This is a genomic window from Qipengyuania sp. Mu-71 (genome assembly GCF_036867055.1).
Classification (GTDB): domain Bacteria; phylum Pseudomonadota; class Alphaproteobacteria; order Sphingomonadales; family Sphingomonadaceae; genus Qipengyuania; species Qipengyuania profunda.
Window position 1 is genome coordinate 391,357 of the sequence record NZ_JBAJHR010000001.1, and the last position, 48,644, is coordinate 440,000.

Sequence of the window (48,644 nt, forward strand, 5' to 3'; positions counted from 1 at the left end):
CACGGCTGCGACGATGAGCGGCCAGCAGGTCACCGCGCAGGGACCCGGCAATGGCTGGCGGCGGACGCGCGCCCTGCTCGACCATCTCGGACTGGCGGAAGACGGCGGCGCTGCCCTGCTTACCCTCCCGTATGAGCGCTTGCTCGAAGGCTTGGAGGCGACCGACCCAGTGCTCGGGGGCAGCCTCTATTTCGGCCCGACGCTGGATATGCTGCATCTGCACCGCCATCCGTTCTGGCCCGATGCCGCGCCGCAATCGCGGCACATCCCGATGATCCTCGGCAACACGCGGCACGAGACGCGGGCCTTTATCCGCAGCGACGGGCCCGTCGTGCAAGGTCTCGACTGGCAGAATATCGCCGAGCGGCTGGCCCCGCAGATCCGCATCGATTTGCCCGCGGATTGGGTAGTCGCGCAATATCGCGCGCAGTTTCCGCAGTGGTCGGCCGAGCAAGTATTCTATGCCGCGACCACCGCCGGACGCAGCTGGCCCGGGCAGGTGATCGAGGCCGATGCGCGCGCCCGCGCAGGGGCGCAGGCCACCTGGGTCTACCAGCTCGACCGGCCCAGTCCGATCGATCCCACGCGCGGTGCGGCGCATACCGACGATCTGCCCTATGTCTTCGGGACGCTCGCTGCACCGGGCAGCTATTCGGGAACCGGGCCACGCGCCCGCACGGTCAGCGATGCGATGATAACTGCCTTTGCGGGCATGGCGCATACGGGCCGGCCGGGGCTTCCATCATGGGCTCCCTATACGCTTGCCGAACGCGAGACGTTGGTGATTGGCGAAGAGAGCATCGCGACCCGGAACGACCCGCGCGGGTGGGAGCGCGAGCTGTGGGCGCGGGGGCCCTATATCCAGCCGGGCAGTTGAAACTCGGTCAGACCTGATGCGGTGTTCCGTGACAGCGGCAGGCGGCTCGCTTGCGGCATGAAGACATACCGCCGCGAAGCCGCCTACCTTTTCAAAAGCCCCAGCATGTTTACCGATTGGTGGCGCGCATCTCGCGGTCGCGGGGCGAAAGATGCTCCTGCGCACCTTCCTTCTGGCCCGGCCAGATCCCCGACTTCGGGGTCATGGTGGCAAGGTCCCAATCCGCTTCGACGAAGGGCGCGCTCGTCGCTTCGAACTGCGGATAGCCGCCGACCTCGTCCTCCGAATCGATCACTTCGCCGCGTCCTTCGGCGATGTAGAAGAGGACGCGGATTTCCATTTCGCTGCGATCCCACGGGCGCGCGCCCGAGGTTGCGAGCAGGACGGTCTCGACATCCTCGCTGGGCATGATCGAATAGCCTTCCAGATCATGCAGCGGCGCATCTTGCTGAAGGATCTGTGCGCGTGTGTGGCCATAGCGGCCGAACATCGGCAGGTCGTTCCCGTACCGGTCGATCGCGACATTATCGCGGCCATAGTATTGCAGATCACCCACACCGCCGATCGTCAGGAATGGCAGGCCCGCATCGGTGCTGTTGCCGCCGCGCATGACATTGCCCACCGCGGTAAGCTGGCCGTCGACCGGCGCGTGGCCCGCCCATTCCAGATCCATCAGATTGTAATGCACCGCGCGATATTGGGGATCATAGATCAGATTGTTGATCATCAACGCCTCGACCCCGCCCTTCAGCAGCGGCGATCGTTCGACATTGTGGGCCCAGACATTGCGTTCGAACACGATGCCGGTGGCATTGTCGTGGATCAGCGAGCCCTTCGAATGCTCGCCCTTGGGGTGCGTCGAATCGGCGAGGCCCTCGGCCGCCAGGTTCGACCGGAAGACGATGTTGCGGCTGGTGCCTTCGCGCCATTCTTCCACCGTATCCCCCGTAAAGCGCGGGCCCGAAGCGGACATGTTTTCGTCGACGCCCCAGAAAAAGCTGTTGTTCTCGATCAACAGATTATGCGCCGAACGCGTGGAAAAGGCATCGACCTCCCAGCCATGCCGCTTGGGCAGGCCATCGGCACCGACCGCGACGCGCAGGTGGCGAATGATCACGTCATGCGTGGCCACATTGATGCCGCCGCGCAGGATCGTGATCCCCGGGGAAGGGGCCGTCTGACCCGCGATCGTGACATGCGGCTGGGTAATGGTCAGCGAGGACCGTTCGAGGTCGATCGCGCCGCCCACTTCGAAGACGATGATACGCGGCCCTTCGCGGGCGAGCGCTTCGCTGAGGCTGCCCGGACCGTCCTTGGCGAGCGTGGTCACGCGAATGATTTCCCCGCCCGCGCCGCCATCGGTGGGATCGGCAGCCTGTACGATCGCGGGGGATGCAATCAGAAACAGGCAGAGCGCCAGCAGGCAATTTGCGAAATATCTCATGGCAATTTCCTCTCTCTTAATTGCAACCTTGACACTGAAGGTCAGATGGATCAAGAAGAATTGACACCGGTTACCAAACGGGCCGGGTTGAGGGAAATTGGAGTGTCAGATGGGGGGTGCGGCAGGCTGCCGCAAATTTTCTCCTCCAAAAAGACACCGGTGCCAATTGAGAGGAGGATGCGATGAGGTTTATGGTTTCTACGGGAAGCGTGAAGGCGGCTTTGCTGGCTGGTAGCGCACTGGTTTTTTCGGCGCCAGCAATGGCCCAGGATTCGGGCACGCTCGACGATGACGAAGTAAGCGATGTCGCTTCCGACGCATCGGGCGAGATTTCCGATAGTGATAATGTGATCATCGTATCGGGCTTCCGCCAGTCGCTCAACGCGGCCATTTCGGCGAAGCGCGAAGCGGTCGGCCAGGTCGATGTCATCGTGGCCGAGGACATCGCCAAATTCCCCGACACCAATCTTGCCGAATCGCTCCAGCGTATTCCTGGCGTCGCGATCGAACGCGATGCGGGCGAGGGACGCCAGATCACGGTTCGCGGGCTGGGCGGTCAGTTTACCCGCGTGCGCGTCAACGGAATGGAAACGATCGCGACCTCGGTCGATGGCGCATCGTTTAACCGCGACCGCGCTTTCGATTTCAACGTCTTCGCGTCGGAACTGTTCAATTCGATCGTGGTCAACAAGACCGCTTCGGCAGCGCTCGACGAAGGTTCGCTGGGGGCGGTCATCGACCTCAATACCGGCGATCCGCTTGCGTACGGTGCGGGTCTCAAGCTCGTCGGTTCGGCGCAGGGGCGCTACAATGACCTGAATGACGACATCGCACCGCGTCTCGCCGGCCTGCTGGCGTGGAGCAATGCGGACGAAACCTTCGGTATCTCCGCATCGGCTGCCTGGACCAAGTACGAGACGCCCGAACTGGGTAACAACTCGGTCCGCTGGGCGAATGATGCGACCTTCCGTTCGGTCGATGGCGTCGATTGCGCCGCCAATGCTGCCGATCCCGGATGTGTGGAAGTGCGCGACGCTTTCCACCCGCGCATCCCGCGCTACGGCCTGGTCAATCACGACCGCGAACGCCTCGGCGCGACCGCGGCAATCCAGTTCCGTCCGACGGATCGCACCGATATCCAATTCAACGCGCTCTATTCCAACTTCAAGGAAAACCGCGACGAATATTGGGGTGAAGTCCTGCTGCGTTCGAACGAGGACGAAATCGACCTCTCGAACTATGTCATCGATGGCGACAACAACGTCATCAGTGCCGACCTCGAGAATGCGTGGATCCGTAACGAGCGCTATCACCGCGAAAGCGAAACCGATTTCTACCAGATTTCGGGGACCATCGAGCAGGCGTTCAGCGACAACTTCAGTGCCTCGCTGCTCGCGGGCTTCTCCAAGTCCGACGCGACCATCCCGGTCGAAACCACGATCATTTTCGATGATCGCGACGGGACCTACAGCTACGACTACACCGATATGAAATTTCCGGTGCTCGCATTCGGTACGGATGTGACCAATCCGGGCAATTTCCAGCTGGCGGAATTCCGCGATCGCCCGAGTTCGGTCGAGAACAAGTTCAAGACCATCGCGCTCGATCTCGATTGGGAGCCCACCAGCGGACTGCGCCTGTCGGGCGGGCCCTTCTACCGTCAGTTCGACTACTTCACGCAAAGCGCGCGGCGTGACAGCCAGTATTGCTCGGCCTTCACCTGCGCAGCCGGAGCCTATGGCGCGCCGGTCACGGGGGATCTGTCCGAGCTGTTCGAACTGGGTGATGCAGGCCAGCCGGCTGGCAACACCAACAGCTGGGTCGTTCCGAACCTCGACGCGGCGGTGGCCTTCCTCGATCTCTACAACATCCCTGCGGTGACCCGTGAAGGAGATGTGCGTTCGGTCGAGGAAAAGGTCACCGGGGGTTATTTCCAGACCGATTTCGAGATCGACCACGGACTGCGCGTAACCGGCAATTTCGGGGTCCGCTATGCGCGCACCGAACAGTCCTCGCAGGGGTTCAACAACGGTCAGTACGTGACGGTGGAGCGTAATTACGACGACTTCCTGCCGGCGCTCAATCTGAACGTGTTCCCGAGCGACGACGTCGTCCTTCGCGGGGCGATCGCTCGCGTGATTACCCGTCCCACGCTCGGCTCGCTTACGCCGGGCGGATCGGTCGACGAATTCAACTTCGTCATCAGCACCGGCAACCCGTTCATCGAACCCTATCGGGCCTGGAACTACGATCTTTCGGCGGAATGGTATTTCGCGCCCGGGGCAATCCTGTCGCTGGCGGGCTTCATCAAGGAGGTCGAAAGCTTCCCGGTCGGCAATTCGCTGCAGGTGACCTATGCACAAAGCGGTCTGCCAACGTCGCTGCTGACCTCGGGTACGCCCGCCTATGATGCGGTCGTCAACGGGACCGATCCCAACCGCGAATTCCAGTTCCGCACGACGACCAACGGCGAAGGCGCGACGATCAAGGGGCTGGAGCTTGGTCTGAACCTGCCATTCTCTGCTTTCGCCTCTGGCGCGCTGGCGAATTTCGGTGTGCTGGGTAATGTCACCTATGTCGACAGCCAGCAGGAGATCGAGTTCGAGGGGCAGACCTTTGAAACGACATTTGGGGGCGTTTCCAAGTACTCGGCCAACGGTACGGTCTATTACGATGACGGGCGGATCTCGATCCGTATGTCGGGCGCTTATCGCAGCGGGTACAACACCGGCTCCAGCGGGAATGGCAATTTCCTGGAAGGCTACACCTCGTCCTTCAACCTCGATGCGGCGATCCGCTACAAGGTCACGGACTCGGTCGAGCTGACGCTGGACGGGAATAACCTGACCGACGACTACCGTTACCGTTGGACCGACGACGATGCTCGCCGGAACTACGAGAACAACCACTTCGGCCGCATCATCATGGCCGGTGTGCGCTTCGAATATTAATTCGACAGCGTAAGGGATACAGGGGGCTCGCGCATGAGAAGTGATCGACGGTCGCTTCTTGGCGCGGGCCTTTCCCTGTCTGGTGCATGGGCCACACGCGGCTCGGCGGGTTCGCAGGCAAGTGTGGCTGCCAAGCCAACAGAAACGATCACGCTATGGCCGCACGGCGCGCCCGGCATGCCCGACCCTGCACCACGTGAGCGGATAACCGAACGCTCGACCGATTCCTCCTTCAAGGACCGCGCCGTTGCGGCGATTGCCGAACCGCGCCTGGTCGTCTTCCATCCCGCGCATGCCAGCGGGGCGTCGGTCCTGCTGATGCCCGGCGGTGGCTATCGGCATGTGGTCGTCGACAAGGAGGGCTACGAGATGGGGCGCTGGCTGGCCGCGCGCGGTATCACCGCCTTCGTCCTGTTCTACCGTCTGCCCGGCGATGGCTGGGCGGCGGGCCCCGACGTCGCGCTGTCCGATGCGCAGCGCGCGATCCGGCTGATCCGCAACCGCGCTGGCGAATGGGGTCTCGACCCGGCGCGCGTGAGCGCAATGGGCTTTTCCGCCGGCGGGCATTTATGCGCCGACCTTGCGACACGGTTCGATCACGGTGCCTACGATGCGGTGGATGCAGCCGATACGCTTTCCGCGCGTCCCGACAGCGCCGCGTGCATTTACCCGGTTATCAGCATGGAACCCGGCGTAGCGCATGGCGGATCGCGGGATTTGCTGATCGGCAGCGACGCGGGTGCCGAACTCGAACGCGCGCACTCGCCCGATCAGACTGTGCCCGCGAATGCCCCGCCATTCTTCCTGCTCCATGCCGAAGACGATAGGTCGGTCCCGGTCGAAAATACGCTCCGGATGCGCGCGGCGCTCAAGGCGCGCGACCTACCCGTCGAAACACATCTGTTCGAAGCCGGCGGGCATGGCTTCGGGCTGCGCAAGGCAGCGGGCAAACCGGTCGAGGTCTGGCCGGAATTGTGGCTCGCCTGGGCCAGAACAAGGAATTTTGCATGACGATCCGCCGCAGGGATTTGCTCGCCGGGGTTGGCGGGGCAGGGCTGGCGAGTTTGGTGCCCGCATTGCCCGCTCCGCTTCGCGCGCGAACGTATGATGCTCCTGCCGTGCGCCAGTGCCGGCGCGGGTTCGACAATCAGCGTGTCCCCGACCTCGGCAATGGCAGCTTCCTCAATCCCGTAGTGTCGGGCGACCGTCCGGATCCCGCGATCCTCAAGGATGGTGCGGATTATTACATGACCTTCTCCACCTTCGACGCCTATCCGGGACTGACGATCTGGCATTCGCGCGACCTGGTGAACTGGCGGCCGCTCAACGCCGCGCTGACGCGCAATATCGGGTCGGTCTGGGCCCCCAGCCTGCACAAGGACAAGGGCCGCTACCTGCTCTACATCCCGGTGAAGGCCAAGCCGCAGAACGACATCTTCGTCGCCTGGGCGGACGATATCACCGGACCGTGGAGCGACCCAATCCCGCTCGGCCTGCCGAACCATATCGACCCCTGCCATGCGGTCGCCGAAGACGGCAGTCGCTGGTTGTTCCTGTCGGGCGGCGACCGTGTTCGCCTGTCCGACGACAATCTCTCACTCGTGGGCGCGGTCGAGCATGTCTACGATCCCTGGCGCTATCCGTCCGACTGGATCGTCGAAGGCTTTTCGCCCGAAGGTCCGAAGATCCACCACATCGGCGGCTGGTATTACATGATCACCGCCGTCGGCGGCACCGCCGGTCCGCCGACCGGGCACATGGTCATCGCCGCCCGCTCACGCTCGCTCCATGGGCCGTGGGAGCACCATCCGGGCAATCCGTTGGTCCGCACCGAGAGCGTGGATGAAGCCTGGTGGTCGCGGGGCCATGCCTCGCTGGTCGAGGCGCCCGATGGGAGCTGGTGGTCGCTCTATCACGGCTATGAAAACGGCTATTGGACGCTTGGCCGGCAATGCCTGCTCGATCCCGTGGAGTTCACCCGCGACGGGTGGTTCCACATGACCGGCGGGGACCTGTCCGCCCCGATCGCCAAACCGCGCGGCGGGGCTGCGGTCACGCATGGCATGGCGCTGACCGACGATTTCTCTGCCCCGCTTGCGTTGGGCAGCAAATGGGCCTTCTTCAAGCCCGACGCCGATGAAGCGGCGCGGGCGACCAGCGGCAACGGCGTATTGCGGCTGAAGGGCATGGGCGCGGCGCCGTCCAGCGGCTCGCCGCTGCTGCTGACCGCAGGCGACCGATCCTATCGCTTCGAATGCGATATCGAACTCGCGCCCGGCGGACGGGCGGGGCTGATCCTGTTCTATGACGACAAGCTCTATTGCGGGCTGGGTTTCGATGCGGAGCGCTTCGTCACGCACCAATACGGCCGTGAACGGGCAAGGCCCGCCAATCCGCATGGTGGGCGGATGCGCATGCGCGTGACCAATCGGCGCCACATCGTCACCTATGATACCAGCGGGGATGGCGGGAAAACCTGGCACCGCTTCGATCGCGGGATGGAAGTCTCCGGATACCACCACAATGTGCGCGGCGATTTCCTGATGCTGCGGCCCGGCCTCTATGCGGCAGGGCCGGGCGAGGCGAAATTCCGTGACTTCCGCTTCACCGCGCTCGAAGATTGAACAAAATGACGGGGAGCGGAAGAAACATGACGAACGGGCATATGGCGCTGTCGCGGCGAAGCGTGCTGGCCGGCGGCATGGTGCTGGGGGCAGGCGCGATCCTGCCCGGCTGCAAACCGGTGATGTCGGGGCTGCTGACCGGCGCCGATGCGCATCCGGGCGATTATCCGACCGTACGCGCGGTCGAGTTCATGGGCCGCTATCTCGATGAGAAAACGGGCGGACGGCTGGGCATCAGGATGTTCGCCGGCGGCCAGCTCGGCAGCGAGACCGATACGCTGGAGATCACCAGTTTCGGCGGGATCGACTTCAACCGGGTGAATTTCGCGCCGCTCAATTCGATCGAACCGATGACGCTGCCCTTCTGCCTGCCGTTCGTATTCGATTCGGTCGCGCATATGCGGCGCGTTGTCGACAGCGAAGTGGGCGACGAAGTCATGGCCTCGCTCGAACCGCACAATCTCATCGGCCTGTGCATTTACGATTCGGGTGCGCGCAGTTTCTACAATGTCCGGCACCCCATCACCACGCCGGAGGATCTGCGCGGACTCAAGATCCGCGTGCCCGCATCGGACCTCTATATCGCGATGGTCAATGCGCTGGGCGCCAATGCGGTGCCAATCCCCTTTGGCGAAATCTACCAGTCGCTTGCCCAGGGCGTGATCGACGGCGCGGAAAACAACTGGCCCACTTTCGTGGGCGAGCGCCATTACGAAGTCGCCAATTATCTCAGCCTGACCCAGCACCTGCTGACCCCCGAGGCGCTGGTGATGAGCAAGGCGAGCTGGGAGCGGCTGTCGCGTGCGGACCAGCTGCTCGTGCGCGAGGCGGCCAAGGCTTCGGTGGTCGAGATGCGGCGCTTGTGGGACATTCGCGTTGACGAAGCCAAAGCTGCGGTCGCCGCGTCGGACGTTGCCGTGAACACGGTCGATACCGAACCCTTTGCCGCGCTGATGCGGCCGGTGTGGGATCAATTCATTACGACACCCGCGCAGCAGGACATCGTCCGGCGCATCCGCGATATGAGGGAAGGATGACTATGGCCGCGACCCTATCGCGCTGGTTGATCGGCTTCGGTTCGATCGGGCTTCTGGCGATGACTGCGATCATCGGCTGGCAGGTTTTCGGGCGCTTCGTGCTCAACTCGAGCCCCTCGTGGACCGAACAGGCTTCGCTGATCATGATGATATGGTACGTGATGTTTGCCGCCGCTGCGGGGGTCTACGAAGGCTTCCATATCCGCATCGCGCTGCTCGAGGAAAAACTGGGCGACCGCGCACGGCCGCTGCTGCGGATCGTCGCGCTCGTGATCGCCGTGATCGGGTTGGTGCTGCTCGTTTACGGCGCGCAGCTGTGCTGGGCAGTGCGCGGCAATGTCGTACCCTCGCTCGGCGTCAGCCGCGCGGTCGCCTATGTGCCGCTGCCCGTTTCGGGATTGCTGATGACCTGGTTCGCGCTGCCACAGCTATTTACCGGGCGTCATCCGGCGGATGATGCCAGTGAAGGGGAGCGCGGCTGATGGAACTCCTCGTCCTGTTCGGCGTGCTCTTCGCCATGCTCGTCATCGGCGTGCCGGTGGCCTTTTCCCTGCTCGCGGCGGCGCTCGCCTGTTTCCTCGCGATGGATATCCCTCCCATCGTCGCGGTCCAGCGCGTCGCCGCGGGGATCAGCGTTTTCACGCTGATGGCGATCCCCTTCTTCATCTTCGCGGGTGACCTGATGTACCGCGCGGGGATTGCCGACCGGCTGGTCCGCGTGGCCGATGCCGCCATCGGGCGCGTGCGCGGCGGGCTGGGGATCGTCGATGTCGGCGCCTCGATGATGTTCGGTGCGGTGTCCGGCTCGGCTATCGCCAGCGCCTCGGCGATCGGCTCGACCATGGTCCCGCTGATGAAGGAGAAAGGCTATCCTGCAGATTATGCGGTCAACGTCACCGTTACCGCGGCGATCGTCGGCCTGCTGATCCCGCCTTCGCACAACATGATCATCTATTCCGCCGCCTCGGGGATCGGCGTATCGATCGGCGATCTGTTCCTTGCCGGCGTCATCCCCGGCGTGCTCACCGGCCTGATGCTGATGCTGGTGGCGTGGCTGGTGGCCAAGCGCGGAAAACTGCCCCTCGGCCGCTTCCCCGGCTGGCGCGAATTCATCCTTGCAAGCGCCTATGCAATCCCCGGACTGATGACCGCGGTGATCATCATGGGCGGCATCCTCAGCGGGTTTTTCACGCCTACCGAAAGCTCGGCCATTGCCGTGATCTACACCATGCTCATCGGGACCTTCGTCTATCGCAGCCTGGGCTGGAAGGGCATGTGGGAAGCCGCCGGGAAGTCGGTGCGCACCGCTGCCATGGTCTTGTTCATCATCGCTGCCGCCACCGCATTCGGCTTCGCGCTCGCGCTGCTCGAAGTGCCAGCCGCGATGGGCGCGCTGATCGGCGTGATGACCGACAATCCGATCCTGACCCTGCTGATCATCAACCTCATGCTGCTGGCGCTGGGCACCTTCATGGACATGGCCCCGCTGATCGTCATCACCACGCCGATCTTCCTGCCGGTGGCGATGGATGTCGGGGTCGATCCGGTGCATTTCGGGATCATCATGATGCTCAATCTGGGCATCGGCCTGGTCACGCCGCCGGTCGGCTCGGTGCTGTTCGTCGGCTCGGCGGTGGGCAAGATCCCCGTGACCGCGCTGGTGAAGACCATCTGGCCGTTCTATCTCACGCTGATTGCGGCGCTGGTAGTGATTACCTTCGTGCCTGCGCTCTCGCTATGGCTGCCGGGGGCGTTCGGCGGCTGATCACAGCGTCACCCCGCGTTTCCAGATCGAAATGACGCGCTGGTCGCTGCGTTCGGCGGCGGTGGGCTCGCCGCTGGCAATGGCGAGCAGGTAGTCCGCAAAGGCGGCATCGACCGCCTCCACCCCCTCGGCAAGCGCGCGGCCCGCGTCGAAATCGATCCAGCCCGGCTTGGTTTGCGCAAGCGCGGTGTTGGACGAAATCTTGACCGTAGGGACCGGAAAGCCGAGCGGGGTGCCCCTTCCGGTGGTGAACAGCACCAGGGTCGCCCCCGCCGCGGCCAGCGCGGTGGAAGAAACCGCATCATTGCCCGGCGCTTCGAGCAGCGTCAGGCCCGGCCGCGATACAGTGCCCCCATAGTCGATCACATCGACCAGCGGAGCGCAGCCGCCCTTTTGCACCGCGCCGAGCGATTTTTCTTCCAGCGTCGTGATTCCCCCCGCGATATTGCCGGGCGAGGGGTTCTTCGAAACCGGTTGGCCCTGGTCGAGGAAATAGCGCTTGAAGCGGTTCACCAGCTCGCCTGCTCGCTCGAAAACCTCCGGTGACACGGCGCGCGCCAACAGTGCTTCCTCGGCGCCGAAGATCTCTGGGATTTCGGTCAGCACAAGGCTGCCGTCCGACCCTGCGAGACGGTCGCTGAAGCGCCCGAGCAGGGGATTGGCGGTCAGCCCCGACAGCGCGTCCGACCCGCCGCATTTCAGCCCCACGGTCAGCGCGCTCGCCGGCGCATCTTCGCGCTTTACCGGAGCGAGGTCAGCCACCAGATCGGCAATTTCCGCAAGCAGGCGTTCGCGCTCGTCGCCCGGGTCCTGCGCCCGGACAAGCCGCAGCTTGGCGCGGCTGCGCTCGGGGACATTGGCAACAAGGTCATCGAGCTGGTTGCTCTCGCAGCCGAGCCCCACCAGCACCACGCCGCCCGCATTGGGGTTGTCGCACAGCGCGGCCAGCAGCGCGCGCGTGCCCGAAAGATCGTCGCCCAATTGCGAACAGCCGTGCGGGTGACCGAACCCCACGATTGCATCCACGCTGCCGCGATGGATTGCGCTTGCTTCGCGCGCCACCAATTCCACCAGCGGGGCGACGCAGCCGACAGTGGGTAGCAGCCAGATCTCGTTGCGGGTGCCAAAGCGCCCGTCGGCGCGCCGGTATCCCCGCCAGTTGCCCAGTGGCGGGGAGGCTTCCGGGATCGGCGCAGGCGGCGCAAAGATGCCATACTCCATCTCCCCATCCAGCGCGGTGGCGAGATTGTGCGAATGAACATGTTCGCCCGCTGCAATCGGCTGGCTGGCAAGGCCGATCGGGGCGCCATAGCGCAGGACCGGTTCGCCTTGGCCGTGGGGGCGGAGGGCGAATTTATGGCCCCTCGGGATCGCTTCGGGCAGCCGCAGGACGATCCCGTCCAGTTCGATCCATTCGCCGGCCTTGTGATCGCGTAGTGCGACGCCGACGCCATCGGCCAGGTGCGAGCGCCAGACATCGGGGAACGTCCACCCTGTGGAAGCGCTGTCGGCCTCGGTCATTGCGCGTCGCTCCTTATCCCCCTGCCTCGCCGGTTGATTTCCTCTCCGGTAAACGGCAGAACCCGTTCTTGACACCGGTTACCATAGTTCGTCGCGGGAGAGAAGGATGAGCACGCCCCTGGAGCTGCATGAGGATCGCCTGTTCCCGGCGGAGCCCGGCATCCGCGCGCTTGCGCGCGAGCTCTATGCCGATGTTGCCGATTTGCCGATCATCAGCCCGCATGGGCATACCGACCCGGCGTGGTTCGCTCATGACGAGCCGTTTGGCAATGCGACCGAATTGCTGCTGCATCCCGACCATTACGTGTTCCGTATGCTGTATTCGCAGGGGATTTCGCTGGAGGATCTGGGCATCGGGCGAGGCGGGGCCGATCCGCGCGCCCCGTGGCGCATCCTCGCCGAGAATTATCATCTGTTTCGCGCCACGCCGTCGCGGATGTGGCTCGACTGGGTCTTCGCCGAAGCCTTCGGCATAGAGCTGCGGCTCGATGCGGGCACGGCCGATCTCTATTTCGATACGATCACCGAGAAGCTGCAGCAGGACGATTTTCGCCCGCGCGCGCTGTTCGACCGCTACGGCATCGAAGTCCTCGCCACGACGGAAAGCCCGCTCGACCCGCTCGACCATCACCGCGCCATTCGCGGCAGCGGGTGGGGCGGCCGGGTCATTACCGCCTATCGCCCCGACCCGGTGGTCGATCCCGAGTTCGAAGGCTTTGCCGATAATCTGCGCGCATTTGGCGACCTCACTGGCGAGGATACGCTGTCATGGCCGGGTTATCTCGCCGCGCACCGCCAGCGGCGCGAATACTTCGCCGCAATGGGGGCGACCTCGACCGATCACGGCCATCCCAACGCAGCCACTGCCAATCTGCCGGATGCCGATGCCGCGGCGCTGTTCGAGCGCGTGAAGCATGGGGGCGCCTCCGCCGCCGATGCCGAACTGTTCCGCGCGCAGATGCTCACCGAAATGGCGGCGATGAGCGTGGACGATGGCCTGGTGATGCAGATCCACCCCGGCAGCTTCCGCAACCATAACCACCAGCTGTTCGCCGGGTTCGGCCGCGACATGGGGGCCGATATCCCCACGCGCACCGACTATGTGCATGCGCTCAAACCGCTGCTCGACCGGTTCGGGAACGAGGCGGGTCTGTCGATCATCCTCTTCACGCTCGATGAAAGCGCCTATGCGCGCGAACTGGCGCCGCTGGCGGGGCATTATCCGTGCCTCAAGCTTGGCCCGGCGTGGTGGTTCCACGACAGCCCCGAAGGCATGCGCCGTTTCCGCCAAATGACGACCGAGACCGCGGGCTTCTACAACACGGTCGGCTTCAACGACGATACCCGCGCGTTCCTGTCGATCCCCGCGCGGCACGATGTCGCCCGGCGGGTCGATTGCGGCTTTCTTGCGCAGCTTGTCGCCGAACACCGGATCGAGGACTGGGAGGCCGCCGAGGTCGCCCGCGAGCTGGCCTATACGCTGGCGAAGCGGGCCTACCGCCTGTGAGGCTCGGGCCCGATACGCTGGCCCATCTGCCCCGCGATGTCGGCACATGCCCTTACGACCGGGAAGCGCAGGAGATCGGCATCGTTCATTTCGGGATCGGGGCGTTCCACCGAGCGCACCAGGCCTGGTATACCGATTGCGCGATGGCGGCGGGGGACCGCGACTGGGGCATATGCGGCGTTTCGCTCCGCTCGCCCGACGTCGCCCGGCAGCTCAATCCGCAAGGCGGACTCTACACGCTGACCGAACGGCAGGGCGATGCTGCGCAAACGCGCGTGATCGGCGCGGTTCGCGAAGTGCTCTACGCCCCCGATCAGGCCGGGGCGGTAGTTACCCGGCTCGCTGATCCGGCCTGCCATATCGCCAGCTTTACCGTCACCGAAAAAGGCTATGCGCGCGGCCAAGACAGCGGGCTCGACCTCGCCGCGGCACGCGGCAGTTTCTACCCGTTGCTGGCGCAGGGGCTGGCCCAGCGCCGAGCGCTTGGGCTGGGCGGGCTGACACTGCTGTCCTGCGACAATCTGGCGGAGAACGGCCGGGTCCTGGCGCTGCTGATGGAGCAGTGGCTGGCGGCGGACATGCCCGAAATGGTCGAGTGGTTCACGCGCGAATGCCGTGTCCCGTCGACGATGATCGACCGCATCGTGCCGCGTAGTGGGCCGCAGGATCTGGATGAGCTCGAGCAGCGCCTCGGAATGAGCGATGCCGGGGCGGTCTTTACCGAGCGGTTCAGTCAATGGGTGATCGAGGACGACTTCGCCGGGCCGCGCCCGCAGTGGGAGAACCACGGCGTGGAGCTGGTCGATGATGTCGCCCCTTTCGAAACCGCCAAGCTGCGCATGCTCAACGGCGCGCATTCGCTGCTGGCCTATTGCGGGCTCGAGGCCGGCTATACCTATGTCCACGAAGCCGTCGCCAATCCCCGCCTGGCCGCGCTTGCCGAGCGGCTGATGCGCGATGAAGCGATCCCGACGATCACTGCCGCTTTCGGCCAGGATCTTGCGGCCTATGCCGGGCAATTGATGCAGCGCTTTGCCGACCCTGCGCTGATGCACCGGCTCGACCAGATCGCGATGGATGGTACGCAAAAGATCCCCCAACGCTGGCTCGACACCGCCGCCGAGCTTGTCCGCCGGGGCCAACCCTGCGACGCGATCGCGACGGGTTTTGCCGCCTGGGTCTGGCACCTGCACGATGGCCGCTTCGTCGACGATCCTCATGGTGAGCAGCTGAGGACGCTTGCCGCTGATGCTGGGGTGGAGGGGCTGGTCGCGCGGTGCTTTGGCCCCTGTAGGAGCGGGGTCGCGTTGTGGGCCGACTATGCGCACCTCGGCGAAATTATCCTGTCGCACAGGCATGAACCATGAGGTTCGGTGGCTACTTCGAGGTCTAAAAAATCTTTGAGCGTCCTCATTGCAAAGACCAAAGATGGTTTCCAGTGCGATTGACCATGAAAACCCGCCTGGCGAATCTCAAATATAGTGCATAATCTCTGACTATATACAATATAGAGAAGCGGTGTATTTACTCGCCTTAGCACTCTATTATTAATATACAAATGTAGATCAATACTCAAGATATTGATTAACGTAATAAATATCTTGAGTATACTTTTTTACGTCTTGTCGAAGCGAAGAATGTAAAACCTTTCGATATAGTCTGCTCTCTAATCGGGTGTTGGAGGTTACCGCCAACCAATGCTCGCTTCCGTTATCGGCATATTGATACTCGCAGTGACAGTGCTAGACGCATTGCTCACCGTGCTCGACGCAAATGGGCGCAGCCTGTTCTCAACGCACGCCTACCGGCTGTTTTGGTGGGTAGGCCGCCACTGCGCGAAACTACTGCCCTATCCGGTCGCGCAGCGCGCGCTGAGCATGGCCGCACCGCTGATGATCGCGCTGATGATCGTCCTGTGGGTCAGCGGGATCGTGACCGGCTTTGCGCTGATCTTCTTCGGCGGCCTGTCGGTCGGGGATTTCATCACCGGGGGCGGGTCGCAGCCGAGCCTCGCTGCTGCTTTCCGGCTCAGCTGGGTCACGCTTTCGACGATCGGTTTCGTCGAAATCAGCCCGTCGAACATGGCCTATTCGGTCGCAGTGGCGCTCGAGGCGCTGCTCGGTAGCGTGCTGCTCACTTTCTCGATCACCTACTTCCTCAGCGTGCACCGGCGGATACTCGATTACGACCGGGTGGTCGCCGATCTCCACCACCGCATGGACGGCCGCGACGATCCGCTGGAAATCGTCGCCGAGCGTTATGTCGCCGAGGATATCGACGGGCTCGAACGCTGGCTCGAGCGGTTGCATGACGGGCTGATCGGCATGCACCAGGGCCTGGCCCGGTATCCGATCGTCTATTTCTACCGGCCCCAGGAACGCGGGCGCAGCCTGCCGAAGACCCTGCAGGCGCTTGGCCGGATCGCTGACGGGCTCACCCACTGCCTGCCATCGCCGTCGCGGTCCGATACCAGCCCGGCCTTGCGCGCGCTGACCGCGGGAATGAGCGACCTGGTGGGCGATCTGCGCGAAGCCTATGTGCCGATGCCCGTGGGGCCGACACCGCAGCCGGTGTCGCGCGCCGAATTCGAAATCACGATGCGCAGCGACACTCTGCAGGGCGCGCCATCGGTCATGCGTTACCGCGAAATATGCCACGCGCTGGGTGACGTCGCCGACGCGAACGGTCGTCCCGGCGATGCCTATACCCGCTATCGCAACTGGTTCCTTGCCGATCGGCAGACCCGCGCGTTCGTCGCGGCGGTGAGCCACGATCTCGGCTATGACGAAGACCTGCGCCCGCGGCGATCGTCCTATCTGGCGGCCCTGCTCAACCGCGGGCCCAAGCAACGTCCCCAGGCGCTGCACGCCCGGCGAGCGCAGCCATGAGAATACCGATCAACTATTCGGCCATTCTGGGGCGGCTGCGGATGCGGGTCCATCGCGCGTTCTGGATTGCGCCCATGCTGGCGATTTTCGGGGCGATCGCCACTGCGGCATCGGTCGCGCGGCTGGACTTCACCACTTCCGCAAGCCTTGGCGGCGTGCTTACCACGGGCGGCCCGGTGGGAGCGCGCAATCTGGTCGAGATCGTGGCGACCACGTCGCTGACCGTGGTCACGATCGCCTTCTCGGTGACGATCGTGGCGCTGCAGGTCGCGGCAGCGCAATATTCCCCGCGAGTCCCGCGGCAATTCATCCGCGACCGCGCCACGCAGTTCGTGATGGCGGTGTTCATCTTTACCTTCGTCTACAGCCTCACGGTGCTCCGCTCGATCCACGAGGAGGAGGGGTTCGTCCCGCAATTCGCGGTGACGCTGGCGTTCCTCTTCGCGCTCGCGAGTGTCGTCGCCTTCGTTTATTTCATTCACCACATCGTCCACGCGGTCCGGATCGAGCAAGTGCTGCGGCAGGTCGAAGAGCACACCGTCGCGTCGATTTCCGCCAATTACGAAGCGCTCACCGACGACGACCCCAAACCTGAACTGCCCGACATCCCGGCACATGCGGTGCCGGTCCTCGCGCCGGCTTCGGGCATCATCCAGCGGATCAATCCCCGGCTCCTGCTGCGCTATGCGCAGAAAGAGGACCTCGTTATCGAATACACCTATCTGCTCGGCGATCAGGCGGTGATGGATACCGCGCTGGCGTGGGTGTGGACGCGGGATCCCGAACGGGAGCAGCCCGATCCCACGGGCGATTTGCGCAAGCGCGTAATCCGGTCGTTGCAACTCGGGCATGAGCGCAGCGTCCAGGCGGATGTCGCCTTCGGGCTGACCCAATTGGTTGATATCGCCCTGCGCGCGGTTTCGAGCGCAATCAACGATCCCACCACTGCTCGTGCATCGATCCGCTCGGCGGAAATCGTGCTCGTCCAGTTGTCCAAGCACCGGCTGGGAGACCGGCTGATCAAGGATGACGATGGGATCGTGCGGGTTGCAGTGCCGCGGCGGTCTTTCGGCGACTATCTCGACATGGTCGTCACCCCGCTCAGGAACACCTGCCCGGGCGACATGGCGGTCATGCTGCGCCTGTGCGAAATGCTCGAGGATGTCGGCCGCGCCGCCGCGCATCGCGCCGAGCAGCGCGAGCGGATCGCCGCGCAGATCGAACTGGTGAAGCGGGCTGCCATACGCGCCGTCGAAGAACAGGCCGACCTCGACAAGATCTTCCGCGCCGCGCATTCGGTCGAAGTCGCGCTGGCGGGAAAGCCGCCGCAGCTGTCATGACCCTGCGCCCTTCCACCAAGGTCCGCGCGGCGACGTTCTTCCTGCTCGGCGGTGTGACCAGCACGCTGTTCTACTGGATCGTGGGGCTGGCCGCTTTCCTGCTCGCGGTCATCTTCTCCGCCCGTTTCTACACCGAGGTCCTGTGGTTCGACGATATCGGCTATCTCGATGTCTATCTGACCATCGTGAAGACCAAGATCTGGATGGGGGTGGTGCCGTTCCTGTTCATGGCGGCAATGGTCGCGGGCAACATGCTGCTGGCGCACAAGCTGGCGCGGGTCGACCGGATCATTTCCGCAGACGAGCGGCGCGTGGACAGCTGGCGGCGCACGGCCGAACCCTATTTCCGGCCTATCGTGCTCACCATCGCGCTGATCTGCGGCCTGCTGCTCGCGCTGCAGACCTATCCGCACTGGCAGGACTACATCCTGTGGGCGAATGGCGAACAGTGGGGGCGTAACGATCCGCAGTTCGGGCGCGACCTCAGCTACTTCATGTTCGAGCTGTCGCTGCATGTGGCGATCAATCACTGGCTTTTCGTCTGCGTGCTGGTGGTGCTGCTGCTGACCGCGCTGACCAGCTATGTGTTCGGCGGCATCCGGCCGCAGGCCCCCAACTCGATGCTGCCGTTCCAGGTCAATCTGCATTTGTCGGCGCTCGTCTTCGCATTGATGGCGCTGCTGGGGTGGGGGATGCTGCTGCAATTGCACTTGCTCAGCTATTCCGAGCGCGGCGTAGTGACCGGGCTGGGGTTCACCGATTCCAACGCCAGCCTGCTCGCCTACAAATTCGTCGCCGCGGCAGTGGTTGCCGGCTTCGTGATGTTCCAGGTCAACATCCGCCGCCCCGGCTACATCATCCCGACTGCGATCATCGTGTACCTGATCCTCGTCGGCCTCTCGATCGTGCGGTTCTATCCCAACCTGTTCCAGCTGATCATCGTCGAACCGCAGGAGCTCGAACGCGAGCGGCCCTATATCGAGGACCATCTCCAATTCACCCGCTACGGCTTCGCGCTCGACCAGGTCGAACGCCGCACCGCGTCGATTGCCGAAACGGGCGATCTGCAGGCAATCGCAGGCGACCGGCGCCTGCTTGAATCCCTCCGGCTGTGGGATCCGGCCACGCTGCTGATCAATTTCCGCGAATTGCAGGCGTTCCGGGCCTATTTCGACTTCACCGACATCGATGTCGATCGTTACCGCATCGACGGCGAATTGCAGCCGGTCATGATCGCGGCGCGCGAGGTCAATACCGAGAATCTGCCCGAGCATTCGCGGCGCTGGCAATCCGAACGGATGATCTACACGCATGGCTACGGTCTCGTGTCGGCATCGGCGGTCGAATCGACTCCGGCAGGCCTGCCGAAATTCCTCTCGGGCGATGCGCCCAGCGCCGGGATGGGGCCGCTGTTCGTACGCTATCCGCAGGTCTATTTCGGCGAAAATTCGCCCGATTTCTCGATCGTCGGGACCAAGACGATCGAACTCGACCGGCCGCAGGAAGGGCGCAGCTTCGCCAAGCACGATTACGCTGGCGGGCGCGGGGTTCCGATCGACGGGCTTGTTCCCCGACTGCTGTTCGCCACCCGGTTCTGGGACCTGCGGCTGGCGTTGACGACGCTGCTGGGGGACGACAGCCGCATCCTCTTCCACCGTAATGTGCGCGACCGGGTCAAGCGCGTGGCACCGTTCCTCGAAGTGGATTCCGACCCCTATCCGGTCGCCGCCGACGGAAGGATCAAATGGGTCATCGACTGTTACACGACCAGCGACATGATGCCCTATTCCAAGCGGGTGAACCTGGGCGATCTGTCGCAGGTCTTCCAGGGCAAGCAGGAGGATTCCGGGATCATCCCAGCGGAGTTCATCCGGCTGCTGGAACGGCGCACGCAGCGCGCGAACTACGTGCGCGGCAGCGTCAAGGCGATCGTCGATGCCTATGATGGCAGTGTGACGCTGTACGTCACCGACCCGGACGACAAGCTGCTCCAGACCTGGCGCCGCGCCTTTCCCGATGCTTTCACACCGGTCGAAGAAGCCAGTGCCGAGATCAGGGCACATTTCCGCTATCCGCAGGACCAGTTCCAGATCCAGTCGGTGATCTGGGCGGATTATCACATGCGCGCGCCCGACGCCTATTATGCGCGGGAGGGTGCCTGGCAGATCCCGCAGGACGCCAATTTCATCTCGCTGCGCCGCGAACGCGCGCGGCTCGGCCACGAACAGCGCAATGCCGACCTGCGGCCCTATTGGCTGAAGACCCGCTTTCCCGGCGAGGACGACGCCGAATTCGCGATTGTCCAGCCGTTCAGTCCCGAAAGCCGCAACGTCCTGTCGGGCTATCTGGTCGGGGGCAGCGACGGCGACCGGTTGGGGCGGCTGACGTCCTACGAATTCGCTCCGGACACGACGGTTGTGGGGCCCTCGCAGGCGCAGGCGCGGATCGATCAGGATCCGCGGATCTCGGCATGGATGACGCTGCGAATGCAGTCCGGTTCGCGCGTCTCGCGCGGCAAGCTGCTGACCGTGCCGCTCGACAATGCAGTGCTCTATGTCCAGCCGCTGTTCGTCCAGGCGGACAAGTCGAGCGTGTCCGAACTGCTCGGAGCCCAATTGTCCAGCGTTCCCGAACTCAAGCAGGTGGTCATCGTCTTTGGCGACCGCGTGCTCATGCGCCCCACGCTGAAAGGGGCGGTCGCCGCCCTGTTCGAAGACGAGGGCGAAGGCGCCGCGCTCGATCAGGCAGCTGGGGATACCGAAACACCCGCTTCCCCCCAACCGACGCGCAGCAACTAGGCGAGAAAGGCCCAGCCATGCTTACGATCATCCTCATCCTGGTCATCGTGGTCATCCTGGCCAGCCTGATCGTCGCCACCCTGCGGCGCCATGACAGCAACAACTATTTCGATCAGGATCGCCAGCCGTTTTACGCCGAGCCCGACGAGCTGGTCGATTGCGGCCTGCTGTATTCGCAGAAGGACTACGAAGGCAAAGAGGCGCATACCTATACCGTAACCCCGGCGGGGGAGGCCGGGCTGCGGGCGTGGCTGCGCGAACCGACCAACGATCCCGGCTTCCTGATGCGCAATTACGCCGGGATCGTCGAACGGCGCGACCCGCTCGAGGTGGCCCGCAGCCGGCGCCCCATCCATGCCGCGCGCAAGGCCGAATACGAACGTCTGGAGCAGTTGCTCGTGAACCGGCCCGAGTGGCGCTACGCGCTCGCCGCCAGCCGGCTGGGCATACGCTTCGAACGTGCCTGCCTGACCTTCTGGAACGATGTCGCGAACGAGAATTCGGCCGAGCGCCGCGACCAGAGCGAAGCGGAGTAACCCCATGCTGCTCATCATCCTGATGATCGCCTGCATCCTCGTCCTGCTTGCCTATCTGGTGGTCACCGTCAGGCGGCACGACCGGAACGCCTATGCCGATCGCGAGCGCGACCCCTTCTACAGCGAAATGGCGCGGCTCGCGGCGGCCGGGCTGCTTTATGAGGAAGAGGAACGTAGCATCGGGCGGCAGCGCCATTCGTTTATCGTGACCCCCGCAGGCGAAGCCGTGCTGCGCAACTGGATGCGCGAGCCGATGAACGAACCGGGCCTGCTGCGGCTGTATTTCGCAGGCATTGTCGGCCCGGCCGATGTGGTCGCCCTGGCGCGCGAACAGGCGGCCAAATGTACCGAGCGGCTCGCGAAATTCGACCGCGTCGACGAGCTGTTCGGCCGCAAGCAGGGCTGGGAGGATGAGCGCGCGCATCTCGAGCTGGGCCGACGCTTCGAAACCTTCTGCCTCGAATTCTGGGAGCGGCAGGTCGACCAGCCATTCAACGCCCATCTGTTCGCCGACGACGGCGGCGAGAACGAGGACCCGGGCACGGACGAAAAGGAACCGCGCACTGGATCCAAGCAAGACGACACCGGCTCCGCCGACCGATCCGACGCGGATTAGGGCCCCGCCCGCGATTCCCACTGCAAAGGAGGAAACCATGAAGAAGCTCAACACCTTGGCCGCGGCGACAGCCGTATCGGCGTTAAGCGCAGGATATGCGGCCGGTGCACCATCAGCCGCAGCTGCGCAGGATGGCGGCGCAAGCGGCTCCGGGTCGCTGGTCGAACAGGCCGACGCCGTGACCCGGGAGACCAGCACCGCCGAAATCGTCCAGCGCTCCGACCAGTCGGGTACGTTGGGCGAAGTGACGGCGATCGAGCTGTTCACCGGCCGGCAGCTACAGCCCGACCCGGCCCGCGGCATCTTCCAGAAGGCGCGCGGGGCGACGGCGCGGATCACCTATTTCGGGGTCGATAATGCCGCGGCTATCCGGCAGAGAGATGCCATCGGCGACGGGGCGGATGGATCCTCGGCCACGATCAGCCTTGGCAACGATAGCGCCCCGGCCACAGCCAGCACCGCCTATATCGATCAGCGCGGCGACAAGGGCGTGGTCGACATGCGACTTCAGGGCGACGCAAATTTTGCGGTGGGGATCCAGCGCGGCAATGCCGATGGCAGCGCCAGCGGTGCGGAGCAGACCCATACGCTCGCCGGACACGACCATCGCAGCGAAATCGTCCAGGATGCGAGCAGCACATTGGCCGACGTAACCCTGTCGCAGGGCGGAGGCAGCACGGGCTTGGTGCGCCAGGCACAGCCTGGCTCGAAGGCATCGATTGCGATCAAGAACGGCACCGGCAGCCGCGCAGTTCTGGTCCAGACCGGTAGGGGCCGGGGGAATGCAGCCGATGTCGATATCGATGGCAGCAGCAATGACATCGATATTGCCCAGCATGGCGATGACGGCGGGCATGAAGCGAGCGTGGCGCAAGCCGGGGAGAATTCGCAGGTGGCACTCGTTCAGCAAGGCAAGGCCGGGAATGTTACTACAATCGATCAGAACGGAACCGATGGCAGCGCCGTGGTGCGGCAGGACAACTCGCCGCGCAACAAGGCGCAGATCGATCAGGCCGGTGCGGGATCCGTAAGCCTGAAGGGGCTGATCGAGCAGAGCGGTTCGGGCGGCAACAATGCGGCCGACATCGATCAGACGGGCAGCACACATAGCGCTATCGTGCGGCAGCGCGGTTCGGGCGGGGGCAGTGTCGCCGGGATCGACCAATCAACCGACGATACCGACGAGAACGAAGCGACGGTCGAGCAGGTGGTCGATGCCGGTTCGGGGACGGACGCCGTCGATATAGACCAAGGTGGCAGCGCCAACCGGGCCATGGTTCAGCAAGAGCGCAGCGCAGGAGGTACCGGGAGCAATGCCAGCGTCACGCAGCCGGGGGGACGGGTGCGCGCGACGATTGTCCAGAACGGGCCAGCACTGAAAGCCCAGATCGACCAGAACGGCAATGCCAACGAAGGCGAAATCAGCCAGCAAGGCATGGGTACCGCAGGTGAAGCGTCCATCAAGGCCGGTAGCGGAACCGACAATAACCTGGCCCGGATCCTGCAGGACACCGGCGGCTCGATCGGGGCAATCGACCAGACGTCACCCAATAACAAGGCGACGATCGAGCAGGCCAATGCCCAGCCCCAGGCGGGAACTGTCGAGGCCGATATCGACCAGGGCGGGGGAGTGCAGAATACCGCAGCGATCGCGCAAGCGGGTGGCGGGACCGGGCGCAGCGCGTCGCTGGCCCAGTCGGGGCGCGAAAATCACGGGGAGATCGACCAGTCGGGCGCTGCGAACGGCATTACCGCCAACGTCCAGATGGCCGGTGATCTCAACACGCTGCGGCTGACCCAGAGCGCTCAGGGCAGTGGCAACATTCAGGCCGACCTCAAGCAACAGGGTGACGAAAACACGATCACCTGGGAGCAGCGCGGCAGCGAACTGGGGGCCAGCGTGACGCAGCAAGGTTCGGGAAACGCGGTCGAGGTGACTCAGTCGGGTACCGGCTACGATGTCAGCATCACCCAGAACGGCGACAACAACAGCCTGCGGATCACCTATTCGGGCCCGTCCGAGGGCGGGGGCGGTTTTACGGTGGTCCAGAACGGCGGCGAGACCCGTCATGCAGACTAGCCTCTGGCTGATCGGCGCAAGCGTACTCGCAGCGGGGCCGGCAGGGGGTATCGATTGCGGCAGCTGTACGAGCGGCTATTGCAGCGATGCCGGTGCGGCGCGCGAAGGTATGCTGGTCACCCGCAGTGCGACGATCACCTTCGCTCTCGCCGAAGACGAACTGCGCCTGATCGTCCGCCACCGCGGGTCGAACGCACAGACTGTTCTCGATCTACCCTATCCCGAGCCGAAGATGCCTCTCGAAAGTGGGGAGCGCGAAGCGGGCAGGCCATGTGACGAGCCCGCTGGCTAAAGCACCGTTCCGGGGGGCGCGCACCGAGCTCAGCCCGCTCGGCAATTCCGCGGCTGAAGGACAAGTGGCGGAGACGGAGGGATTCGAACCCTCGATACCCGTTACCAGGTATGGCTCCTTAGCAGGGAGCTGGTTTCAGCCACTCACCCACGTCTCCGCATGTCGCAGGATCGGGCATGCCCGCTGCGAGGGGCGCGCTATAGCCATGGCTTTGCGGGCCTTCAAGCGGAGTTTTGCATACCGGTGCAGACAACGGCCCAACCCCTGCAGCGACTCGGTTCGCCGCATTTCCGATTCGGTTCATCGCCGTTTCATTGCCGCGCCGCTCTAAGAGGATTCTTCTCACCGCGCAGCTATCTGCGCACGCGCCGCCGACACGGAGGGATCGATGACCAAATTTACACGCATATGGCCGCATCTTGGCATGGCGCTCGCCGCCTTCGGGATGGCGGCGGGCCCGCTCGCCGCGCAGGTCGAAACGATCGACCCCGACAGCGCGATCGACGGCGATCTGGTCGAGCAGCCGGGCGACCAGCCGGTCTATGGCGAGACTGGGACCACGCCCAGCTATGCGCCGCCCCCGTCCACCGACGGGACCGATCCGGCCTGGACCGACCCGGCGCAAGCCGATCCGGTCCAGACCGATACCGGGCAACCGCAATGGTCCGAGCAGGCGGCCGAAGCGGCCGCCGGCGATGCAGTCGACGGCGCGGTGGTCGACGATCCCACGACGACCTATCGGGAAGATGATCTCATCGGCGCGGCCGAAGGCGTGTTCGGCAAGGGCGCCGAAGGCGTGGCCAAGATGATCCGCGGCCTGCTGGACAAGCAGGGCGAACCCAATGGCTATATCGTCGGCCGCGAGGCAGGCGGGGCCTTTATCGTCGGCGCGCGTTATGGCTCGGGCACGCTCTACCACAAGATCGAAGGCGAATTGCCGGTGTACTGGACGGGTCCCTCGATCGGGCTCGACGCCGGGGCCAATGCCGGCAGCACCTTCGTGCTGGTCTACAACCTCTACGATACCGAAGAGCTGTACGAGCGCTATCCGGCGGGCGAGGGTCAGGCCTATGTCATCGGCGGGCTCACCGCGAGTTATCTGCGCAAGGGCGATGTCGTGCTGATCCCGATCCGGATGGGCGCGGGACTGCGTCTCGGCATCAATGCAGGCTATATGAAGTTCTCCAAGGAGCACCGCTGGCTGCCCTTCTGAGCAAGGGCAAACAAGCCGCCCTTCGGATCGCCCAACCATAATTCGCGCAGGCACGGGGCCGCGACGGGATTTCCTGTTGCGGCCCTTGGCATATCGGGCGATGAGGCGCGCATGCTTGACCAACTCGAAGCCCAGTCTCCCGACGCGCTGCTCGCGCTCATCAAGATGCATGCGCAGGACGCGCGCGAGGACAAGATCGACCTCGGCGTGGGCGTCTATCGCACCAATGACGGCGCGACGCCGGTCTTCCGTTCGATCAAGGCGGCGGAACAGCGGCTGGTCGATACGCAGGATTCCAAGAGCTATCTGGGGCCCGAGGGCGACACCGGCTTCGTCGATGCGCTCAAGCCCTATATCTTCGGGAAGGACGCCACGATGGGCGGGCGGCTCGAAGGCATGCAGACCCCGGGCGGCACCGGCGCGGTGCGGCTGGCGGTAGCGCTGGCCAAGGCGGCGGGGGTGACGCGCATCCATCTCGGTGTGCCGAGCTGGCCCAACCATGCGCAGATCCTGCAGGACGTCGGGGTCGAGACCACCACCTTCCACCATGCCAATGCCGATGGCACCGCCGATATCGACGCGCTGCTCGAGGCGATCGGCAATGCGCGCGCGACCGATGCAGTCCTGCTGCATGGCTGCTGCCACAACCCCACCGGGGTCGATTACACGCAGGAGCAGTGGGGCCGGATCGCCGATGCCTTTGTCGAAAGCGGCGTCCTGCCGATCCTCGATGTCGCCTATCACGGGCTGGGGCAGGGGCTCGATGAAGACATCGCCGGCGTGCGTCAGGTGCTCGCCAAGGTGCCCGAGGCGCTGGTCGCCTATAGCTGCGACAAGAATTTCGGTCTCTACCGCGACCGCGTGGGTGCCTTCTACATGATTGCGCGCAGCGCGGCCGACCTGCCCGCGATCGTATCCAACGCCAATGCGCTGGCGCGGGCCAATTGGTCGATGCCGCCCGATCATGGCGGCGCGGCGGTGCGCACGGTGCTGCGCGACGAGGAACTGACCAGCCAGTGGCTCGACGAACTGGGCGAGATGCGCGCGCGCATGCGCCGCGTCCGCGAGCGGCTCGCTGCCGCGGATAACGAAGTGCCCAGCCTCAACCTTGCCGCGCTGGGGCAGCAGAACGGCCTGTTCGCCATGCTCCCCCTGTCGCGCGAGCAGATTGCGCAACTGCGCGAGGAGCACGGCATCTACATGGCCGGTTCGGGCCGCATCAACGTGGCCGGTCTGCACGAAGGCAACACGCCCCGCTTCATCGCCGCACTGGCGGACGTCACGAACGCGTAAATGGACCGCCAGCCGACTCTCGAAACCGAGCGGCTGGTGCTGCGTCCGCTCGCCGAGGTCGACCGCGAGGCGCTCTACGAAATCGCCTCCGATCCCGCGGTCTGGGAACAGCACCCGATCCATGACCGCTGGCGGCGCGAAGTGTTCGACACCTTCTTCGACGAAGGGCTGGCGAGCGGCGGCGCGCTGGCAGTGGTCGACAAGCGCGATGATGGCGTGATGGGTTCCACCCGCTTCGACAAATACGATGCGGATGAGGGCGGGGTGGTCGAGATCGGCTGGACCTTCCTCGCGCCGCGCTGGTGGGGCAAGGGCATCAATCCCGAGATGAAGCGTGCCATGCTGGCTCATGCCTTCGAACATGTCGCGCTGGTCGAGTTCCGCGTGGGCGATACCAATTACCGTTCGCGCAATGCGCTGGAAGCCATCGGCGCGGTGCGCACCGAGCGCTATGAACTGGAAAAGTACCAGGGCAAGCGCGTGGTCCATCTGGTCTACGAGATCGACCGCGACGGCTTCGCGGCTGGCCCGCTGAGCTGATGTAGGACAGGTGTAGGACTGCCGCGGGCAAGTCCTGTCACATGGACCGCATGTTACACGGTCCAGGCGAAGAAAACGCCGGGCTGCAGCGGGGCTTGCGCAACGGGCAAAACGGCAGGGGCGAGACGGCTGCGGCATCCTGCGGGTTCGAGCAGAATTCGCCCGAGTAGGAAAATCGGCACGCTTCGCTTTTCATTCGCCGATAGCGCGGTTATTGCGAGCGCTTCTCAAAAGGAGGAATCACCCTATGCGTAAGCTGGTACTTGCCGCCGCCCTTTCGGGCACCATGCTCACTCTCGCCGCCTGCTCGGGCGCTGCCGAAGAAACGGCAGAGCCGGCCGACACCGCCGAAGTCGAAACCATCGACGATGCCGCTGCCGCCGAAACCGCCGCAGTGCTGGATGCCAACACCGCGACTGCCGAACAGCTTGCCGGCGTGGAAGGCGTGAGCGAGGAACTGGCTGCCGCGATCGCGGCTGGCCAGCCCTATGCCAGCGTGACCGATCTCAACACCAAGCTGCTCGAAACGCTGAGCGCCGAAGAAGCTGCGGCCGTTCTCACCAATGTCTTCGTGCCGGTGAACCTCAACAGCGGCACCGAGGAAGAGATTCGTCTCATCCCCGGCATGACCGACAAGATGGTCCATGAATTCGAAGAATACCGTCCCTATGCCGACATGGGCGTGTTCGATCGCGAGATCGGCAAGTATGTCGACGAAGCCGAAGTCGAACGGTTCAAGAACTACGTCACTCTCTGAGCGCGCTGTAGCGCAATCCTGACGATCTCGATCGCGGCCAGGATCCCGGTGTGGATCCAGGCCGTGGTCGGGTCGAAAGCCGACCATACCCAGTGCAGGAAGGTGAGGATCGCCGCCGGATAGACCAGCCGGTGCAGGCGCTTCCAGCCGCGCTTCATCATCCGCACCGAAAAATCGTTCGAGGTCAGCGCCAGCGGCACGAACAGCGCCAGCGCCGCCCAGCCTGCCAGCATGTAGGGGGTGGTGAATTCCGCCAGCACATATTCGGGCGAACCCTTGCGCACGACATAGATCGCAGTGTGCAGCGCGGCATAGGCGAAGCTGGCCACGCCGATATCGCGCCGCCGGCGCATCAGCCACAGGGTCCAGCCGCTGCGCCGGAACGCCAGCCGCAACGGTGTGACCGCGAGCGTCGCCATCAGCAGCCATGCGGCCCAGTCGCCGCTATCACCGATCGCATGACCATAGCCATATTGGTCGGGCGTGGTCGACCAGCGCAGCCCGATCCACAGCGCGGGCAGCGCCAGCACCAGCCACAGCATCGGGCGCGATCGCTTGAGGGTCGATAGCACTGGGGAAATCGCCGCGCCTGTCAGCCGGCGAGGCTCTGCATTCGCTTGAGATAGCGCGCCAGAACGTCGATCTCGAGATTGACCGTATCGCCTTCGGACAGGTCGCCGAGCGTGGTCACTTCGCCGGTATGCGGGATGATGTTGAGCGCGAAGCGGACCTCGCCGCTGGGTTCGTCCTCGACCGTATTGACCGTTAGCGAAACCCCGTCGACCGTGATCGAGCCTTTTTCAGCGACGAAGGGCGCAATATCCGCGCCCGCGAGGATTTCGAGCCGGGTCGAGCCGCCGATATCCTCGGCCAGCGCCACCCGCCCGACCGCATCGACATGCCCGGTAACGAGGTGCCCGCCCAATTCGTCGCCCAGGCGCAGCGCGGGTTCGAGGTTAAGCCGCCGATCTGCGCGCCACTGGTCCTGCGCGGTGCGGCTGACGGTCTCGCCCGAGACATCGACCGCGAACCACGCATCGCCCTCCTGCCCGCCTTTCTCGACCACGGTCAGGCAGACGCCCGAGCACGCGATCGAGGCACCGATATCGATCCCCGCCGGGGCCCACGGGCAGGCAATGGTGACGCGCAAGTCGCCCTTGTCCGCGACTGCGCTGATGGTGCCGATGGCGGTGACGATTCCGGTGAACATGTGTGCTCCTGATTACCGCAGGCGGCTGTAGGCGGCGAAGCTGTCGCTGCCAAGCTGGCGGCTTTCGGCAAGCTGCCACCGGCCATGCGCCGCGGCGAGGCTGTCGAGCCCGAGGTCCGCCACCGCGCCGCGCCCGCCGCCGATGACGATCGGGGCGCGGTAAAGCTCGAGCCGGTCGACGAGGTCGGCGGCAAGGAGGCTGGCGGCAATATTCGCGCCCGCTTCGACATAGAGGTAGAGCGCATCGAGCCCGGCGACCTGCGCGGGTGTGTTAATGACTTTAACCCCGTCGGGGGCGACCCCGCGGGTGAGCACGACGCGCTGCGGGCTGCGGTTCTCGAGCCCGGGCAGCCGCACATCGAGGCCGGGCCGGTCGGCGCGCCAGGTTCCGCCGCCGACGAGGATCGCATCGGCCTGTGCTCGGCGCGAATGGACATGCGCGCGCGCGGCATCGCCGGTGATCCACTGGCTTTCGCCGCTGGTCATGGCGATGCAGCCATCGAGCGACATGGCGATCTTCATCGTGACATGTGGCCGGTCGTGATGGGCCCGCGTGAGATAGCCCACCAGGCTGGCTTGGGATGCGGGGGAGGGGATGAGCGAGGCCTCGATCCCCGCCGTGCGCAAGCGCGCCAGCCCATCGCCCGCCGTGCGCGGATCGGGGTCCTCGACGCCTGCGACCACGCGTGCGACACCGGCTTCGACCAGCAAATCGCTGCAGGCCGGGCCGCGCGGCGAGCGGTGCGCGCAGGGTTCGAGCGTGACATAGGCGGTGGCGCCGCGAGCGGCCTCACCCGCCTGGTCCAGCGCCGCTGCCTCTGCATGCGGGCGGCCACCGGCATGCGTCCAGCCGCGTCCGACCACGCGGTCGTCTTTAACGAGGATGCAGCCCACGCCGGGATTGGGATAGCTCGCCGGGCGCGAACGGCCCGCCAGCCGTGCCGCCGCGTCGAGCCAGCGCGCGTCAGTCGCCGCTGAGGTCAAGTGCCGAGCCTGCCTGGTAGCGTTCGCGCCGCCGTGCTTCGGCGATGGCTTTCTCGCGCGCGGCTTCGATCTGCGCCTGCCGCTCCATTTCGTCGACATCGAGCCCGGTTGCGCGGCCAAGCGCCTTGTAGGCCTCGACCTTGCGCGCGCGCAGCTCCTCGCGTTCAGCCTCGCGCGTTTCCTTGCGCTGCTGGTTGACGAGGTTCGACTGGCGGATTTCCTCGTCGCTGCGCCCCTCGGCGAAGGTCGAGATGAAGTTCACCTTGGGCGCATCGGGCGGGCGGAAATGCGATTCCTGCGTCAGCATCGCCACCCCGGCGAGCGGGATCGCGATCGATACCGCCAGTATCGGCCAGCGATAGGGCCGCGGTTCGCGGAGATATTCCCACAGGTCGGCGGCCCCGGCCCGGGGATCGAAGCGTGACGTAAAGCGCATGGGTGCCAAGATAGGGGGTTTCGATGAACCGCGCCAGTATTGGCTATCCGAAGCTTGCGTAAAGTTCGCGCCCGTGACGGCTGAGCCAGCGATTGGCCTGTTCGATATCGTCCTCGTAGAGCTGGTCGAGCAGGGCGTGGAACGCGGGCGAATGGTCGAAATGGACCAGATGCGCGACTTCATGCGCAACCACCGAGCGGCGGACAGGGTCGGGCGCCTGGACGAGCCGCCAGTTGAGCCGCAGCACGCCTTCGGACGAACAGCTTCCCCAGCGCCGCCGCGCGCGGGTGAGCTTGACCTCGGCCTGCGCGAGATCGCCGCGGGCGCAGTAATCTGCGGCATCGGCGGAAAACAGCCGCACCGCCTCGCCCTCGAGCCAGCGCTGCAGGCGTTTGCCCAGCGTGTCCTCGGGGCCGCCGATGGTCAGCGTGTCGCCCGTGACCTGCGGCTTGCGCGGGGCATCCGCGCGCCAGTCGATGGCGATCTCGGCGCCGCGATAGGGCAGCCGCCGGTCCTGCACGGGGTCGCGCTGCGCGGGCACTTTGGCCAGCTGCGCCGCCAGCCATTCGCGCCGAGCATGCGCAAAGGCGATCGCTTCGGCGCTGCGGCACCAATGCGGGAGCGTGATGCGCACTGCGCTGCCATCGGGTGCCAGCCGCAGCGTCAGCCGCCGCGCGCGGCGATTGCGGATGATCTCGATCGGCAGTTCGCGGTCATCCAGCGCGATCACCGGCTCGAGCGCTTCGCGGCGCAGCCAGTCGATCATGCCGCGTCTTCCTCGTCGTCGTCGTCCCATTCGACCACATGGTGTTCGAGCGGGCCGGCATCGGTTTCGCTCACCACGCGGCCCGCTACCGATACGCCTGCGCGGACCACGTCCTCGCGGTCGCCGGTCAGCAAATAGTGCCAGCGCGGCAGCGGCTGCCCGTCGGCGCGGCGGCGATAAGCGCAGGTCGCGGGCAGCCAGCTCACGTCTTCGACGATCTTGAGCGTCAGCCGCAGGCAATCGGGGACGAAGGCCTTGCGGTGTTTGTAGTCGGTGCACTGCGCGGATCGTGGGTCGAGCAGCTTGCACGCCACATTGGTGTGCTCGATCTCGCCCGTGTCTTCATATTCGACCTTGTGCAGGCAGCAGCGTCCGCAGCCGTCGCACAGCGCTTCCCATTCTTCCGCGGAGAGATCGGCCAGTGGCCGCTCCCAGAAACGCTCCCTCAGCGCACCCATTTTTCCAGTTCCGCGGCGACCGCTTCGGGGCCTTCATCGGTGGGCAGCATGGCCAGCGGCTCGCCATCGGGTCCGAACAGATAGGTGATGTTGGTATGGCCGACCAGATAGCCGCCACCCTCTGACGGATCCTCGATCGTATAGGTCGCGGCGAAGGCCCCGGTGACCGCGCCGAGTTGCTCTTTCGTACCCGTCAGCCCGATCAGCCGCGGGTGAAAATTGTCGGTGAACTCGGTGAGCGTGGCGGGATTGTCGCGGCCCGGATCGACGCTGATGAACAGTGGCTGGATCTGTGCGCCGAGCGCGGGGTTTGCTTCCTCGAACGCCTTGAGGCCCGCCATCGCGCGCTGGGTGTCGACCGGGCAGACGTCGGGGCAATAGGTATAGCCGAAATAGACGGTGCGGTACTGCCCGTCGAAATCGCTCCAGCTGACATCGCTGCCATCCTCGCCCGTCAGCGTAAACTCGCCGCCGATCGCGGCGCCGGCCAGCGGCGGTGTGGCGGGAGGGGCGCTGTTGCAGGCGGAGAGCAGCAGCAGCGCGGCGAAAAGCGGGGCGTGGTTGCGTAGCATGGTGTGAGGGTTCATGGTCTGCTAACCGGCGCTCGGCAAGGGCGAGTCAGTCATTGAATTGCGGATAATAGGGACCCTACACGGTGAAGCGTTTGGTGAAAAACATCCTTCTGGCGGCGCTGGCAGGATCGCTGCTGGCGGGGCCGCTGCAGGCGCAGTCGCAGCGCGACGGATACAAGTTCCTCGAAGCGGTGAAGAAGCGCCAGGGCGACGAAGCGACGCTGCTGCTCGAAGAACCGGGCAGCGTGCTGGTCAATTCGCGTGACATTTCCAGCGGTGAAACCGCGCTGCATATCGTCACCCAGCGGCGCGATGCGGTGTGGCTGCGGTTCCTGCTGTCGAAAGGTGCCAATCCCAATCTCGCCGACAAGCATGGCACTACGCCGCTGCAGCTCGCCGCGCAGCTCGGCTTTTCCGAAGGCGTGGAAATCCTGGCCGGGCGCGGCGCAGCGGTCGATGTGCCCAATAGCACCGGCGAAACCCCGTTGATCGCCGCCGTCCACCGGCGCGACAGCGGCCTGGTCCGGCTGCTGATCGAAAAGGGCGCCGATCCCGACCGGGCAGACAATTCGGGCCGCACCGCGCGTGATTATGCGCAGTTGATGGGCGCGCGCTCGACCATGCTCGAGGAAATCGAACGCGCCGAGGCCGACCGCGGCGAGCAGGCCGAAGCCTACGGGCCGAGCTGACATGGACGTCGCCGACCTCACGCTCGACGAGCTGCGGCTCGCGCTCGCCCCCGGCATCGCCGAGGCGGCGATCTTCGATGGTTGGAGCGATGCCGCGCTGGACATGGCCGCCGACCAGCTTGGCGCGGACCGCGATGTCGCCCGGCTCGCCTACAAGGATGACGGCGCGATGGGCATGATCTGCGCCTGGATCGAGACGATCGACCGGCAGATGATGCTCGACCTGCCGCCCGAACAGCTGGCCGAGATGAAAATCCGCGAACGCATTCGCAGCCTCGTCCAGTACCGACTCGATGCGGTGGCCGGGCAGGAAGAGGCGCTGCGCCGCGCGCTGGCGATCATGGCGATGCCGCGCAACGCCGCGCGCGCGCTCAAGACCGGCTGGAACAGCGCCGATGTGATGTGGCGGCTGGCAGGCGATACGGCGACCGATTACAATCACTACACCAAGCGCGCGATCCTCGCCTCGATCTATGGCGCGACGCTGGCGGTGTTCGTCGATGACGAGAGCGAGGGCAAGGCCGAGACGCGGGCCTTCCTCGAGCGCCGGATCGACGGCGTGATGACGTTCGAACGGGTCAAGGCCAAATGGCTCAACCCCGATCGCGAGAGCTTTAGCGTTTCGCGCTTCCTCGGACGGCTGCGCTACCCCGCACGCTAGCGCGCTATTGATAACCAGTTGCAACTACCGCGCACTTCTGACAGGGCGGCGCGTATGACGCTGGACGGGTTCGAACATGAAAAGGTCGCGCGGATCGTGGCCGTAGACTGGGCCGCGCTGGCCGAGGATGAAGGCAAGCGCCTCAAGGCGCTGGGCGTGGACGAAGGCGCCGAAGTCGCCATCATCCATCGCGGCATTTTCGGGACACGCGATCCGCTTGCCATCCGTATCGGACGCATGACCATTGCGCTGCGCCGCAGCCACGCACTGGCGATCGAGGTCGAACCCGCATGAGCCGCAAACGCATCGCCGCCCTTGTCGGCAATCCCAATGCGGGAAAATCCGCGCTGTTCAACGCGCTCACCGGCGCGCGCCAGAAGATCGCCAATTATCCCGGCGTAACGGTCGAACGCAAGGCGGGGCGGCTGGCCCTGCCGAGCGGCGAACCGGTCGAGCTGATCGACTTGCCCGGCTCCTACAGTTTCGATGCCGCGAGCCCCGACGAGGAAGTGACCCGCAAGGTCGTCCAGGGGGAATTCGCAGGCGAGGCCACGCCCGAGGTCATCGTGCTCGTGCTCGATGCCGCGAATCTCGAGCAGCATCTCGTCTTCGCGCAGGAAGTGCTCGAACTCGGGCGCCCGACGGTGGTCGCGCTCAACATGATCGACCTTGCCGAACGCGACGGTCTGGTGCTCGATCCCGAGGCGCTCTCCGCGGCGCTGGGCGTGCCGGTGATCCCGACGGTCGCCGTGCGGCGCAAGGGGCTGAAGGAATTGTCCGCGGCGATCGCCGAAGCCGAAACCCATGCCGACGAGGACGCGCACCGGCAATGGCATCTGACGCTGCCCGAGCGGCGGCTGGCGGCCAAGCACATGGCGCGCGGCGCGATCCTGTCGACCTCGACCCGCCACACGGTTGAGAACGGCGTCGACCGGATTCTGCTCAATCCCTGGATCGGTCCGGTCATCCTGTTCGGCCTGCTGTTCGTGATCTTCCAGGCGGTGTTCGCCTGGGCGACCCCCTTTGCCGATGCGCTCGAAGGCGCGGTTGGCGCGATATCGGGGGTGGTGACCGATGTCGTGCCCGCCGGGCTGATCCGCGACTTCCTCACCGAAGGCGTGCTGGCGGGTGTCGGCTCGGTCGTGGTCTTCCTGCCGCAGATCGTGATCCTGTTCTTCTTCATCCTCGTGATGGAGGCGAGCGGCTACATGGCGCGCGCGGCGTTCCTGATGGACCGGTTGATGGCGGGCGTCGGCCTGTCGGGCAAGAGCTTTATCCCGCTGCTTTCCAGCTTCGCCTGCGCGATCCCCGGCATCATGGCCGCGCGCAGCATTCCCGATGCCAGGGATCGGCTGACCACCATATTGATCGCCCCGCTGATGACCTGTTCGGCGCGGCTGCCGGTCTATGCGGTGATCATCGCCGCGGTGATCCCCGAAACCAGCGTGGGACCGGGCATCGGCCTGCAGGGCCTGGTCCTGTTCGTGCTATACTTGGCGGGGATTGTCGGTGCGATGGTGGTGGCGCTGGTACTGCGCAGCACCGTGGCACGCGGCGCGGCGAGCGGGTTCATCATGGAGATGCCGCGCTATCAGCTGCCGCGTATCACTGACCTCGCCATCGGCCTGTGGCAGCGCGCCTGGGTCTTCCTGCGCCGCGCGGGCACGATCATCTTCGTAGTCACCATCGCCCTGTGGCTGATGCTGAGCTTCCCCAAGGCGGAACCGGGCGAAAGCCAGATGGACGCCAGCGTCGCGGGCCGGGTCGCCGATGTGCTGCACCCGGTGCTCGAGCCGATCGGCTTCAACCGCGAGATGAGCCTCGCGCTGATTCCGGCGATGGCTGCGCGCGAAGTGGCGGTTTCGGCGCTGGCGACGACCTATGCGGTCGATACCGAGGATGAAGACCTCGCCGCCGAGGGCGTGACCGACCGGATCGCCGCGCTGTGGAGCCTGCCGACCGCGCTCGCCTTCCTCGCCTGGTTCGTCTTCGCGCCGCAATGTATCTCGACCATCGCAGTCGCGCGGCGCGAGACCAACGGCTGGAAATGGCCCGCCTTCATGGTCGCGTACCTGTTTGCGCTGGCCTATGTCGCGGGCGGGCTGACCTTCTGGATCGCGACCGCGCTGGGACTGTAGCGAACCGGGTCCGGTCCGGTGGAAACGCAGCCGCGCCTGTCTAGCCCCCGCTGGCGGGCTGGGTTAGGCCGTGGGTCAACAGTTACGAAGGAACGATTCGATGGCCGGAAGCCTCAACAAAGTCATGCTCATCGGTAATCTCGGTGCCGATCCCGAGATCCGCAGCTTCCAGAATGGCGGCAAGGTCGCCAATCTGCGCATCGCCACGAGCGAGACGTGGAAGGACCGCAACACCGGCGAACGCCAGGAACGGACCGAATGGCACACCGTCGCGATCTTCTCCGAAGGTCTGGTGGGCGTGGTCGAACGCTTCCTGCGCAAGGGCTCGAAGGTCTATATCGAAGGCCAGCTGCAGACCCGCAAATGGCAGGACCAGTCGGGTAACGACCGCTATTCGACCGAAGTCGTGCTGCGCGGCCTCACCGGCACGCTGACCATGCTCGACGGCGCCCAGGGCGGTTCGGGCGGTGGCGGTGGCCAGCGCGGCGGCGGTTCGTCATGGGATCAGGGTGGCGGCTCGTCGGGCGGCGGCTCCGGCGGCGGCTGGAACCAGGGCGGCGGTGGCCAGGGCGGGGCAGCATCGGGCGGCAGCGCGGGCGGCGCCGGCGGCGGCTCGAACTACGACGATCTCGACGACGATATTCCGTTCTGATGGAGTGGTTGTAATCCCACTTACAGCTAAGGATCGAGAACCGTCATGGACTACAAGCTGCTGATCAAAGCGATCCTTACCTATCACGCAATTTTTGCATGCTTTTTCGTTGTGACGATGGCAGTTGCTTCATACTCGACGGTACTCATTGTCTGGACCCTCATCCTGACTTGCATGGCTGCGTCCTTCGCCCTGGGATTGGCAAAAAGCGCTAATCGGCTAAATTTTCTCCCTATTCTCGGTCCAATGGCGCTGGGTATACTTTTTATTGTCAACGACTTTTTTAGTGTCTCTTTTGGCACCAAAATGGACATCCTAGTCCTACCAATATTTGTTTCCACCTTGATCCTCTATGTTTCTCTCAGGTACAAATCGACGCATGGCGATGTCGTTTTCTTCAGGTGGAATAGATGAGGGCCGCTATGTACTTACCCTCTACCTCGAGGTTCTAGCGGCACGCTGATGACACTCGACGGCGCGACGAGAGGTGGCGGCGGCTAGAATCAGAGGGGCGGTTCGAACTACGACGACCTCGACGACGACATCCCATTCTGATCGATTAGAGCGGCTTGACCAGATAGTCGGCGCTGGCAGGGCACAGTGCGGCGAATTCGCGCGAGGATGCGACCGTTTCGGGCGCGTCCTCGCGGTGGTGATCGCGGTAACCCAGCTTCCGGAAAAAGTCCGCGGCGGTGGTGGTCAGCAAATGCAGCCGGGCGGCACCCTGACGGCGCGCCTCGCTCTCCAGTAGCGTGACGGCCTCGCGCCCCGTGCCCCGACCGCGCGCCGCGCCGAGGATGACGAGGGAGCGCAGGATGCGGTCCCGGCCATCGCCCTCGATCCCGCCGAAGCCGATGCATCGTCCCGCGTGATGAAAGGCGAAGAACGCGCGCCCGTCGTCTTCGATATCATCCACCGGCAGCCCCTCCGCTGCGAGCGCCGGGACGAACTCCTCGAGCGAGGCCATGGGGGTGATCGTGAGCGCCGTCATGCCTGGTCCTTCTTCAATGCCGCCAGTGCTTCCGCCAACGGGCCGCTGGGGACCTGCTCCTCGTCGCTGGCAATGCCCGCCTTGCGGCGCGCCTCGTCCGCGCCCGGGCCTTCGCGATAGGGATCGATCGCCAGCGCGAGCGTCTGCGCGATTGCCTCGCCGAGATCGAAGACGTCGCCCTCGTATGGAATCTCGTCGAGGTCTTCGGTGTCGAGTTCGACTTCCTCGTCGGGGGCATAGTCGGGCATCGATTCCGCAGGCACGAAGCGCAGTGCGAGCGGCTCGGTGACCGCATAGCGGATATTCTCGCGCGTCACCGCACAAGGCTGTTCGATGGTCGCGGTGAGGGTGCCATTGGCCAGCACCGCCTCGCCGTCGGTGTCGAAGGTGACGCTCGCGGTGAGGTCGGGGACCGAGGTGACGGCGAACCGCTGCGCCAGCGCGGCGCGTTCGGCGTCGGTGGCCTCCACCACCAGCGGCGCACCGGGCAGCGCGCGCGGCTTTACCAGCCGGGTGAGTTCTCCCGCGCTCATGCCGCGATCTCGCCTTTGCGCAATTCGTCCACGCTGGTGCGTTCGAGCCGTGCATGCAGCGCCGCCATGCGCTGGACCAAGGCCTCGGCCTCGTCGGGCTGGGCCATGGTGACGTTGCGGCGCACCGCCTCGACCAGCACTTTGGGATCGCTGCGCAGCCCGTCGCGATAGGCGCCGATGCGCCCGTTCATGCTTTCCATCAGCGCATTGATCTTCTTGCCCACGGTGGGATCGCCGATCCCCGCTTCGCGCATCTGGCCTTCCATGTCCTCGACGAACAATTCGGTCAGCCGGGCGGTGGCCGGGCCCATGTCGCCCGCATCCTCCAGCCGGAGCATCACCAGCGTGAGCACCAGCGTGATCATGTCGTAGCGCCCCTCGACGCTGTCGGCGACGCCGCACATGCGGTACCAGTCGGGATCGCGCGCTTCGGCGACCACGCGGTGCCACAGCGGGCGCCATTCCTCGCGCGGGTCCGGGCCAGAGGAAAAGACGGTGCCGAAAAGGCGGGCAAGGATAGACACAGACTACTCCGTTCAGCGGCAATTCAAACCGCGATCCCCAAGCGCACCCCATTGCCGAGTTGCAAGGGCCGACGCTTTCGGATTAAGGCGTTGCCCGAGCATATAGGCAGGTGGTCGCCCGCGGCCAAGCGCCTGCCGACAGACGGAGATTTGCTGTTCCCATGAACAGGTCGAAAATTCTGGGCCTCGCCGTAATTGGCGCGGCTGCCATTGCCACGAGCGGTTGCGCTGCGATCCGCGAGCCGCGCGGCTATATCGTCGATGCGACCCTGCTGCAGTCGGTCCAACCCGGCATCGATAACGAGCGCAGCGTCACCGGCACGCTCGGCCGCCCGACCTTCGAAAGCCAGTATGGCGAGAAGACCTGGTATTATGTGTCGAGCACGACGGGGCGCAAGCCGTTCGTCCGCCCGCGCATCCGCGAACATTCGGTGCTGGCGGTGAAGTTCGATGCCGCCGGCAATGTCGTTTCCGCCGAACAGACCGGCATGGACCAGGTCGTCTTTCTCAGTCCCGATGGCAACGAGACGCCCACGCTGGGCCGCGAGCGCAGCTTCCTCGAAGACCTGTTCGGCAATATCGGTGCGGTCGGCCAGCCGGGCGTCGGCGGTTAGGCTGCGCTTGACCCCGGCCGCGCACCCCCCATATCGCGCGGCATGGATGCAAACGACAATCGCCACGGGCTGACCCAGTGGCATTCCACCACCATCATCGGCGTCAAGCGCGGCGATGTCACCGTGATTGCCGGGGACGGACAGGTCTCCATGGGCAATACGGTGATGAAGCCCAATGCCAAGAAGGTCCGCCGGATCGGCGAAGGCGAGAAAGTGGTCGCCGGGTTTGCCGGTGCGACCGCCGATGCCTTCACGCTGTTCGAACGGCTCGAAAAGAAGCTCGAGCAATATAACGGCCAGCTGCTGCGCGCCGCAGTCGAGCTGACCAAGGACTGGCGCATGGACAAGTACCTGCGCAATCTCGAAGCGCTGATGATCGTGGCCGACAAGGACAACCTCCTCGTCCTCACCGGCAATGGCGATGTGCTCGAACCCGAAGGAGGCATTGCCGCGATCGGCTCGGGCGGCAATTACGCGCTCAGCGCAGCCAAGGCGCTCGTCGATTACGAAGACGATCCAGAAACCATCGCGCGCAAGGCCATGGCGGTTGCCGCCGATGTCTGCGTGTTCACCAACGGCAATGTGACCGTCGAAACGGTCTGAAGAGTTTCATGACACAAGCACTGACCCCCAAGGCGATTGTCGCCGCGCTGGACGAACACATCATCGGCCAGAAGGATGCCAAGCGCGCGGTCGCGGTGGCGCTGCGCAACCGCTGGCGCCGCCAGCGGCTCGACGCCGAGCTGCGCGACGAGGTGACGCCCAAGAACATCCTGATGATTGGCCCCACCGGCTGCGGCAAGACCGAGATCAGCCGGCGGCTGGCGAAGCTCGCCGAAGCGCCCTTCATCAAGATCGAGGCGACCAAGTTTACCGAGGTCGGCTATGTCGGCCGCGACGTCGACCAGATCGCGCGCGACCTTGCCGAAGAAGCGATCCGGCTGGAAAAGGACCGCCGCCGCGAGGCGGTGCGCGAAGCCGCGAGCAAGGCGGCGATGGACCGCTTGCTCACCGCGCTGGTCGGCGACAATGCCAGCGAAGCGACGCGCGAGGCCTTCCGTCAGCGGATCGTCGACAATTCGATGAACGATACCGAGGTCGAGATCGAGGTGCGCGAAGCGCCCAGCTCGCCGATGGATGTGCCCGGAATGCCCGGCGGGGTCGGCATGATCGACCTCTCGGACATGCTCGGCAAGGCGATGGGCAAGAGCCCACTCAAGCGGCGCAAGCTGAAAGTGCCCGATGCCTGGGACCGGCTGGTCGAGGAAGAGAGCGACAAGCGCATGGACCAGGACGACGTCAATCGCGTCGCGCTGGAGAATGCCGAAACCAATGGCATCGTGTTCCTCGACGAGATCGACAAGATTGCGGTCAGCGATGTGCGCGGCGGCAGCGTCAGCCGCGAGGGCGTGCAGCGCGACCTGCTGCCGCTGATCGAGGGCACCACGGTAGCCACCAAATACGGGCCGATGAAGACCGATCACGTGCTCTTCATCGCCAGCGGCGCGTTTCACCTGTCCAAGCCTTCGGACATGCTGCCCGAACTGCAGGGCCGCCTGCCGATCCGCGTCGAATTGCGCGCGCTGACCGAGGAGGACTTCGTCCGCATCCTCAAGGAAACGCGCGCCAATCTGGTCGAACAGTACTGCGCGCTGATCGGGACCGAAGACGTCACGCTCGATTTCACCGAGGATGCGATCACCGAAGTCGCCAAGCTGGCCGCGCAGGTCAATGAAGCGGTCGAGAACATCGGTGCCCGCCGCCTGCAGACGGTGATGGAGCGCCTGCTCGAGGATATCAGCTTCGAGGCCGAGGAGCACAAGGGCGAGACGATCACGATCGACGCCGCCTATGTGCGCGAACGGCTCGAAACGCTCGCGGGCGATACCGACCTCAGCAAGTATATCCTGTAATGGGCGGGCCGGTGCGCGATGGCCGGGCGATGGTCGCCGCCATGGCGCCCCGGCTCGACTCGCGCCGCTGGCGCTTCGTCCTCGTCCAACCGGACACGGCGCCGCAATTGCTCGGCGCGGTGATCGGTACTTTTCGCGAGGACGAGGGGGTGTCGGCGATTGTCCCGGCCGAACTGGCGGATGAATTGGGGATCGAAGGCCCGGACTTCGCGCGCATCACGCTGATGGTGCATTCCGACCTCGAAGGTGTCGGGCTCACTGCTGCCGTGGCGGGCGCGCTAGCCGAGGCCGGGATCGCCTGCAACATGGTCGCGGCGTTCCACCACGATCATGCTTTTCTGCCTGCTCTCCGCGCGGAAGAGGCGCTCGACGTGCTGCGCGCCCTGGCGGCGTCCGCGGTCTGACGGTCAGGGGCACAGTGCCCGGGCCGCGATCGGCCACCCGAATGCGAAACCGAAGCGGGCGAAGTGTGTTCCTTTGATGAAGCGCCGGACGTTTCGGCCGCGCCAAAATCCCCCGAAAGGGACGAACACTATGAAAATTCTTATGGTTCTGACGAGCCACGACGAGCTCGGCGACACTGGCGACAAGACGGGCTTCTGGCTCGAAGAATTCGCTGCCCCCTATTACGTCCTCAAGGACGCTGGACATGACATCACGCTGGCCAGCCCCGCAGGCGGCAAGCCGCCGCTGGATCCCAAGTCCGACGAGCCCGACGCGCAGACCGCGGCGACCGAACGGTACAAGAAGGACAGCGAGGCGCAGGCGCAGCTGGCCTCGACCGAGAAACTCGCGGATGTCGATGTCGCATCGTTCGACGGCGTCTTCTACCCGGGCGGCCACGGGCCGCTCTGGGACCTCGCCGAGAGTGCGGTTTCCAAGGCCGTGATCGAGGACACGCTGGCCGCCGGCAAGCCGGTGGCGCTGGTCTGCCATGCGCCTGCCGTGCTGAAGAACGTCACCGCGCCCAATGGCGATCCGATCGTCAAGGGACGCAAGGTCACCGGCTTCACCAATCAGGAAGAAGACGCGGTCGGCCTGACCGATGTCGTGCCCTTCCTGCTCGAGGACGTTTTGATCGAGCAGGGCGGGACCTTCTCCAAGCAAGGCGTCTTCGAACCCTATGTCGTTCAGGATGGCCTGCTCATCACCGGCCAGAACCCGCCGTCGAGCGAGCCTGCGGCCGAGAAGCTGCTGGAAGCGCTGAAAGCGGACTAGGCTTGGGTGATTTCATGGAAAGGGCGGGCGCGGATATACCGGGCCCGCCCTTTTTCATGCTCGCAGCTGCGTATCAGCGGCGGCCCCCGAAGGGGCGGCCACTGCCCCGCACATCCGGCTTACGGATGCGGGGCCAGCCCGATTTCGACACCGGTCTTGTCGGTCAGCGCGAACTTGTCGACCAAGTCGCTGCTCGCGCGGTTGAGCCCGACGACCTGCACGCTGCGGCCATTGCGGCGCATGCGTTCGACCACCTTGTCGAGCGCGCCGATCGCGCTGATGTCCCAGAAATGCGCCTTCGACACGTCGATGATCACGTGGTCGGCGGGGTCGGGCATGATGCTTTCGGGGCCAAGCGCGGCTTCGAAGCGTTCGACGCTGGCGTAGAAGATCTGGCCCTTGGCGCGGTAGGTCGCGGTTTCCCCGTCGCGTTCGCGAACGACCTCGAACATCGTCATCACCTTGTGGGTGAAGAACACGCCCGAGAGCACCACGCCCGCCAGCACGCCCAGCGCGAGGTTATGCGTCGCCACGACCACGGCAACCGTGGTCAGCATCACCACCGAGCTCTGCCAGGGGTGCTTGCCGATATTGGGGATCGAGTTCCACGAGAAGGTCCCGATCGACACCATGATCATGATCGCCACCAGCGCGGGCATCGGCACTTGGCCGACGAGGTCGCCCAGCAGCGCAAGCAGGATCAGCAGCGACAGACCCGCGGTAAAGGTCGACAGACGGCCGCGGCCGCCGCTGGTCACGTTGATGACCGACTGGCCGATCATCGCGCAGCCGCCCATCCCGCCGAAGAAGGCCGCGACGATATTGGCCATGCCCTGACCGCCGCTTTCGCGGCGCTTGTTGCTGCCGGTATGCGTCATGTCGTCGACGATCTGCGCGGTGAGCAGCGATTCGAGCAGGCCGACCGCGGCCATGGTCGCCGCATAGGGGGCGATAATGGTCAGCGTTTCCCAGGTCAGCGGCACATTGGGCAGCGCGAAATAGGGCAGGCCTTCGGGCAGTTCGCCCATGTCGGTGACCGTGTTGACCGGCGCATCGAGGAAAATCGTCAGCGCGGTGAGCACGACGATGGCGATCAGCGGGCTGGGGATGGCGGTGGTGAACTTGGGGATGATGTAGATCATCGCCAGCGCGGCAGCGACCATCGCATAGGTCACCCAGCCGATCCCGGCAGCGGTCGGATCGAGCTGCGGTAGCTGCGCCATGAAGATCAGGATCGCCAGCGCATTGACGAAGCCGGTAATGACCGAGCGGCTGACGAATTGCATCAGCAGGTCGAGCCGCAGCAGCGCCGCAATGCCCTGGAAGACGCCCATCAATATGGTCGCGGCGAAGAGGTATTCGACCCCGTGATCGCGTACCAGCGGCACCACCACCACGGCCACCGCCGCAGTCGCTGCCGAGATCATGCCCGGGCGCCCGCCGGTAAAGGCGATGACCATCGCGATCGCCACCGAGGCATAGAGCCCGACGCGCGGATCGACCCCGGCGATGATCGAGAAGCCGATCGCTTCGGGGATCAGCGCCAGCGCGACGACGAGGCCGGCAAGCACGTCTCCGCGGATGTTGGAAAACCAGTCGCGGTGGATCGCGGCACGGTCGAGCATGGGAAATGTCCTGTCAGGTTCGGGAAGCGCACGCGCAATCGGCGCGCGAAAATCGCTTCGCCCTATGAACGATGTTGCAGTGCATCACAAGACTGCGGCCAGACGCACCGGGTTCGCGCGAATCCCGCGCGGCCTGCAGCGAGCGGGCTCAGGCGTCGCTTTCGGCCTGCTGGCGCGCCCACATATCGGCATAGAGGCCGCGCGCGCGCAGCAGGTCGCCATGCGTCCCGCTTTCCGCCAGCCGCCCCTGGTCGAGCACCAGGATGCGGTCGGCATCGGCAATGGTCGACAGCCGGTGCGCGATGGCCAGCGTGGTGCGATGTTCCGAGACCCGGCGCAGCGTGGCGAGGATCGCCTGTTCGGTGCGGCTGTCCAAGGCGCTGGTGGCTTCGTCGAGCAGCAGGATCGGCGGGTCCTTGACCAGCGTCCGCGCGATGGCGACGCGCTGCTTCTCGCCCCCCGACAGCTTGAGGCCGCGCTCGCCGACCTCGGTATCGAGGCCATCGGGCAGGCGTTCGATGAAGGGCAGGATCGCCGCTGCGCTGGCGGCCGCGGCCACCTGTTCGGTGCTCGCCCCGGCGCGGCCATAGGCGATATTGTAGCCGATGGTGTCGTTGAACAGCACGGTGTCCTGCGGAACGATACCGATCTTGTCGCGCAGCGAGGCCTGCGTCACCTGCGCGATGTCCTGCCCGTCGATCAGGATCCGGCCCGCCTGCGGATCGTAGAAGCGGAACAGCAGCCGTCCGATCGTGCTCTTGCCCGCACCCGAGGGACCGACGATCGCGACATGGTTGCCCGCGGGGACCTCGAAACTCAGCCCGTGGAGGATGGTGCGGTCTTCCTCGTAACCGAAGACGACATCCTCGAACGCCAGCGTCGGCCGCCGCACGACCAGCGCCGGGGCACCGGGGGCATCCTGCACTTCGGCATTGGTATCGATCAGGTGGAACATCTCGGCCATGTCGATCAGCCCCTGCCGGACCGTGCGATAGACCATGCCGAGCATGTCGAGCGGACGGAAAAGCTGGATCAGATAGGTGTTGACCAGCACGAGGTCGCCGGTGGTCAGCACGCCCTGGCTCCACTGCCACACGGTAAAGCCCATTGCGCCGCCCATCAGCAGGTTCATGATCACTGCCTGGCTGATGTTGAGCAGGCCAAGCGAGTTCTCGCTCTTCACCGCGGCTTCGGCATAGGCATGCGCGGATTCGGCGTAGCGTTCGCGCTCGCGCACCTCGGCGCCGAAATATTTGACCGTCTCGTAATTGAGCAGGCTGTCGACCGAGCGCGCCAGTGCGGTCCCGTCGAGCTCGTTCATCTGGCGCCGCAGATCGTTGCGCCATTCGGTGATCTTGCGCGTCACCGTTATATAGGCGCCCACGGTCAGCGCGGTGGCGGCAACCAGTTCCCAGCCGAAGTTGAGGTAGAAGATCACGCCCACCGCGATCAGTTCGAGTGCGGTCGGGGCGATGTTGAACAGCAGGAAATAGAGCATGACGTCGATGCTCTTGGTCCCGCGGTCGATCGTCTTGGTCACTTCGCCGGTGCGGCGCGAGAGGTGGAAGCGCAGCGACAGCTGGTGCAGCCGGGCAAAGGTATCCTCGGCCAGCTGGCGCGTCGCATCCTGCCCGACGCGTTCGAAGGTGATGTTGCGCAGATTGTCGAACACCACCGCCGCGAGCCGTCCCGCAGCATAGGCAATGACGAAAGCCAGCGCGACCATCGCCGCCTCGTTTGCGGGCGTGGTCATCGCATCGACCGCGCCCTTATAGGCGAAGGGCAGCGCCAGCATGGTCCCCTTGGCCATCAGCACGAACAACATCGCGCCGACGATCCGCCGTTTCAGATGCGGTTTATCGGCAGGCCAGAGATAGGGGAGGAAGCGCCGGACCGTGGCCCAGCCTTCGGGATCGTGACGCTGGGCGGAGGCTGTAAGGTCGGGCGGCATAGGGCGGCTATGTGGGACGATTGCGCCGCCGGGGCAAGGTGGCGGGCCTACGGGGTCCCCGGTCCGCCGGGTATGGGACCGCCAGACATAAACATCGCGCGCGCGCGCGAGGGGTCGTGGCGGCCGGGAATGTCGAACAGGATCTGGCGGCGCGCGAAATCGATCGCCACCCGGTCGAACACGCGCATACTGCCGATCCCCAGGATCAGCGCGGGCCGCTTGCCCAGACCAAGCGCGGCAAAGGTCGGGCTGTCGGCAAAACCGATCGGGACATTGCCCATGGTCATCCCGCCGATCTCGAGCTTGCGCGCATAGGAAAGGTCGCTGACTATCTGCGTCCCATGGACATCCATGCTGGTGATCTCGCCCATATCGCGCGCGCGCAATTTGCGCAGCAAGGCGCTGTTGCCCAAGGTGGTCTGGGCCCCGGTATCGACCACCACCGCGACGCGGATATTGTCGACCAGCGCATCGGTGATCACCATCTGCCCCAGCTTGCGCCGCGCGCGGACGATGATCTCATATCCCGCATTGCCGCCCAGCGTCGCCGCATCGGCGACTTGCATGCGTTCTTCGCGGAGGTCGATCAACACGCGCAGATCCTGCAGGCTGTCGAGCCCGAGGATCCCGTCGGCGCCGATATTGGTGGAATGAAGCAGCGGCGAGAGCAGGCCGGTGACCGAACGGTCGGCAAAGCGCAGTTCATCCACCTCGATCAGGTCGACCATCTCGGCGCTGCCCATGGCGACGAGCATTGCCCGCCCGCGGCGCGGCAGCGCGAGATCGTTGACGATCCTGTGCGTCACCACGGTGGCCTGCGCGCCGGTATCGATCAGGAAGCGATAGGGACCCCGGCCCGCGATGGTGACCGGCACCGTCAGCCGTTCGTAGCGATCGCGGTCGATGACATGGTCGTCGGCAGGTGGCTCCGCGCCAGCCTCGGCAGGGGCGGGCGACTGCGCGGCCAGCGGCGCGGCTATTGCCAGCGCGGCGGCGGCCAATCGGGATAACCCGTATCGAGCCATGGCTTTCACTCTTCCTCTCGCGCGCAGGATACCACGGCGGGGCGAGCCGGCAAAATCGGGGAGGGGAAGGGCGGAGGCGCGCCTGGGTGCAGAGCCTGGGCGAGACCTAGCCGTCTGGCTGCCCCGGCCGGGGGCCGCGGCTCAATCCGCTAAGGTACTGGTTCGATCGGCGGGCGCTCGCGCGGATGCGTGCGGCGGCAGCGGATCTGCCGGGGTGCGCCTGATCATCGCAATGCTCTGGCGCACCACATCGGGCCAGACGAAATAGAGGATACCTGCATAGGCCGCGGCGCCCGCGCTTCCGAGAATGCCCAGCGTGGCGACAGGGCCTATATCTGCGGGCAGCGCCTGGCGCAGACCCAGCACCACCACGGCCATGATCAGGCAGGCGAGGGCCGGGGGCGCGAGTGCCTGCGCCAGGCGCTTCACCGACAGATCGATCTGCGGCAACGTCAGCGCCAGCGTGAAGATCAGGAGCAAGGGGGCGGCGACCCACCAGGCATGCACCAGTCCTTGTGCGCCATATTGCACGCCGATCAGAAACGAGGTGGCGAAGATCGCGGCGCCGGCAATGCTGGTGGCCAGATAGATGCGTTCCTTGCCCGTCGCGGTACAGGTGGGCGAGCAGATGATCTGCAGCGCCATCAGCGGCATCACCAGCGCAAGGCCCGAGACGATCGGCGCCATCCCGGTCCATTTCTCGCCGAACACCACGAGGATCGCTTCGGGGGCGGTCAGCGACAGCCCTATATAGATGGGCGCGACCACCAGCAGGACGCTTTGCGCGGTCCGCTCGAAATAGGGGCCGAGGCTGCGGCCTGCCTTGTGCAGTTCGGCATAGGCGGGGAAGGCGACGTCGTTCAGCGGCGGGATAAAGCGCCCGGTGACGATCAGCGTGAGGAACAGCGCTTCGGAATAAAGACCGAGGTCGTGGACCGAGAACACCCGCCCGGCGATGAAGATGTCGCTCTGGCTCTGGATGATCCAGAACAGCTGGCACAGCGTCAGCGCCCCGCCGAAGCCGATCATCCGCCCGGCGCCCTTGAGATTGAAGACCGGGCGCACCCAGAGCCGCGCTGCAACGCTCATGATCAGCGCGCGCACTGCGAAGCCCGCGATCGGCGCATAGATAAGCGCCCATACGCCGAAGCCCTGCCATGCCAGCACCAGCGCGGTGGCAGCCGCGGTCACTGCGGACACCAGATTGGCAATCCCCTGGCTGCGAAACTCGAGCCGCCGTGCAAGCAGCGCGGTGGGGAGGGCGGTAAAGGGGATCATTGCAAAGATCAGCGCCTGCACGCGCAGCAGGTCGGCCACTGCGGGCTGGCCAAAGTAATCCGCGACCAGCGGGGCGAGCAGCAGCTGGATCGCGGCAAGCGACCCGTTGGTGATCAGGAGTAGGGCGAAGACCTGGCCGATATCGCGCTCGCCCACCTCGTCCGCCTGGATCAGCGAACTGGCAAAGCTCCAGCCATTGAGGAAGTGCAATGCGGTGACGATCACCTGGCTCATGGCGAACAGGCCGTAATCCGACGGATCGAGCAGGCGCACTACCAATATGGTGGAGCCCCAGGTGATGAACTGGGCGACCAACTGGCTGCCCCA

At 65.0% G+C, this 48,644-nt stretch carries 47 protein-coding genes and 1 tRNA gene (2 of these 48 only partly in view); 31 read left to right on the forward strand and 17 right to left on the reverse strand.

Going from position 1 to position 48,644, the window contains the following annotated elements; all coding sequences use genetic code 11:
• A protein-coding gene (locus V6B15_RS01895) for a carboxylesterase/lipase family protein (RefSeq protein WP_334199816.1) crosses the window boundary here: on the forward strand, window positions 1-877 show its 3' portion. Its footprint begins 686 nt before the window's first position; the window shows 877 of its 1,563 coding nt (coding positions 687-1,563); its start codon lies beyond the left edge, outside the window; its stop codon occupies window positions 875-877.
• Between the two features lie 109 nt (window positions 878-986).
• On the opposite strand, the gene V6B15_RS01900 is transcribed toward V6B15_RS01895, so the two are convergent.
• A complete protein-coding gene (locus tag V6B15_RS01900; protein ID WP_334199817.1) occupies window positions 987-2,321 on the reverse strand; it encodes a pectate lyase family protein in 1,335 nt (444 codons plus the stop codon).
• Window positions 2,322-2,581: 260 nt separating this feature from the next.
• Here V6B15_RS01900 and V6B15_RS01905 point away from each other — a divergent pair, with 260 nt between their 5' ends.
• From V6B15_RS01905 to V6B15_RS01930, 6 genes are read left to right on the forward strand one after another with little or no spacing between them, the layout of a single operon-like run.
• Complete coding sequence (locus tag V6B15_RS01905; protein WP_334199818.1) at window positions 2,582-5,272, forward strand: TonB-dependent receptor; 2,691 nt, start codon at window positions 2,582-2,584, stop codon at window positions 5,270-5,272.
• A gap of 33 nt (window positions 5,273-5,305) precedes the next feature.
• Complete coding sequence (locus tag V6B15_RS01910) at window positions 5,306-6,283, forward strand: alpha/beta hydrolase (RefSeq protein ID WP_442968992.1); 978 nt, start codon at window positions 5,306-5,308, stop codon at window positions 6,281-6,283.
• Window positions 6,280-7,896 (forward strand): family 43 glycosylhydrolase, encoded by a 1,617-nt coding sequence (locus V6B15_RS01915; protein ID WP_334199820.1) that lies wholly within the window; start codon window positions 6,280-6,282, stop codon window positions 7,894-7,896. The genes V6B15_RS01910 and V6B15_RS01915 overlap by 4 nt, the downstream gene beginning before the upstream one ends.
• Window positions 7,897-7,922: 26 nt before the next feature.
• Window positions 7,923-8,933 (forward strand): TRAP transporter substrate-binding protein, encoded by a 1,011-nt coding sequence (locus tag V6B15_RS01920; protein ID WP_334199821.1) that lies wholly within the window; start codon window positions 7,923-7,925, stop codon window positions 8,931-8,933.
• A gap of 2 nt (window positions 8,934-8,935) precedes the next feature.
• Entirely contained in the window at window positions 8,936-9,415 is a 480-nt protein-coding gene (locus V6B15_RS01925) for a TRAP transporter small permease (protein WP_230834039.1), read from the forward strand.
• Window positions 9,415-10,698, forward strand: coding sequence for a TRAP transporter large permease (locus tag V6B15_RS01930; RefSeq protein ID WP_050599173.1), 1,284 nt, complete (start codon window positions 9,415-9,417; stop codon window positions 10,696-10,698). Before V6B15_RS01925 ends, V6B15_RS01930 begins: the two co-directional genes overlap by 1 nt.
• On the opposite strand, the gene V6B15_RS01935 is transcribed toward V6B15_RS01930, so the two are convergent.
• Window positions 10,699-12,219, reverse strand: coding sequence for a UxaA family hydrolase (locus V6B15_RS01935; protein WP_334199822.1), 1,521 nt, complete (start codon window positions 12,217-12,219; stop codon window positions 10,699-10,701).
• Window positions 12,220-12,325: 106 nt separating this feature from the next.
• Between V6B15_RS01935 and uxaC the strand changes: the two genes are divergently transcribed.
• The 9 genes from uxaC (at window position 12,326) to V6B15_RS01980 (ending at window position 24,276) form a co-directional block, all read left to right on the forward strand.
• Window positions 12,326-13,726: a glucuronate isomerase gene (gene uxaC / locus V6B15_RS01940; protein WP_334199823.1), complete on the forward strand. Its 1,401-nt coding sequence runs from the start codon at window positions 12,326-12,328 to the stop codon at window positions 13,724-13,726.
• Window positions 13,723-15,093 (forward strand): mannitol dehydrogenase family protein, encoded by a 1,371-nt coding sequence (locus V6B15_RS01945; protein ID WP_334199824.1) that lies wholly within the window; start codon window positions 13,723-13,725, stop codon window positions 15,091-15,093. The genes uxaC and V6B15_RS01945 overlap by 4 nt, the downstream gene beginning before the upstream one ends.
• Before the next feature lie 366 nt (window positions 15,094-15,459).
• Window positions 15,460-16,614 (forward strand): hypothetical protein, encoded by a 1,155-nt coding sequence (locus V6B15_RS01950; RefSeq protein ID WP_334199825.1) that lies wholly within the window; start codon window positions 15,460-15,462, stop codon window positions 16,612-16,614.
• Window positions 16,611-17,954: a DUF2254 domain-containing protein gene (locus V6B15_RS01955; protein ID WP_334199826.1), complete on the forward strand. Its 1,344-nt coding sequence runs from the start codon at window positions 16,611-16,613 to the stop codon at window positions 17,952-17,954. Before V6B15_RS01950 ends, V6B15_RS01955 begins: the two co-directional genes overlap by 4 nt.
• Entirely contained in the window at window positions 17,951-20,752 is a 2,802-nt protein-coding gene (locus V6B15_RS01960; RefSeq protein WP_334199827.1) for a UPF0182 family protein, read from the forward strand. The genes V6B15_RS01955 and V6B15_RS01960 overlap by 4 nt, the downstream gene beginning before the upstream one ends.
• A gap of 17 nt (window positions 20,753-20,769) precedes the next feature.
• Window positions 20,770-21,288: a hypothetical protein gene (locus V6B15_RS01965; protein ID WP_334199828.1), complete on the forward strand. Its 519-nt coding sequence runs from the start codon at window positions 20,770-20,772 to the stop codon at window positions 21,286-21,288.
• Window positions 21,289-21,292: 4 nt separating this feature from the next.
• Window positions 21,293-21,904 (forward strand): hypothetical protein, encoded by a 612-nt coding sequence (locus V6B15_RS01970; protein WP_334199829.1) that lies wholly within the window; start codon window positions 21,293-21,295, stop codon window positions 21,902-21,904.
• 1,765 nt (window positions 21,905-23,669) lie between these two features.
• Window positions 23,670-23,984: a hypothetical protein gene (locus V6B15_RS15025; protein WP_442969020.1), complete on the forward strand. Its 315-nt coding sequence runs from the start codon at window positions 23,670-23,672 to the stop codon at window positions 23,982-23,984.
• Complete coding sequence (locus V6B15_RS01980; protein WP_334199831.1) at window positions 23,974-24,276, forward strand: hypothetical protein; 303 nt, start codon at window positions 23,974-23,976, stop codon at window positions 24,274-24,276. The genes V6B15_RS15025 and V6B15_RS01980 overlap by 11 nt, the downstream gene beginning before the upstream one ends.
• Window positions 24,277-24,341: 65 nt before the next feature.
• Here the strand turns inward: V6B15_RS01980 and V6B15_RS01985 are convergent.
• Window positions 24,342-24,433 (reverse strand) — tRNA-Ser (locus V6B15_RS01985).
• A gap of 231 nt (window positions 24,434-24,664) precedes the next feature.
• Between V6B15_RS01985 and V6B15_RS01990 the strand changes: the two genes are divergently transcribed.
• The 4 genes from V6B15_RS01990 to V6B15_RS02005 all read left to right on the forward strand — a co-directional run bounded on the left by V6B15_RS01990 (window position 24,665) and on the right by V6B15_RS02005 (window position 28,079).
• Entirely contained in the window at window positions 24,665-25,489 is an 825-nt protein-coding gene (locus tag V6B15_RS01990) for a DUF1134 domain-containing protein (RefSeq protein ID WP_442968993.1), read from the forward strand.
• Between the two features lie 111 nt (window positions 25,490-25,600).
• The gene (locus V6B15_RS01995) at window positions 25,601-26,782 is read left to right on the forward strand and encodes an amino acid aminotransferase (protein WP_334199832.1); all 1,182 of its coding nucleotides are present in this window, start codon (window positions 25,601-25,603) and stop codon (window positions 26,780-26,782) included.
• A complete protein-coding gene (locus tag V6B15_RS02000; RefSeq protein ID WP_334199833.1) occupies window positions 26,783-27,322 on the forward strand; it encodes a GNAT family N-acetyltransferase in 540 nt (179 codons plus the stop codon).
• A gap of 247 nt (window positions 27,323-27,569) precedes the next feature.
• The gene (locus V6B15_RS02005; protein WP_334199834.1) at window positions 27,570-28,079 is read left to right on the forward strand and encodes a hypothetical protein; all 510 of its coding nucleotides are present in this window, start codon (window positions 27,570-27,572) and stop codon (window positions 28,077-28,079) included.
• On the opposite strand, the gene V6B15_RS02010 is transcribed toward V6B15_RS02005, so the two are convergent.
• Genes V6B15_RS02010 through V6B15_RS02040 form a run of 7 tightly spaced genes read right to left on the reverse strand, consistent with a single transcriptional unit; the run spans window position 28,064 to window position 32,505 of the window.
• Entirely contained in the window at window positions 28,064-28,651 is a 588-nt protein-coding gene (locus V6B15_RS02010) for a sulfite oxidase heme-binding subunit YedZ (protein WP_334199835.1), read from the reverse strand. The genes V6B15_RS02005 and V6B15_RS02010 overlap by 16 nt on opposite strands.
• Window positions 28,652-28,671: 20 nt before the next feature.
• Window positions 28,672-29,289: a riboflavin synthase gene (locus V6B15_RS02015; RefSeq protein WP_334199836.1), complete on the reverse strand. Its 618-nt coding sequence runs from the start codon at window positions 29,287-29,289 to the stop codon at window positions 28,672-28,674.
• Between the two features lie 12 nt (window positions 29,290-29,301).
• A complete protein-coding gene (ribD, locus tag V6B15_RS02020) occupies window positions 29,302-30,273 on the reverse strand; it encodes a bifunctional diaminohydroxyphosphoribosylaminopyrimidine deaminase/5-amino-6-(5-phosphoribosylamino)uracil reductase RibD (protein WP_334199837.1) in 972 nt (323 codons plus the stop codon).
• Window positions 30,254-30,709, reverse strand: a complete 456-nt coding sequence (locus tag V6B15_RS02025; protein WP_334199838.1) for a hypothetical protein — start codon at window positions 30,707-30,709, stop codon at window positions 30,254-30,256. Before V6B15_RS02025 ends, ribD begins: the two co-directional genes overlap by 20 nt.
• Before the next feature lie 43 nt (window positions 30,710-30,752).
• The gene (locus V6B15_RS02030) at window positions 30,753-31,475 is read right to left on the reverse strand and encodes a M48 family metallopeptidase (protein WP_334199839.1); all 723 of its coding nucleotides are present in this window, start codon (window positions 31,473-31,475) and stop codon (window positions 30,753-30,755) included.
• The gene (locus V6B15_RS02035; RefSeq protein WP_334199840.1) at window positions 31,472-31,933 is read right to left on the reverse strand and encodes a YcgN family cysteine cluster protein; all 462 of its coding nucleotides are present in this window, start codon (window positions 31,931-31,933) and stop codon (window positions 31,472-31,474) included. The genes V6B15_RS02030 and V6B15_RS02035 overlap by 4 nt, the downstream gene beginning before the upstream one ends.
• Window positions 31,921-32,505, reverse strand: a complete 585-nt coding sequence (locus tag V6B15_RS02040) for an SCO family protein (RefSeq protein ID WP_334199841.1) — start codon at window positions 32,503-32,505, stop codon at window positions 31,921-31,923. The genes V6B15_RS02035 and V6B15_RS02040 overlap by 13 nt, the downstream gene beginning before the upstream one ends.
• Window positions 32,506-32,600: 95 nt before the next feature.
• Between V6B15_RS02040 and V6B15_RS02045 the strand changes: the two genes are divergently transcribed.
• The 6 genes from V6B15_RS02045 (at window position 32,601) to V6B15_RS02070 (ending at window position 37,059) form a co-directional block, all read left to right on the forward strand.
• Window positions 32,601-33,194 carry an ankyrin repeat domain-containing protein gene (locus V6B15_RS02045; RefSeq protein ID WP_334199842.1) on the forward strand — a complete coding sequence of 198 codons (594 nt, stop codon included), beginning with the start codon at window positions 32,601-32,603 and terminating at the stop codon, window positions 33,192-33,194.
• A 1-nt stretch (window position 33,195) separates the two neighbouring features.
• On the forward strand, window positions 33,196-33,855 hold the full coding sequence (locus tag V6B15_RS02050) for a COQ9 family protein (protein WP_334199843.1): 660 nt from the start codon (window positions 33,196-33,198) through the stop codon (window positions 33,853-33,855).
• A gap of 54 nt (window positions 33,856-33,909) precedes the next feature.
• Window positions 33,910-34,149, forward strand: a complete 240-nt coding sequence (locus V6B15_RS02055; protein WP_334199844.1) for a FeoA family protein — start codon at window positions 33,910-33,912, stop codon at window positions 34,147-34,149.
• Window positions 34,146-35,993 carry a ferrous iron transporter B gene (gene feoB, locus V6B15_RS02060; RefSeq protein WP_334199845.1) on the forward strand — a complete coding sequence of 616 codons (1,848 nt, stop codon included), beginning with the start codon at window positions 34,146-34,148 and terminating at the stop codon, window positions 35,991-35,993. Before V6B15_RS02055 ends, feoB begins: the two co-directional genes overlap by 4 nt.
• 100 nt (window positions 35,994-36,093) lie before the next feature.
• Complete coding sequence (ssb, locus tag V6B15_RS02065) at window positions 36,094-36,645, forward strand: single-stranded DNA-binding protein (RefSeq protein WP_334199846.1); 552 nt, start codon at window positions 36,094-36,096, stop codon at window positions 36,643-36,645.
• Between the two features lie 45 nt (window positions 36,646-36,690).
• A complete protein-coding gene (locus tag V6B15_RS02070; protein WP_334199847.1) occupies window positions 36,691-37,059 on the forward strand; it encodes a hypothetical protein in 369 nt (122 codons plus the stop codon).
• A gap of 145 nt (window positions 37,060-37,204) precedes the next feature.
• Here V6B15_RS02070 and arsN2 read toward each other — a convergent pair whose 3' ends face one another.
• The 3 genes from arsN2 to V6B15_RS02085 are packed head-to-tail and all read right to left on the reverse strand — an operon-like array spanning window position 37,205 to window position 38,693.
• Window positions 37,205-37,636, reverse strand: a complete 432-nt coding sequence (arsN2, locus tag V6B15_RS02075; protein ID WP_334199848.1) for an arsenic resistance N-acetyltransferase ArsN2 — start codon at window positions 37,634-37,636, stop codon at window positions 37,205-37,207.
• The gene (locus V6B15_RS02080; protein WP_334199849.1) at window positions 37,633-38,169 is read right to left on the reverse strand and encodes a YceD family protein; all 537 of its coding nucleotides are present in this window, start codon (window positions 38,167-38,169) and stop codon (window positions 37,633-37,635) included. The genes arsN2 and V6B15_RS02080 overlap by 4 nt, the downstream gene beginning before the upstream one ends.
• Complete coding sequence (locus V6B15_RS02085; protein WP_320181792.1) at window positions 38,166-38,693, reverse strand: ubiquinol-cytochrome C chaperone family protein; 528 nt, start codon at window positions 38,691-38,693, stop codon at window positions 38,166-38,168. Before V6B15_RS02085 ends, V6B15_RS02080 begins: the two co-directional genes overlap by 4 nt.
• A 161-nt stretch (window positions 38,694-38,854) precedes the next feature.
• Between V6B15_RS02085 and V6B15_RS02090 the strand changes: the two genes are divergently transcribed.
• The 5 genes from V6B15_RS02090 to V6B15_RS02110 all read left to right on the forward strand — a co-directional run bounded on the left by V6B15_RS02090 (window position 38,855) and on the right by V6B15_RS02110 (window position 42,438).
• Window positions 38,855-39,307 carry an outer membrane protein assembly factor BamE gene (locus tag V6B15_RS02090; protein WP_334199850.1) on the forward strand — a complete coding sequence of 151 codons (453 nt, stop codon included), beginning with the start codon at window positions 38,855-38,857 and terminating at the stop codon, window positions 39,305-39,307.
• A 42-nt stretch (window positions 39,308-39,349) separates the two neighbouring features.
• Window positions 39,350-39,910, forward strand: a complete 561-nt coding sequence (gene hslV / locus V6B15_RS02095; protein ID WP_263605141.1) for an ATP-dependent protease subunit HslV — start codon at window positions 39,350-39,352, stop codon at window positions 39,908-39,910.
• An 8-nt stretch (window positions 39,911-39,918) separates the two neighbouring features.
• Entirely contained in the window at window positions 39,919-41,220 is a 1,302-nt protein-coding gene (gene hslU / locus V6B15_RS02100) for an ATP-dependent protease ATPase subunit HslU (RefSeq protein WP_334199851.1), read from the forward strand.
• 29 nt (window positions 41,221-41,249) lie between these two features.
• Entirely contained in the window at window positions 41,250-41,624 is a 375-nt protein-coding gene (locus tag V6B15_RS02105; RefSeq protein WP_334199852.1) for an ACT domain-containing protein, read from the forward strand.
• A gap of 130 nt (window positions 41,625-41,754) precedes the next feature.
• Window positions 41,755-42,438: a type 1 glutamine amidotransferase domain-containing protein gene (locus tag V6B15_RS02110; RefSeq protein WP_160767525.1), complete on the forward strand. Its 684-nt coding sequence runs from the start codon at window positions 41,755-41,757 to the stop codon at window positions 42,436-42,438.
• Window positions 42,439-42,557: 119 nt separating this feature from the next.
• Here the strand turns inward: V6B15_RS02110 and V6B15_RS02115 are convergent, their stop codons facing one another.
• The 4 genes from V6B15_RS02115 to V6B15_RS02130 form a co-directional block, all read right to left on the reverse strand.
• Complete coding sequence (locus tag V6B15_RS02115) at window positions 42,558-44,063, reverse strand: SulP family inorganic anion transporter (RefSeq protein ID WP_334199853.1); 1,506 nt, start codon at window positions 44,061-44,063, stop codon at window positions 42,558-42,560.
• Window positions 44,064-44,211: 148 nt separating this feature from the next.
• Window positions 44,212-46,014, reverse strand: a complete 1,803-nt coding sequence (locus V6B15_RS02120; protein ID WP_334199854.1) for an ABCB family ABC transporter ATP-binding protein/permease — start codon at window positions 46,012-46,014, stop codon at window positions 44,212-44,214.
• Between the two features lie 47 nt (window positions 46,015-46,061).
• Entirely contained in the window at window positions 46,062-47,039 is a 978-nt protein-coding gene (locus V6B15_RS02125) for an aspartyl protease family protein (RefSeq protein ID WP_334199855.1), read from the reverse strand.
• Window positions 47,040-47,180: 141 nt separating this feature from the next.
• Window positions 47,181-48,644, reverse strand: partial view of a lipopolysaccharide biosynthesis protein gene (locus V6B15_RS02130; RefSeq protein WP_334199856.1) — the 3' portion only. Its footprint extends 78 nt past the window's final position; 1,464 of the gene's 1,542 nt are visible here — the last part of the coding sequence; its start codon lies off the right edge, out of view; it ends in the stop codon at window positions 47,181-47,183.

What these genes read in the sequence shown, in the direction of transcription:
- V6B15_RS01900 (WP_334199817.1), bottom strand. Translation starts at nt 2,321, where the DNA reads ATGAGATATTTCGCAAATTGCCTGCTGGCGCTCTGCCTGTTTCTGATT.
- V6B15_RS01905 (WP_334199818.1), top strand. Translation starts at nt 2,582, where the DNA reads ATGGCCCAGGATTCGGGCACGCTCGACGATGACGAAGTAAGCGATGTC.
- V6B15_RS01910 (WP_442968992.1), top strand. Translation starts at nt 5,306, where the DNA reads ATGAGAAGTGATCGACGGTCGCTTCTTGGCGCGGGCCTTTCCCTGTCT.
- V6B15_RS01915 (WP_334199820.1), top strand. Translation starts at nt 6,280, where the DNA reads ATGACGATCCGCCGCAGGGATTTGCTCGCCGGGGTTGGCGGGGCAGGG.
- V6B15_RS01920 (WP_334199821.1), top strand. Translation starts at nt 7,923, where the DNA reads ATGACGAACGGGCATATGGCGCTGTCGCGGCGAAGCGTGCTGGCCGGC.
- V6B15_RS01925 (WP_230834039.1), top strand. Translation starts at nt 8,936, where the DNA reads ATGGCCGCGACCCTATCGCGCTGGTTGATCGGCTTCGGTTCGATCGGG.
- V6B15_RS01930 (WP_050599173.1), top strand. Translation starts at nt 9,415, where the DNA reads ATGGAACTCCTCGTCCTGTTCGGCGTGCTCTTCGCCATGCTCGTCATC.
- V6B15_RS01935 (WP_334199822.1), bottom strand. Translation starts at nt 12,219, where the DNA reads ATGACCGAGGCCGACAGCGCTTCCACAGGGTGGACGTTCCCCGATGTC.
- uxaC (WP_334199823.1), top strand. Translation starts at nt 12,326, where the DNA reads ATGAGCACGCCCCTGGAGCTGCATGAGGATCGCCTGTTCCCGGCGGAG.
- V6B15_RS01955 (WP_334199826.1), top strand. Translation starts at nt 16,611, where the DNA reads ATGAGAATACCGATCAACTATTCGGCCATTCTGGGGCGGCTGCGGATG.
- V6B15_RS01960 (WP_334199827.1), top strand. Translation starts at nt 17,951, where the DNA reads ATGACCCTGCGCCCTTCCACCAAGGTCCGCGCGGCGACGTTCTTCCTG.
- V6B15_RS01965 (WP_334199828.1), top strand. Translation starts at nt 20,770, where the DNA reads ATGCTTACGATCATCCTCATCCTGGTCATCGTGGTCATCCTGGCCAGC.
- V6B15_RS01970 (WP_334199829.1), top strand. Translation starts at nt 21,293, where the DNA reads ATGCTGCTCATCATCCTGATGATCGCCTGCATCCTCGTCCTGCTTGCC.
- V6B15_RS15025 (WP_442969020.1), top strand. Translation starts at nt 23,670, where the DNA reads ATGGCCGGTGATCTCAACACGCTGCGGCTGACCCAGAGCGCTCAGGGC.
- V6B15_RS01980 (WP_334199831.1), top strand. Translation starts at nt 23,974, where the DNA reads ATGCAGACTAGCCTCTGGCTGATCGGCGCAAGCGTACTCGCAGCGGGG.
- V6B15_RS01990 (WP_442968993.1), top strand. Translation starts at nt 24,665, where the DNA reads ATGACCAAATTTACACGCATATGGCCGCATCTTGGCATGGCGCTCGCC.
- V6B15_RS01995 (WP_334199832.1), top strand. Translation starts at nt 25,601, where the DNA reads ATGCTTGACCAACTCGAAGCCCAGTCTCCCGACGCGCTGCTCGCGCTC.
- V6B15_RS02000 (WP_334199833.1), top strand. Translation starts at nt 26,783, where the DNA reads ATGGACCGCCAGCCGACTCTCGAAACCGAGCGGCTGGTGCTGCGTCCG.
- V6B15_RS02005 (WP_334199834.1), top strand. Translation starts at nt 27,570, where the DNA reads ATGCGTAAGCTGGTACTTGCCGCCGCCCTTTCGGGCACCATGCTCACT.
- V6B15_RS02015 (WP_334199836.1), bottom strand. Translation starts at nt 29,289, where the DNA reads ATGTTCACCGGAATCGTCACCGCCATCGGCACCATCAGCGCAGTCGCG.
- V6B15_RS02025 (WP_334199838.1), bottom strand. Translation starts at nt 30,709, where the DNA reads ATGCGCTTTACGTCACGCTTCGATCCCCGGGCCGGGGCCGCCGACCTG.
- V6B15_RS02030 (WP_334199839.1), bottom strand. Translation starts at nt 31,475, where the DNA reads ATGATCGACTGGCTGCGCCGCGAAGCGCTCGAGCCGGTGATCGCGCTG.
- V6B15_RS02035 (WP_334199840.1), bottom strand. Translation starts at nt 31,933, where the DNA reads ATGGGTGCGCTGAGGGAGCGTTTCTGGGAGCGGCCACTGGCCGATCTC.
- V6B15_RS02040 (WP_334199841.1), bottom strand. Translation starts at nt 32,505, where the DNA reads ATGCTACGCAACCACGCCCCGCTTTTCGCCGCGCTGCTGCTGCTCTCC.
- V6B15_RS02050 (WP_334199843.1), top strand. Translation starts at nt 33,196, where the DNA reads ATGGACGTCGCCGACCTCACGCTCGACGAGCTGCGGCTCGCGCTCGCC.
- V6B15_RS02055 (WP_334199844.1), top strand. Translation starts at nt 33,910, where the DNA reads ATGACGCTGGACGGGTTCGAACATGAAAAGGTCGCGCGGATCGTGGCC.
- feoB (WP_334199845.1), top strand. Translation starts at nt 34,146, where the DNA reads ATGAGCCGCAAACGCATCGCCGCCCTTGTCGGCAATCCCAATGCGGGA.
- ssb (WP_334199846.1), top strand. Translation starts at nt 36,094, where the DNA reads ATGGCCGGAAGCCTCAACAAAGTCATGCTCATCGGTAATCTCGGTGCC.
- V6B15_RS02070 (WP_334199847.1), top strand. Translation starts at nt 36,691, where the DNA reads ATGGACTACAAGCTGCTGATCAAAGCGATCCTTACCTATCACGCAATT.
- arsN2 (WP_334199848.1), bottom strand. Translation starts at nt 37,636, where the DNA reads ATGACGGCGCTCACGATCACCCCCATGGCCTCGCTCGAGGAGTTCGTC.
- V6B15_RS02080 (WP_334199849.1), bottom strand. Translation starts at nt 38,169, where the DNA reads ATGAGCGCGGGAGAACTCACCCGGCTGGTAAAGCCGCGCGCGCTGCCC.
- V6B15_RS02090 (WP_334199850.1), top strand. Translation starts at nt 38,855, where the DNA reads ATGAACAGGTCGAAAATTCTGGGCCTCGCCGTAATTGGCGCGGCTGCC.
- hslV (WP_263605141.1), top strand. Translation starts at nt 39,350, where the DNA reads ATGGATGCAAACGACAATCGCCACGGGCTGACCCAGTGGCATTCCACC.
- hslU (WP_334199851.1), top strand. Translation starts at nt 39,919, where the DNA reads ATGACACAAGCACTGACCCCCAAGGCGATTGTCGCCGCGCTGGACGAA.
- V6B15_RS02105 (WP_334199852.1), top strand. Translation starts at nt 41,250, where the DNA reads ATGGTCGCCGCCATGGCGCCCCGGCTCGACTCGCGCCGCTGGCGCTTC.
- V6B15_RS02110 (WP_160767525.1), top strand. Translation starts at nt 41,755, where the DNA reads ATGAAAATTCTTATGGTTCTGACGAGCCACGACGAGCTCGGCGACACT.
- V6B15_RS02115 (WP_334199853.1), bottom strand. Translation starts at nt 44,063, where the DNA reads ATGCTCGACCGTGCCGCGATCCACCGCGACTGGTTTTCCAACATCCGC.
- V6B15_RS02120 (WP_334199854.1), bottom strand. Translation starts at nt 46,014, where the DNA reads ATGCCGCCCGACCTTACAGCCTCCGCCCAGCGTCACGATCCCGAAGGC.
- V6B15_RS02125 (WP_334199855.1), bottom strand. Translation starts at nt 47,039, where the DNA reads ATGGCTCGATACGGGTTATCCCGATTGGCCGCCGCCGCGCTGGCAATA.